This is a genomic window from Streptomyces mesophilus (assembly GCF_011044995.1).
In the GTDB taxonomy this organism is placed as follows: Bacteria; Actinomycetota; Actinomycetes; order Streptomycetales; family Streptomycetaceae; genus Streptomyces; species Streptomyces mesophilus.
In genome coordinates this window covers 1-43,937 of record NZ_JAAKZW010000036.1, presented here as the reverse complement: position 1 = coordinate 43,937, position 43,937 = coordinate 1, and the positions used below count along the sequence as shown (strand labels likewise).

Sequence of the window (43,937 nt, the reverse complement as noted above, 5' to 3'; positions counted from 1 at the left end):
CACATCGCCCAGCGGCTCGGCAGGCGCCAGCCCGTTCTCATCCGTGTGACGGTCGGCGTCGAGGCCCACACGCACGAGTTCATCGCGACCGCGCACGAGGACCAGGCGCCCGGCTCGCGCTCGCCGAAGCCGCCGGGACGGTGCTCGCCGGTGGCCTGTCCCTGCTCGGCATCGACGCCCCCGAACACCTCTGAGAGAGACACAGAAGAGATGAGCCGTTCCGCCCACCCCGCCGGGCCCCGCCACGCCGACGTCATGCCCGAGGGCCACTACAGCGCCCCGCCCGCCGACCTCAACGTCCTCGACCCCAAGGTCTGGTCGCGCACGGTCACCCGGGACGAGCAGGGCGCCCTGACCGTCGGCGGCATCGAAGTGGCGCGCCTGGCCGAGGAGTTCGGCACGCCCGCGTACTTCATGGACGAGGCCGACTTCCGCGCCCGCTGCCGCGCCTGGCGCGAGGCCTTCGGCACGCAGGCCGATGTCTTCTACGCGGGCAAGGCCTTCCTCTCGCGCGCCGTCGTCAAGTGGCTGTACGAGGAGGGCCTCAACCTCGACGTCTGCTCCGGCGGCGAACTGACCACGGCCCTCAGCGCCGGGATGCCCGCCGAGCGCATCGCCTTCCACGGCAACAACAAGTCCGAGGCGGAGATCGAGCGCGCCGTCGAGGCGGGTGTCGGGCGGATCGTGCTCGACTCCTTCCAGGAGATCGCGCGCGTCGCCCACATCGCCCAGCGGCTCGGCAGGCGCCAGCCCGTTCTCATCCGTGTGACGGTCGGCGTCGAGGCCCACACGCACGAGTTCATCGCGACCGCGCACGAGGACCAGAAGTTCGGCATCGCGCTCGCCGGCGGCCAGGCGGCCGAGGCCGTACGCCGCGCGCTGAAGCTCGACGGACTCGAGCTCCTCGGCATCCACAGCCACATCGGCTCGCAGATCTTCGACATGGCCGGGTTCGAGGTCTCCGCCCGCCGCGTCGTCCACCTGCTCGGCCAGATCCGCGACGAGCACGGCGTCGAGCTCCCCGAGATCGACCTCGGCGGCGGCCTCGGCATCGCGTACACGAGCGAGGACGACCCCAGCGAGCCGCACGAGATCGCCAAGGCCCTCGCCGAGATCGTCACGCGCGAGTGCGAGACGGCGCGGCTCAGCACGCCCCGTATCTCCGTGGAGCCGGGCCGCGCCATCGTCGGCCCGACCGCGTTCACGCTCTACCGCGTCGGCACCATCAAGCACCTCGAGGGCCTGCGCACGTACGTGAGTGTGGACGGCGGCATGTCGGACAACATCCGCACCGCGCTCTACGACGCCGAGTACAGCGTCGCCCTCGTATCGCGCACCTCCACCGCCGAGCCGATGCTCTCGCGCGTCGTCGGCAAGCACTGCGAGAGCGGCGACATCGTGGTCAAGGACGCGTTCCTGCCGGCCGACCTGGCCCCGGGCGACCTGATCGCGGTGCCGGCGACGGGCGCGTACTGCCGCTCGATGGCGAGCAACTACAACCACGCGCTGCGGCCCCCGGTCGTGGCGGTGAACGACGGCGAGGCGCGGGTGATCATCCGCCGCGAGACGGAGGAGGACCTGCTCGCCCTGGACGTCGGCTGATCCACACACCGAGGCCACCCGACGTAAGACACACGGCAGCAAAGGGCTCGCGGACGCCGGATTTCCGGTCCGCGGTGCCCATCGAAATGAAATCGACGTCTCATTATCCGGACCCGGGGCGGAAACCCGGGTCCGGTGCGTGAGACTGGACCAACCGCAGAAGTTCAAGAATCGAGGTCGGATGATGCGTACGCGTCCGCTGAAGGTGGCGCTCCTTGGCTGTGGAGTCGTCGGCTCCGAAGTAGCCCGCATCATGACGACGCACGCGGACGACCTCACAGCCAGGATCGGCGCCCCCGTCGAGCTCGCCGGCGTGGCCGTGCGCCGTCCCGACCGGGTGCGCGCCGGCATCGACCCCGCGCTGGTCACCACCGACGCGACCGCCCTGGTCAAACGGGGCGACATCGACGTCGTGGTCGAGGTCATCGGCGGCATCGAGCCGGCCCGCACGCTGATCACCACCGCTTTCGAGCACGGCGCCTCGGTGGTCTCCGCGAACAAGGCGCTGCTCGCCCAGGACGGCGCCGCCCTGCACAAGGCGGCCGAGGACCATGGCGAGGACCTGTACTACGAGGCCGCCGTGGCCGGCGCGATCCCGCTGATCCGCCCGCTGCGCGAGTCCCTCGCGGGCGACAAGGTCAACCGTGTCCTCGGCATCGTGAACGGCACGACGAACTTCATCCTCGACAAGATGGATTCGTCGGGCGCCGGCTACCAGGAGGCCCTCGACGAGGCCACCGCCCTGGGCTACGCCGAGGCCGACCCGACCGCCGACGTCGAGGGCTTCGACGCCGCCGCCAAGGCCGCGATCCTGGCCGGTATCGCCTTCCACACCCGCGTACGCCTGGACGATGTGTACCGCGAGGGCATGACCGAGGTGACCGCCGCCGACTTCGCATCGGCGCGCCAGATGGGCTGCACCATCAAGCTGCTCGCGATCTGCGAGCGTGCCGAGGACGGCGAGTCCGTCACCGCCCGGGTCCACCCGGCCATGATCCCGCTCAGCCACCCTCTCGCCTCCGTGCGCGAGGCGTACAACGCGGTCTTCGTCGAGTCGGAGGCCGCCGGACAGCTGATGTTCTACGGGCCCGGCGCGGGCGGCGCCCCGACCGCGTCCGCGGTCCTCGGCGACCTCGTGGCCGTCTGCCGCAACAAGCTCGACGGGTCCACCGGACCCGGCGAATCCGCGTACACCCGCCTCCCGGTCAGCCCGATGGGCGAGGTCGTCACGCGCTACCACATCAGCCTCGACGTGGCCGACAAGCCGGGCGTCCTCGCCCAGGTCGCGACGGTCTTCGCCGAGCACGGCGTATCGATCGATACGGTCCGTCAGTCGGGGAAGGACGGCGAGGCCAGCCTCGTCGTCGTCACCCACCGCGCGTCCGACGCGTCCCTGTCCGGGGTCGTGGAGGCGCTGCGCAAGCTCGACACCGTGCGGGGTGTCGCCAGCATCATGCGTGTCGAAGGGGAGTAACCAGACATGACCGCCACCTCTACCGGCGCCCACCAGTGGCGCGGGATCATCGAGGAGTACCGCGACCGGCTGCCCGTCAGCGAGGCGACGCCCGTGGTCACGCTCGGCGAGGGCGGCACTCCGCTCGTCCGCGCGGAGGTGCTCTCCGAACTCACCGGCTGCGAGGTCCACCTCAAGGTCGAGGGCGCCAACCCGACCGGTTCCTTCAAGGACCGCGGCATGACGATGGCGATCTCCAAGGCCAAGGAGGAGGGCGCCCAGGCCGTCATCTGCGCCTCCACCGGCAACACCTCCGCCTCCGCCGCCGCTTACGGCGGCAAGGCCGGCATGGTCAGCGCCGTCCTCGTGCCGCAGGGCAAGATCGCGCTCGGCAAGATGGGCCAGGCCCTCGTGCACGGCGCGAAGATCCTCCAGGTCGACGGCAACTTCGACGACTGCCTCGTGCTGGCGCGAAACTTGTCCGAGAACTACCCGGTGGCGCTGGTCAATTCGGTCAACCCGGTGCGTATCGAGGGCCAGAAGACCGCCGCGTTCGAGATCGTGGACCGCCTCGGCGACGCCCCCGACATCCATGTCCTGCCGGTCGGCAACGCGGGCAACATCACCGCGTACTGGAAGGGCTATCAGGAGTACGCGGCCGACGGCATCGCCACCCACACGCCCGTCATGTGGGGCTTCCAGGCCTCCGGCGCCAACCCGATCGTGCGCAAGGAGATCGTGAAGGACCCCTCCACGATCGCCACCGCGATCCGGATCGGCAACCCGGCCTCCTGGCAGTACGCCGAGGCCGCGCGCGACGAGTCCGGCGGCCTGATCGACGATGTGACCGACCGTCAGATCCTGCGCGCCTACAAGCTGTTGGCCTCCCGCGAGGGTGTCTTCGTGGAGCCGGCCTCGGCCGCCTCCGTGGCCGGTCTGCTCAAGGCCGCCGAGGACGGCAGGCTCGCCAAGGGGCAGCGCATCGTCTGCACCGTCACGGGCAACGGCCTCAAGGACCCGGACTGGGCCGTCGCGGGCGCTCCGCAGCCGGTCACCGTCCCGGTCGACGCGGCCGCCGCCGCCGAACGGCTGGGCCTGGCCTAGCACTTGAGGACCTGGGGCAATACGCCTCAAGTCCGCGCAGGGGGTGCACAAGGGGCTTGCGACACGCATCGTGCGCCTCCTGTGCGCCCTATGTCGCCACAGAACCTTCCTTCGATAGGCTGTACCAAACCCGCCCGCCGCATATGCCAGTCGTGAGCGGCCGGTGCCGCCTGTTGTCGGCCTCCGGGTGCCGGAACCTCTCCCATACGTACCGCTCGTACGGCCGGAGAAGTCCCGGCGGACCCTCAGCACCACCGTGAACAATCCCGCAGCACAAGCAAGGAGAGTCAGCGAGCGATGGCCGGTCCCGCCTTCCGCGCCGCCGCCGTAAGGGTGCGCGTCCCCGCCACCAGCGCAAACCTCGGCCCGGGCTTCGACGCCCTGGGCCTCGCGCTGGGGCTCTACGACGATGTCGTCGTGCGCGTGGCCGACTCCGGGCTGCACGTGGACATCGCGGGCGAAGGCGCGGAGACCCTGCCGCGCGACGAGTCCCATTTGCTCGTACGTGCGCTGCGCACCGCGTTCGACCTGCTCGGCGGACAGCCGCGCGGCCTCGAGGTCGTCTGCGCCAACCGCATTCCGCACGGCCGCGGCCTCGGCTCCTCGTCGGCCGCCATCTGCGCCGGCATCATGGCCGCCCGCGCCGTGACCATAGGCGGCGACGCCAAGCTCGACGACACCGCGCTGCTCGAGCTCGCCACCGAGATCGAGGGCCACCCGGACAATGTCGCGCCCTGCCTGCTCGGCGGATTCACGCTCGCCTGGATGGACGCGGGTGCGGCCCGCGCGATCCGGTTGGACGTCGCGGACTCCGTCGTTCCGGTGGTGTTCGTCCCCGGCAAGCCGGTCCTCACCGAAACGGCACGCGGCCTGCTGCCGCGCAGCGTCCCGCACGTCGACGCCGCCGCCAACGCGGGCCGTGCGGCCCTGCTCGTCGAGGCCCTGACCAGGCGCCCCGAGCTGCTGCTGCCCGCCACCGAGGACCGACTGCACCAGGAGTACCGCGCCCCGGCCATGCCGGAGAGCGCCGCCCTGGTGGAGCGGCTGCGCGCCGACGGCGTGCCCGCAGTGATCTCCGGCGCGGGCCCCACGGTGCTCGCGCTGGTCGACGAAGCGACGGCCGACAAGGTCGCCCAGGTCGCCGGCGAGGGGTGGGCGGCCAACCGTCTGGCCCTTGATTCCGGCGGAGCGAGCGTGTTGCCGCTTGCGTCCTGACACACGTATGCCGGAGCAGGAGAGGGGGAATGTTTGTTGGATCCGGTAGTGTTAACCTCAAGTCTGCACCCGACGTACGAATGGCGTGGTGCTTCCTGTCCCGTCTCGGGACAACCCTTCTTCCGGGAGCTTCCCCAACTGCTCTGTGCATTGCACTGACCTTTGGCGAGCACGCTCCGGAACCGGTGTGACCCAGCCCAGTGACACAGCACGTACGGGTGGCACAGCTTCGGGAATCGCCGTCACCACAGACTCTTCCGCCGCTTGAGGCGGGACCACCGCCCCGGCAGGTCCGCACCTGAGGACCACCGCCGGACAGCACAACCGGTCGCCGAGCCAGACAGGCCGACGTCCGCTCCAGGGAAGGACCCTTCGTGAGCGACACCACCGATCTGATGGGCGTGAGTGACAGCGCCGCGCCCGCCACGGACGCCTCTGCCGCGCCCACCACGCGGCGGCGCCGCGGTACCGGCCTCGAGGGCATGGTGCTGGCCGAGCTGCAGCAGGTCGCATCGGGCCTCGGGATCAGGGGCACGGCGCGGATGCGCAAGAGCCAGCTGATCGAGGTCATCAAGGAAGCTCAGGCCGGCGGCTCCGCCCCGGCGAAGGCGTCGGGGGACACCAGCACCGAGTCCAAGCCGAAGCGCCGGGCGACCTCCAAGGCCCGCACGGACGCGGCCGCCGCCGACAAGCCGGCCGCCGCCGAGGAGAAGGCCGTCGAGGCCTCCGCTCCCAAGCAGATCGAGATTCCGGGTCAGCCGGCCTCCGACGACGCTCCCGTCGAGCGCCGCCGCCGTCGTGCCACCGCCGACGCTGGCAGCCCCGAGACCGTGACCGCCGAGGCCAAGGGCGAGACCAAGACCGAGGCGAAGTCCGAGCAGGCCGGCGAGAAGTCCGAGGCCAAGGGCGAGGACAACGCCGAGGGCCGTCGTGAGCGCGGCAACCGCCGTGACCGCGACCGCGGTCGCGACCGCAGCCGCGACGAGCAGGGCGGCAAGCAGCAGGGCCAGCGTCAGCAGGGCGGCGGACGTCAGGACCGACAGGACCGGCCGGACCGTCAGGACCGTCAGGACCGCAACAACGGCCCGCAGGACGACGACGACTTCGAGGGCGGACGCCGCGGTCGCCGGGGCCGCTACCGCGACCGCCGTGGGCGTCGCGGCCGTGACGAGATGGGCAGCCCCGACGTCCAGGTCTCCGAGGACGATGTCCTGATCCCCGTCGCGGGCATCCTCGACATCCTCGACAACTACGCCTTCATCCGTACGTCGGGCTACCTGCCGGGTCCCAACGACGTCTACGTCTCCCTCGCCCAGGTCCGTAAGAACGGTCTGCGCAAGGGTGATCACGTCACCGGTGCGGTGCGCCAGCCGAAGGAAGGCGAGCGCCGCGAGAAGTTCAACGCGCTCGTGCGTCTCGACTCCGTGAACGGCATGGCGCCCGAATCGGGCCGCGGCCGCCCGGAGTTCAACAAGCTCACCCCGCTGTACCCGCAGGACCGCCTCCGTCTGGAGACGGACCCGGGCGTTCTGACCACCCGCATCATCGACCTCGTGTCGCCGATCGGTAAGGGCCAGCGCGGTCTGATCGTGGCCCCCCCGAAGACCGGTAAGACCATGATCCTGCAGGCGGTCGCCAACGCGATCACCGTCAACAACCCCGAGTGCCACCTGATGGTCGTCCTGGTCGACGAGCGTCCGGAAGAGGTCACGGACATGCAGCGCTCGGTCAAGGGCGAGGTCATCTCCTCGACCTTCGACCGTCCGGCCGAGGACCACACCACGGTCGCGGAGCTCGCCATCGAGCGCGCCAAGCGCCTCGTCGAGCTGGGCCACGACGTCGTCGTGCTGCTCGACTCGATCACGCGTCTGGGCCGTGCGTACAACCTGGCGGCGCCGGCCTCCGGCCGCATCCTGTCCGGTGGTGTCGACTCGACCGCCCTGTACCCGCCGAAGCGCTTCTTCGGTGCGGCCCGCAACATCGAGGACGGCGGCTCGCTGACCATCCTCGCCACCGCTCTGGTGGACACCGGGTCCCGCATGGACGAGGTGATCTTCGAGGAGTTCAAGGGCACCGGCAACATGGAGCTCAAGCTCGACCGCAAGCTCGCGGACAAGCGCATCTTCCCGGCGGTGGACGTGGACGCGTCCGGTACCCGTAAGGAAGAAATCCTCATGAGCCCCGACGAGTTGGGTGTCGTCTGGAAGCTGCGCCGGGTGCTGCACGCGCTCGACCAGCAGCAGGCGATCGAGCTGCTCCTGGACAAGATGAAGCAGACGAAGTCCAACGCGGAGTTCCTGCTCCAGATCCAGAAGACGACCCCGGGCATGGGCAACGGCAACAACGACTGACGCCTTCTGACGTCAGAAGTCCCAACTGCCCCGGAAATCCGCCCCGTCACTCGAGTGACGGGGCGGATTTCTGCATGTAATATCGGTCAGCCGTTCCTATCCCCCCACGCGGCACTCTCTGAAATCCCTTGAATTGCAGGAGAATTGCGTGCGTATGTCGCGTCACGGCAGACCAGTGAAGAAGATGCGCAGACTCATATCCGCGGGTGTCGCGGCTCTGGCTCTGCTCGGGGGAGGTCTGGCCCTTACTGCTCAGGCCGAGGAAGGCGGGCCGAAGTTCCTGCCGCCCAAGGGCACGGAGGTGGTCAAGACCGCCACGGCGTCCACGAAGATCATCGGCGGTAGCCCGACTTCGTTCAGCAACGCGCCCTGGATGGTGCAGCTGCTCTTCGAGTGGGACAACGACGGGTACCTCTACTTCACCTGCGGTGGCACCCTCATCGCTCCGAACAAGGTGCTCACGGCCGCCCACTGCGTCACCGACGACAACGGCAGCCTCCTGGACTACGCGAACCGCGGCCTGGTCCTCGCCGGCACGGCGAAGCTCGTCGGTGGCCCGGACAACGCCGAAGGCACGGCGGTCAACGTCTCCCGTGTGTACCGCGCGGGCTCGTACAACCACTCCACGATCGACAACGACGTCGCGGTCCTGACGCTGTCGAAGCCGCTCCCGTACAAGCCGGCCCAGCCCGCCTCGTACGGCGACACGGCCCGCTATGCCGCCGGTACCTCCGCGACCACCTACGGGTGGGGGCTGACCTCATCGGACGCGGACACCGCGCAGCTCGCGGATGTCCTCCAGCAGGTGAACCAGCCCCTGCGGTCCGACGCGGAGTGCTCGCAGAACCTCGACACGGCGATCAACCAGCCGGGCGCGTACAAGGCCGGCCACATGATCTGCGCCGGTGAAGGCGGCACGAACGACGACGCGACGGGCAAGGCGACCTGCCCGGGCGATTCGGGCAGCCCCATGATCGTCAGCGGCCGCATCATCGGCATCACCTCCTGGGGTGTGGCCACCGCTACGGATCTGTGCAACTTCGGGGGCACGTACGACGCCTACACCAAGGTCTCCACGTACAGTCCGGCCATCCAGCCGCGCATCAACGACACCAACTTCAGCCGGGACACGAAGGCCGACCTCTTCGCCCGCACCACGGGCAGCACCGGCTACACCTACACCTCGCTCGGTGAGTCGCTCGCCGCGCGCAAGACCTTCCCGGGCTCGTACAGCGCGTACAACTTCATCGTGCAGACGGACCTGAACCGGGACGGCTACGAGGACCTGATCGCGCGTGAGGCGTCGACGGGCAACGTCTACTGGCTGCACCGCTCGGTCAGCAGCTCCACGTATGCGAAGACGAAGATCTTCAGCAGCTGGAAGACGGTGCGGGCCTTCGCCGCTCCTGGCGATGTGAACGGCGACGGCAAGGGCGACATCGTCGCCGTGACGTCCACCGGTGACCTGATGGTGTACCCGAGCTTCGGCAACGGCACGTTCGCCACGGCGACGAAGGCGGCCACGGGCTACCAGGTGTACAACCAGGTCCGCGGCAACGGTGATTACACCAACGACGGCAAGTCCGACCTGCTGGTCCGGCGCGGTGGCACCAACGACCTGTACCTGGTCAAGGGCACCGGCAAGTCCACCGCTCCGTTCGAGGCGCCCGTGAAGGTGCGCTCCAACTGGGCGGCGTACAACCTGCTCGTCACCCCCGGCGATGTGAACGGGGACGGCAAGGCCGACCTCGTCGCCCGCTCGACCAGCGGCACGATGTACCTCCTGAAGGGCACCGGAAAGGCCACCACGGAGATCTTCGCCCCGTCGGTGAAGCTCAACAGCGGCTGGGGCTCGATGTACACCGTCGCCTGACATTCAGGCCACGGAACGCACGGCACACGGCACGTCCACCGGCGCCCCCGTCACGACTTGTGGCGGGGGCGCCGGTGTGCGTGCGGGCGGGACTTCGGTCCTTCGCGGCGGTCACGGGGAGGTCACACCGCGAGACCTTCACCACAGAATTCGCCCCCGCTAGTCCTTTCGGCCGAGTGTGGGAAACTGGATGAAATAGCAGGTGAACGCGGGTTTTCCCGACGGGGATGTGGGAACTCGGTCCTGAGCCCTGGCACAGCCCGTTCACGGCTCGCTCTTAAGAACCTCTTATGACCCTGTGCAACCCTTTTTGCGGACACGACGTCTGACAAATGGCGGACCGAGGACTGAGGAGCACATGCCCGACGCGAGCGACACCACCCCCGAGAACGCCGGACCGGCCAGCGGCCGACGCGGCGCCAAGGGGCGTCGGCGCAAGCCCCGCAGTACCCGCCGCAAGACCATGGTGATCACGGCCTGGACCGCGGCGGGCGTCGTCGTGCTCGGCGGCGCCGGGCTCGGCTACCTCTACTACAAGTTCAACGGGAATCTGCACGGCGTCGACATCAATGCGGCGCTCGGCACCGACCGCCCCGAGGACGTCGACAACGGCTCGATGGACATCCTCGTCCTCGGCTCGGACTCCCGCGCCGGTGACAATGCGAAGTACGGCGGCGGCGACGGCGAGAGCGCCCGTTCGGACACGGCGATGATCCTGCACGTGTACGAGGGCCACAAAAAGGCGAGCATCGTCTCCATCCCCAGGGACACCCTCGTCACCCGGCCCGCGTGCACGACGGACAACGGCGGCACCGACCCCGGCGGCCGGCGCAAGATGTTCAACGAGTCGTACTCGGTCGGCGGCCCGGCCTGCGCCGTGAAGACCGTGGAGTCCATGTCGGGCATCCGCATGGACCACTACGTCGAGGTCGACTTCTCCGGCTTCAAGAAGCTGATCAACACCCTCGGCGGCGTGGACATCACCACGACCAAGGCGATATCCGACCCCGACAGCCATCTGAACCTCCCCGCCGGCGCGCACACGCTCAACGGCGAGCAGGCGCTCGGCCTGGTCCGCACCCGGCATGCCGTCGGCGACGGCGGAGACCTGGGCCGAATACAGCTGCAGCAGGCCTTCATCAAGGCCCTGATCAACCAGATCAAGGACGTCGGGGTGTTCTCCAGCCCCAAGAAGCTGTACGACCTCGCGGACACCGCCACCAAGTCCACCACCGTCGACTCCGACCTCGACTCGGTGAACCGTCTGATCGGCTTCGCCAACGGGCTGAAGACGATCGACGCCAAGGGCATGCACATGGTCACGATGCCGGTGATCTACGACCCGGCCGACCCGAACCGTGTGGTGCCGCTCGAGAAGCAGTCCCGGATGGTCTGGGACGCGCTCAAGGCCGACCAGCCCATCCCCGCCGCGGCCACCAAGGACTCGGCCGGCGACAAGGGCGATGCGGGCAGCTACGTGAACAGCAACTGACAGCCTGCTGACCAGCCAAAACGCTCCCGGGAATACCTGGGCCCCCGCCCCGGTTTTGGGAGATACGGCCAGTCCTGGCAAACTGGTACGTCGGCCCCGGTTCACGCACCCGCATCCCGCGTCTGCGACCCGGTGCCCTCCCGAAACTAGGAGACACCCTTGAAGCGCGACATCCACCCCGAGTACGTCGAGACCCAGGTCAGCTGCACCTGTGGCGCGTCGTTCACCACGCACAGCACGATCTCGTCGGGCACCATCCGTGCCGAGGTCTGCTCCGAGTGCCACCCGTTCTACACGGGCAAGCAGAAGATCCTCGACACCGGTGGCCGTGTGGCCCGCTTCGAGGCCCGCTTCGGCAAGGCTGCCGGCTCCGCCCAGAAGTAGCGAGCCCCAGCGCCGGTCCTCGGTCGCGCCCCTCGTGGGGGCGACCGGGGCCGGCGTTTTTCTCGCTCAGCCCACTTTCCGCACGAAAACAGGAGCCCGGAGATGTTCGAGGCGGTCGAGGACCTCATCGGCGAGCACGCCGATCTGGAGAAGAAGCTCGCCGACCCGTCGGTGCACGCGGACCAGGCCAACGCGCGCAAGCTCAACAAGCGCTACGCCGAACTGACGCCGATCGTCGCGACGTGCCGCTCCTGGAAGCAGCTGGGCGAGGACATCGAGACCGCGAAGGAGTACGCGGCCGACGACCCGGACTTCGTGGCCGAGGTCAAGGACCTGACGCACCAGCGCGAGGAGACCACCGAGAAGCTGCGCCTTCTCCTGGTCCCGCGCGACCCGTCCGACGACAAGGACGTACTCCTGGAGATCAAGGCCGGTGCGGGCGGCGACGAGTCCGCGCTGTTCGCCGGCGATCTCCTGCGCATGTATCTGCGGTACGCGGAGCGCGTGGGCTGGAAGACCGAGATCATCGACTCCACGGAGTCCGAGCTCGGCGGCTACAAGGACGTCCAGGTCGCGGTGAAGACCAAGGGCGGCAACGGGGCGACCGAGCCCGGCCAGGGCGTCTGGGCGCGGCTGAAGTACGAGGGCGGGGTGCATCGCGTGCAGCGCGTGCCCGCGACCGAGTCCCAGGGCCGTATCCACACCTCCGCGGCCGGTGTGCTCGTCACGCCCGAGGCCGAGGAGGTCGACGTCGAGATCAACATGAACGATCTGCGGATCGACGTGTACCGCTCGTCGGGCCCCGGCGGCCAGTCCGTCAACACCACCGACTCCGCCGTCCGCATCACGCACGTCCCCACCGGCGTGGTCGCTTCCTGCCAGAACGAGAAGAGCCAGCTCCAGAACAAGGAGCAGGCCATGCGTATCCTGCGCTCCAGGCTGCTCGCCGCCGCGCAGGAGGAGGCCGAGTCCAAGGCGGCGGACGCCCGCCGCAGCCAGGTCCGCACCGTGGACCGCTCCGAGAAGATCCGTACGTACAACTTCCCGGAGAACCGGATCTCCGACCATCGCGTGGGCTTCAAGGCGTACAACCTGGACCAGGTGCTCGACGGAGACCTCGACGCGATGATCCAGGCCTGTGTCGACGCGGACGCTGCGGCCAAGCTGGCCGACGCCTCGTAACGCGACGACGGACCAGGCAGACGGATCAGACCAGGCATACGGCTCATACGGCTTTCGCGATACGGCTGTGAATCCCAGGAAGGACGGCGCGTGAACCTTCTGCTCGCCGAGGTGGCCCAGGCCACCCAGCGGCTGGCCGACGCCGGTGTGCCCTCGCCGCGCTTCGACGCGGAAGAGCTCGCCGCGTATGTACACGGCGTCAAGCGCGGAGAGCTGCACAACGTCAAGGACGGCGACTTCGACGCGCGCTACTGGGAGGTCATCTCCCGGCGCGAGGCCCGCGAACCGCTGCAGCACATCACCGGCCGCGCCTTCTTCCGCTACCTCGAACTGCAGGTCGGGCCAGGGGTGTTCGTGCCGCGCCCCGAGACCGAGTCCGTGGTCGGCTGGGCCATAGACGCGGTGCGCGCGATGGATGTGGTCGAGCCGCTGATCGTGGACCTGTGCACCGGGTCGGGCGCCATCGCGCTCGCCCTCGCGCAGGAGGTGCCGCGCTCGCGCGTGCACGCGGTCGAACTGTCCGAGGACGCGCTCGTGTGGACCCGTAAGAACGTCGAGGGCTCCCGGGTCGACCTGCGCCAGGGCGACGCCCGTGACGCCTTCACGGACCTCGACGGCCAGGTCGATCTGGTGATCTCCAACCCGCCGTACATCCCGCTCACCGAATGGGAGTATGTGGCGCCCGAGGCACGGGACTACGATCCCGAACTCGCGCTCTTCTCCGGCGAGGACGGTCTCGACCTGATCCGCGGGATCGAGCGCACCGCACACCGGCTCCTGCGCCCGGGCGGTGTCGTCGTGATCGAGCACGCCGACACCCAGGGCGGCCAGGTGCCGTGGATCTTCACCGAGGAGCGGGGCTGGGCGGACGCGGCCGACCACCCCGACCTCAACAACCGGCCTCGCTTCGCCACCGCCCGCAAGGCGATGCCGTGATGACTGTTCCGCTGACATTCCTGCTGCGTATGTACGACGAAGGGGCTGGGGAGTAATGGCACGGCGATACGACACGAACGACGCGACCGACCGCGCCACCGGCCTGCGCGAGGCCGCCTCCGCCGTGCGCCGCGGCGAGCTCGTCGTGCTGCCCACCGACACCGTGTACGGCATCGGGGCGGACGCGTTCAGCTCGGAGGCCGTCGTCGATCTGCTCGCGGCCAAGGGGCGTGGCCGCAATATGCCCACGCCCGTTCTGATCGGCTCCCCGAACACCCTGCACGGCCTGGTCACCGACTTCTCGGAGAAGGCCTGGGAGCTCGTCGACGCGTTCTGGCCCGGCGCCCTGACCCTGGTCGCCAAGCACCAGCCGTCGCTGCAGTGGGACCTCGGCGACACCCGGGGCACCGTCGCGATCCGGATGCCGCTGCACCCGGTCGCCATCGAACTGCTCACCGAGGTCGGCCCGATGGCCGTCTCCTCCGCCAACCTCACCGGCCACCCCGCGCCCGAGGACTGCGACGCCGCGCAGGAGATGCTCGGCGACTCGGTCTCCGTGTACCTGGACGGCGGGCCGACGCCCGGCATCGTGCCCTCCTCGATCGTCGACGTGACCGGTAAGACACCGGTGCTGCTGCGGGCCGGCGCCCTGAGCGCCGAAGAGCTGCGCAAGGTGGTACCCGACCTCGAGGTGGCGAATTGACGGCCCCTGAGGGGCGTGGCATAGCGGCTTCTTCGAGCTTCACGGGCTTTTCGACCGTCGAAGGCCCTGCAGAAACCTTCCGCATCCTCCACGTCAGTACCGGCAACGTGTGCCGCTCGCCGATGACCGAGCGGCTGACGCGGCATGCCCTGACGCACCGGATCGGGCCCGAGGCCGCGGGCGGCCTGATCGTGGAGAGCGCGGGGACCTGGGGCCACGAAGGGGCCCCGATGGAGGCGAACGCGGCGACGGTGCTCGGCGAGTTCGGGGCGGACGCCTCGGGGTTCGTGGGGCGCGAGCTGCTCGACGAGCACGTCATCCGGGCCGACCTGGTGCTCACGGCCACGCGCGACCACCGCGCGCAGGTCATCTCGATGGGGCACTCCGCGGGCCTGCGGACCTTCACCCTGAAGGAGTTCACCCGTCTCGTACGGGCGATAGATCCGGCGACCCTGCCCGACCCGCTCGACGAAGGCGTGGTCGAACGCGCCCGTGCCCTGGTCCGCGCTGCCGCGGCTCTACGCGGGTGGCTTCTCGCCCCGTCCATCGAGGCGGACGAGGTGCACGACCCGTACGGGGCGCCGCTGACGTACTTCCGTTCGGTGGGCGACGAGATCAACCAGGCGCTCGAGCCCGTGGTGACGGCGCTCACGGGGCTGACGGCGCACGCCTGACGTACGCCGTGACGGCCCGCCCGACGTACGCCGTGGCGCACGCCTGATGCAGGCCGTGGCGCACTCCTGACACCGGCCCAGGCGCACACCGCCCGCGCGTCGACCGCATGTCCGCAGACACCGCGCGAGCACCCGCGCCCGCCCCTACATTGGAAGGGCCGCCACACCCCACCCTCGGGCCCGGAGCCGCACATGTCGGTCACCACTGCAGCCAGCATCAGCGGATCGTCCACGGGGATCGACGCCCTGCGTCGGCAGGACCCCGAGCTCGCCGAGATCCTGCTCGCCGAACTCGAGCGCCAGAGCAGCGGACTCCAGCTGATCGCCGCCGAGAACTTCACCTCGCCCGCCGTGCTCACCGCGCTCGGCTCGCCGCTCGCCAACAAGTACGCCGAGGGCTATCCCGGCAACCGTCACCACGGCGGCTGCGAGCTGGTGGACATCGCCGAACGGGTCGCCGTGGACCGGGCGAAGGCCCTGTTCGGCGCCGAGCACGCCAATGTGCAGCCCCACTCGGGCTCCTCGGCCGTCCTCGCCGCGTACGCCGCGCTCCTGCGCCCCGGCGACAAGGTGCTCGCCATGGGCCTGCCGCACGGCGGCCATCTGACCCACGGCTCGCCCGCCAACTTCTCCGGCCGCTGGTTCGACTTCATCGGATACGGAGTGGACGAGGAGAGCGGACTGCTCGACCACGAGCGGGTACGGGAACTCGCCGTCACCCACAAGCCCAAGGCGATCGTCTGCGGTTCCATCTCGTATCCGCGCCACTTCGACTACGCGGCCTTCCGCGAGATCGCCGACGAGGTGGGCGCCTATCTGATCGCCGACGCCGCGCATCCCATCGGGCTCGTCGCCGGGGGAGCGGCGCCCAACCCCGTTCCGTACGCGGATGTCGTCTGTGCCACCACCCACAAGGTCCTTCGCGGCCCCCGCGGCGGCATGCTCCTGTGCGGTGAGGAGCTCGCCGAGCGGGTGGACCGTGCGGTGTTCCCGTTCACCCAGGGCGGCGCCCAGATGCACACCATCGCCGCCAAGGCCGTCGCCTTCGGCGAGGCGGCGACACCGGCGTTCACCGCGTACGCCCATCAGGTGGTCGCCAACGCCCGGGTGCTCGCCGACTGCCTCGCCGCCGAGGGCTTCGCGATCACCACCGGCGGCACGGACACCCACCTCGTGATCGCCGATCCGACCCCGCTCGGCTTCGACGCCAAAGAGGCCCGGGGGCTGCTCGCCGGCGCGGGCGTCGTCCTCGACACATGTGCGCTGCCTCACGGCGAGGTACGCGGTCTGCGCCTGGGCACGGCGGCCGTCACCACGCAGGGCATGGGCGAGGTGGAGATGGCGCGGATCGCCGGGTTCTTCGGGGCCGCGCTGCGCGGAACGCAGGAGCCGCAGGGCCGGACCGTACGCGAAGAAGTGCGGGAATTGGTGCGGAGGTTTCCGCCCTACACCGGCTAGTACGGGGTAGACGCGGGGCCAGACACAGTCAAGCGTGCAACCATCGTCGCTACCCGAAAGTCCCCAACCGTATGCCACCGAAGCTAGGGTGTGGGGCTGAGATGGCCAGCGATACCTGTGGGGAAGCCCGTGCGTGAATATTTGCTGACGCTCTGCGTCACGGCCGCGGTGACCTATCTGCTGACCGGGCCGGTGCGGAAGTTCGCCATCGTCGCCGGGGCGATGCCCGAGATCCGTGCCCGCGACGTGCACCGCGAACCGACGCCGCGGCTCGGCGGTATCGCCATGTTCTTCGGCCTGTGCGCGGGCCTGCTGGTCGCCGACCATCTGGAGAACCTCAACGAGGTCTTCGAGAACTCCAACGAACCCAGGGCCCTGCTCTCCGGCGCGGCCCTGATCTGGCTGGTCGGTGTCCTCGACGACAAGTTCGAGATCGACGCCCTGATCAAGCTGGGCGCCCAGATGATCGCGGCGGGCGTGATGGTCATGCAGGGTCTGACGATCCTGTGGCTGCCCATCCCCGGCATCGGCTCGGTCTCGCTGACCCAGTGGCAGGGCACGCTGCTCACGGTCGCCCTGGTCGTGATCACCATCAACGCCGTCAACTTCGTGGACGGTCTCGACGGACTCGCGGCCGGCATGGTCTGCATCGCCGCCACCGCGTTCTTCATGTACGCGTATCGCATGTGGTACGGCTACGGCATCGAGGCCGCCGCACCCGCCACGCTCTTCGCCGCGATCCTCATGGGCATGTGCCTGGGCTTCCTGCCGCACAACATGCATCCCGCGCGGATCTTCATGGGCGACTCGGGCTCGATGCTCATCGGCCTCGTCCTCGCCGGCGGTGCCATCTCGATCACCGGCCAGGTCGACCCGGACATCCTCAAGGTGTTCGCGGGCTCCGAGCGCGCGGCCGTGCATCAGACCGTGCCGGTCTACATCCCGCTCCTGCTGCCGCTCACGATCATCGCGGTGCCGATGGCCGACCTCGTCCTGGCGATCGTCCGGCGCACCTGGAACGGCCAGTCGCCGTTCGCCGCCGACCGCGGGCATCTGCACCACCGGCTCCTGGAGATCGGGCATTCGCACAGCCGCGCGGTGCTGATCATGTACTTCTGGTCGGCCCTGATCGCCTTCGGTGCGGTTCTTTACTCCGTTCACTCGGCGTCCATGTGGATTGTCCTGGCGATCGTGGCACTGAGCGCGGTCGGTCTCGTGCTGCTCCTGCTGCCGCGCTTCACGCCGAGGACGCCCGCCTGGGCCGAGGCCTTCGTACCGCCGCGCTACCGCCGCCGCAGGGCCGGTTCCGTCGTGTACGAGAGTGAACGGCCGGCCGGCGAGGAGGAGCAGCCGACGCCCGTGGCCGCAGGTGTGGGCCGGGTCAACGGGGCGACGGCGGTGGGCAGCCGGAGCCGCTTCAAGGACCGCCTGCACACGTAGGGAATCCCACACAGCGGCCTCAGAAGTCACAGCAAAACGGTCATGGAAAACTGCGCAATAGCAGACATTGGACCCAAAGTCCCGCCCAGACGCGCGCGTTACCTCTCATGTGTGACGGCCAGCACACTTCGCAGGTAAAGACCTCATCAAATAGTTTGTGATACGGTTCACGAGATCCCGGGGTAGAGCCGAAAGACCGTAGTGCGACGGTCTGTTGGCCGGAAGCCCGATCGTTGCCCGGGTCTACGCTCGACCATGACGACACTCGTCCCCAGCAAGTAAGCGGAGCTGCCGCCATGCCGTCTCTCGACGCACGCATCCTCCTGCCCATCGCCCTTCCAACCGCCGCCGCCGGTGCAGTCACCGCGGTCGTCGGTGGAGTGATCGATGGGGGTACGGGGGTACTTGGCGGTGTCATCGGCGCGCTTGTGGTGATCGTCTTCATGGGCGCCGGAATTCTCGGCCTGCAGTACACGGCCAAACACTGGCCAAGTCTGTTCCAGGCGATGGGGCTTGCGCTCTATGTGACGCTGCTGCTTGTGCTGTTCGTCTTCGTGGCGGTCTTCAAGGACACCACGGCGTTCAACCCCAAGGTCTTTGCGGCCGCCATCATCGTCTGCACCCTCACCTGGGTCGTGGCGATGGCTTTCGCGCACAAGAAGGCCAAGATCTTCTACATCGACCCCGGGCATTCCGATGCCTCGAAGGGCGAGAAGACGGGCTCTTCCTCGTGAGGGGTAGGGCCGGGATAAGGACCCGTCGCAGACCCTGCTATCGTCCGGTGCCAACTGCGGCACTGCGGGCGCGGGCACTAGAGCTGACGCCTGTTCCATCGCGAGGCTCAACGCCTGATTGCCGCCCCCACATCCGAAACACCAGTCCGGTGCCGACTCGCGGCTGCGCGCCGCGCCGACACAACGAGGTTGCCGTACCTATGCGTCACGCCGAAGGAGCCCGCGGTGAGTGCTGATCAGACCCAGCTCGCCTTCGACTGGAGCTGTCGGATCATGGCCGACAACGGCTGTGGCTTCCCGGCGCCGGGCCTCCACTCGTTCCTCTTCAAGCCGATCTTCACGATCGGCGGGTTCGAGTTCAACAAGATCATGCTGCTGGCGCTGCTCAGCACGCTCGTGGTCGTCACGTTCTTCACCCTTGCCTTCGGCAAGGCGAAGGTCGTGCCCGGCAAGCTTCAGCTGCTCGGTGAGATGGGTTACGACTTCGTCCGCCGCGGCATCGTGTACGAGACCCTCGGTAAAAAGGAGGGCGAGCGCTTCGTCCCCCTGATGGTCTCGCTGTTCTTCTTCATCTGGATCATGAACATCTGGTCGGTGATCCCGCTGGCCCAGTTCCCGGTCGCGGCGAGCATCGCCTACCCGGCGGTCCTCGCGGCCATCGTGTATCTGGTGTGGGTCCCGCTGACGTTCAAGCGCCACGGCTTCGTGGGCGGTTGGAAGAACGTCACCGGTTACGACCCGTCGCTCGGCCCGATCAAGTGGCTGGTCTCGTTCATCGAGTTCTTCTCGAACCTGCTTGTGCGCCCGTTCACGCACGCGGTCCGACTCTTCGCCAACATGTTCGCCGGCCACCTGATGCTGGTGATGTTCACCGTCGCCTCCTGGTACCTCCTGAACAGCTGGCTCATCCCCGCCGCCGGTGTCTCGTTCATCATGACCATGGGGATGATCGTTTTCGAGCTTTTCGTGCAGGCCGTCCAGGCGTACGTCTTCGTGCTCCTCGCCTGCTCGTACATCCAGGGCGCCGTCTCCGAACACCACTGAGCCAGCCCCGCCACAACCCCCTAAGCGCCCGGTGGCCAACCCCCACCGGTCCATGAAAGAGAAGGAAGTAACGGCATGTCCGCGACTCTCGAGCTCGCCGCCCTCACCGGTGACATCAAGGCCCTCGGCTCCATCGGCTACGGCCTCGCGGCCATCGGCCCCGGTGTCGGCGTCGGCATCGTGTTCGGTAAGGGCACCGAGGCCCTGGCCCGTCAGCCCGAAGCTGCCGGCCTGATCCGTGCCAACCAGATCCTTGGTTTCGCCTTCTGTGAGGCGCTCGCCCTCATCGGCATCGTCATGCCGTTCGTCTACGGCTCCTGATCGCCTGAGACGAACAGCCCCACCCGACGAAAGGCACTGATGTGATCGCCACCCTTGTGCAGCTGGCTGCGGAAGGCGGGCACGCGGAGGAGCAGAACCCGCTCATCCCGCCCGGCCCCGAGCTGCTGGTCGGCACCATCGCCTTCGCCATCGTGTTCTTCTTCTTCTGGAAGAAGCTCCTTCCGAACATCAACAAGGTTCTGGAAGAGCGCCACGAGAAGATCGAAGGCGGCATTGAGAACGCCGAGGCCATGCAGGCCGAGGCCCAGTCCGTTCTCGAGCAGTACAAGGCCCAGCTGGCCGAGGCCCGTCATGAGGCCGCGCGGCTGCGCCAGGAGGCGCAGGAGCAGGGCGCCACGCTCATCGCCGAGATGCGGGCGGAAGGCCAGCGGCAGCGCGAGGAGATCGTCGCCGCCGGTCACGCCCAGATCGAGGCCGACCGCAAGGCCGCCTCGTCCGCGCTGCGTCAGGACGTCGGCACCCTCGCCACGACCCTGGCCGGCAAGCTCGTCGGCGAGTCCCTCGACGACCACGCTCGGCAGAGCCGCGTGATCGACCGCTTCCTCGACGAGCTCGAGGAGAAGGCAGAGGCGACTCGATGACTGCGCACGGAGCCAGCCGCGAGGCACTGGCCGCCGGACGCGAGCGTCTCGACGCACTGACCGACAACACGTCGGTCGACGCGGCGAAGCTCGCGGACGAGCTGGCCTCGGTCACCGCGCTGCTCGACCGCGAGGTCTCGCTGCGTCGGGTCCTGACCGACCCGGCGCAGTCCGGTGAGGCCAAGGCCCAGCTGGCCGAGCGTCTGCTCGGCTCCCAGGTCAGCGGTGAGACCGCCGACCTGGTCGCGGGTCTCGTGCGGTCCCGTTGGTCGGCTCCCCGCGATCTGGTCGACGGGCTCGAGGAGCTCGCCGCCACCGCGGACCTGACCGCTGCGCAGAAGTCGGGCAAGCTCGACGGTGTCGAGGACGAGCTGTTCCGGTTCGGCCGGATCGTCTCCTCGAGCACCGAGCTGCGTGCGGCCCTCACGGACCGCAGCGCGGTGAAGGCGGCCAAGACCGAGCTGCTGCACAGCCTGCTCGGCGGTCGTGCGGAGCCGGTCACGGAGCGTCTCGTCACGCGCCTGGTGACCGCGCCCCGTGGACGTAGCCTTGAAGGGGGCCTCGAGTCCCTCTCGAAGCTCGCCGCGGAGCGTCGCAGCCGCATGGTCGCGGTCGTGACCTCGGCGGTGCCGCTGTCCGACGCGCAGAAGCAGCGCCTGGGCGGTGCCCTCGCCAAGCTGTACGGCCGCGAGATGCACCTCAACCTCGACGTGGACCCCTCGGTCCTCGGCGGGATCCGGGTGCAGGTCGGCGACGAGGTCATCAACGGTTCGATCGCGGACCGCATCGATGACGCCGCCCGCCGTGTGACCGGCTGACCTCACAAACTCAACACGTAATACCGACGGCCCGGTTGGGCCGTGCAGAGGATTCACCTCTTTGTGGGGGGAGTCCGATCAGGAACACCCCCCAAGTGAAACTTCGGGCCCAACAAGGAGAGCAGGGAACCCAGATGGCGGAGCTCACGATCCGGCCGGAGGAGATCCGGGACGCGCTGGAGAACTTTGTCCAGGCGTACAAGCCGGACGCGGCCTCGCGCGAGGAGGTCGGTACGGTCAGCCTTGCCGGCGACGGCATCGCGAAGGTCGAGGGCCTTCCCTCGGCCATGGCCAACGAACTGCTGAAGTTCGAGGACGGCACCCTCGGTCTTGCGCTCAACCTCGAAGAGCGTGAGATCGGTGCCATCGTGCTCGGCGAGTTCAGCGGCATCGAGGAGGGCCAGCCGGTGCAGCGCACCGGTGAGGTGCTCTCCGTCGCAGTCGGTGACGGTTACCTGGGTCGCGTCGTCGACCCGCTCGGCACCCCGATCGACGGCCTCGGCGAGATCGAGTCCACCGGCCGCCGCGCCCTCGAGCTGCAGGCACCGGGCGTCATGGCCCGTAAGTCGGTGCACGAGCCGATGGAGACCGGCTACAAGGCCGTCGACGCGATGACCCCGATCGGCCGTGGCCAGCGTCAGCTGATCATCGGTGACCGTCAGACCGGCAAGACCGCCCTGGCCGTCGACACGATCATCAACCAGCGCGACAACTGGCGCTCGGGCGACGTGAACAAGCAGGTCCGCTGCATCTACGTCGCCATCGGTCAGAAGGGCTCCACCATCGCCTCCGTGCGTGGTGCGCTCGAAGAGGCCGGCGCGCTGGAGTACACGACCATCGTCGCCGCCCCGGCGTCCGACCCGGCGGGCTTCAAGTACCTGGCGCCCTACACCGGTTCGGCCATCGGCCAGCACTGGATGTACGAGGGCAAGCACGTCCTCATCATCTTCGACGACCTCTCGAAGCAGGCCGACGCCTACCGCGCCGTGTCCCTGCTGCTCCGTCGCCCGCCGGGGCGTGAGGCCTACCCGGGTGACGTCTTCTACCTGCACTCCCGTCTGCTCGAGCGCTGCGCGAAGCTCTCGGACGAGATGGGCAAGGGCTCGATGACCGGTCTGCCGATCGTCGAGACGAAGGCCAACGACGTCTCGGCGTTCATCCCGACCAACGTCATCTCCATCACCGACGGCCAGTGCTTCCTGGAGTCGGACCTCTTCAACGCCGGTCAGCGCCCCGCGCTGAACGTCGGTATCTCCGTCTCCCGAGTCGGTGGTTCCGCGCAGCACAAGGCGATGAAGCAGGTTTCCGGCCGCCTCCGCGTGGACCTCGCCCAGTTCCGTGAGCTCGAGGCGTTCGCCGCCTTCGGTTCCGACCTGGACGCCGCGTCGAAGTCGCAGCTGGACCGCGGTCAGCGGATGGTCGAGCTGCTCAAGCAGGCTCAGTACCAGCCGATGGCCACCGAGGACCAGGTCGTCTCCGTCTGGGCCGGCACCACCGGCAAGATGGACGACGTGCCGGTCGAGGACATCCGCCGCTTCGAGAAGGAGCTCCTGGAGTACCTGCACCGCAAGGAGCAGGGCCTCATGACCTCCATCAAGGAGGGCGGCAAGATGTCCGACGACACTCTCACGGCCATCGCGGACGCCATCACCGAGTTCAAGAAGCAGTTCGAGACCTCGGACGGCAAGCTGATCGGCGAGGACGCTCCGGCTGCCGTCAACGTCTCCAAGTGACGACGGAAGGGACCTGACTCATGGGAGCCCAGCTCCGGGTCTACAAGCGTCGCATCCGGTCCGTCACCGCGACGAAGAAGATCACCAAGGCGATGGAGATGATCGCCGCCTCGCGCGTCGTCAAGGCGCAGCGCAAGGTGGCGGCCTCCACGCCGTACGCGACCGAGCTGACCCGCGCGGTCACCGCGGTGGCCACGGGTGCGAGCGACAAGCACCCGCTGACCACCGAGGCGGAGAACCCGACCCGGGCCGCTGTTCTGCTCCTGACGAGCGACCGCGGCCTGGCCGGCGCCTTCAACTCCAACGCCATCAAGGCCGCGGAGCAGCTCACCGAGAAGTTGCGGGCCGAGGGCAAGGAGGTCGACTCGTTCATCGTCGGCCGCCGTGGTCTCGCGCACTACAACTTCCGTGAGCGCAAGGTCGTCGAGTCGTGGACGGGCTTCACGGACGAGCCCGCCTACGGCGACGCCAAGCTGGTCGCGGGTCCGCTCATCGAGGCCATCGAGAAGGAGACGGCGGAAGGCGGTGTGGATGAACTCCACCTCGTCTACACCGAGTTCGTCTCGATGATGACGCAGAACGCGGTCGAGGCCCGACTGCTTCCGCTCAGCCTCGAAGAGGTCGCGAAGGAGGCGGGCACCAAGGACGAGATCCGCCCCCTCTACGACTTCGAGCCGTCGGCGGAGGACGTCCTCGACGCCCTGCTGCCGCGCTACGTCGAGAGCCGTATCTACAACGCGCTGCTCCAGTCGGCTGCTTCCAAGCACGCCGCCACGCGCCGCGCGATGAAGTCGGCCACCGACAACGCCGGGGATCTGATCAACAACCTTTCCCGGCTTGCCAACGCGGCCCGCCAGGCCGAAATCACCCAGGAAATCAGCGAGATCGTCGGTGGCTCTGCCGCTCTGGCCGACGCGAACGCGGGGAGTGACAAGTAATGACGACGACAACTGAGACGGCCACGGCTACGGGCCGCGTCGCCCGGGTCATCGGCCCGGTCGTCGACGTGGAGTTCCCCGTCGACGCGATGCCCGACATCTACAACGCCCTGCACGTCGAGGTCGCCGACCCGGCCAAGGACGGCGAGAAGAAGACGCTGACCCTCGAGGTCGCCCAGCACCTGGGTGACGGCGTGGTCCGCACGATCTCGATGCAGCCCACCGACGGTCTGGTCCGCCAGGCCGCGGTGACCGACACCGGCGCCTCCATCACGGTGCCGGTCGGCGACTTCACCAAGGGCAAGGTGTTCAACACCCTCGGCGAGGTCCTGAACAGCGAAGAGAAGTACGAGGGCGAGCGCTGGGGCATCCACCGCAAGGCCCCGAACTTCGACGAGCTCGAGTCGAAGACCGAGATGTTCGAGACCGGCGTCAAGGTCATCGACCTTCTCACCCCGTACGTCAAGGGTGGAAAGATCGGCCTGTTCGGCGGTGCCGGCGTCGGCAAGACGGTGCTCATCCAGGAGATGATCTACCGCGTCGCCAACAACCACGACGGTGTCTCCGTGTTCGCCGGTGTCGGTGAGCGCACCCGTGAGGGCAACGACCTCATCGAGGAGATGTCGGAGTCCGGCGTCATCGACAAGACCGCGCTTGTGTTCGGTCAGATGGATGAGCCGCCGGGCACCCGTCTTCGCGTGGCCCTTGCCGGTCTGACCATGGCGGAGTACTTCCGCGATGTGCAGAAGCAGGACGTGCTGTTCTTCATCGACAACATCTTCCGCTTCACGCAGGCCGGTTCCGAGGTCTCGACCCTGCTCGGCCGTATGCCCTCCGCGGTGGGCTACCAGCCGAACCTGGCCGACGAGATGGGTCTCCTCCAGGAGCGCATCACCTCGACCCGTGGTCACTCGATCACCTCGATGCAGGCGATCTACGTCCCCGCGGACGACCTGACCGACCCGGCTCCGGCCACCACCTTCGCCCACCTCGACGCGACGACGGTTCTCTCCCGTCCGATCTCCGAGAAGGGCATCTACCCGGCCGTGGACCCGCTGGACTCGACGTCCCGCATCCTCGACCCGCGGTACATCGCGGCGGACCACTACAACGCCGCGATGCGCGTCAAGGGGATCCTGCAGAAGTACAAGGACCTCCAGGACATCATCGCCATTCTCGGTATCGACGAGCTCGGCGAAGAGGACAAGCTGGTCGTGCAGCGCGCCCGTCGCGTGGAGCGCTTCCTGTCCCAGAACACCCACGTCGCCAAGCAGTTCACCGGCGTCGACGGGTCGGACGTCCCGCTGGACGAGTCGATCGCAGCCTTCAACGCGATCATCGACGGTGAGTACGACCACTTCCCGGAGCAGGCGTTCTTCATGTGCGGTGGCCTCGAGGACCTCAAGAAGGCCGCCAAGGAGCTGGGCGTCTCCTGAAGCACCGGCTCACGTGAGTGAGCCATGTGACTTCGGCAGGGGGCGGGTGCGTCCCGCCCCCTGCGATACGCCCACTAGAATTTGACCCAACACCCGGCGAAGCCGCCGGGTGGTGACCCGAGGAGCCATCTTGGCTGCTGAGCTGCACGTCGAGCTGGTCGCCGCCGACCGCCAGGTCTGGTCCGGCGAGGCCACCCTGGTCGTGGCGCGCACCACGTCCGGCGACATCGGCGTCATGCCCGGTCACCAGCCGCTGCTCGGTGTGCTGGAATCGGGCCCGGTGACCATTCGTACGAGTGCGGGTGAGACTGTCGTTGCCGCGGTGCACGGCGGATTCATCTCGTTCGCGGACAACAAGCTTTCGCTGCTTGCCGAGATCGTCGAGCTGGCGGACGAGATCGATGTCCAGCGTGCGGAGCGCGCTCTTGAGCGCGCCAAGTCGGATGCCGACGCCGGTGCCGAGCGTCGCGCGGACGTTCGTCTGCGCGCCGTCGCCACGGGCTGACGGAGGCGACGCCGGAGAGTACGTGACTCAGCCGCGGCCGGGACTGGTTTTCGCCAGTACCGGCCGCGGCTGAGGTGAATGCGGGACAAAGTCGGTTGCGTAACGTGACGAGTCGAGGAGGTCGGTGCTCATGGTCCTCGCTCTGCTTGTCTGCGGCCTGGTGGTCGCCGTGGTCCTGGTCGGGTTGTTCGTGTTCGGCTTGCGCCGACGCCTGATCCAGCGCTCCGGCGGCACCTTCGACTGCTCCCTGCGCTGGGACGCCCCGGAGGCCGGGGACACGTCCGGCAAGGGCTGGAGCTACGGGGTCGCCCGCTACAGCGGTGACCGGATCGAGTGGTTCCGCGTCTTCTCGTACGCGCCGAGGCCTCGCCGTGTCCTCGAACGCTCCGCCATCGAGGTCGTCGACCGTCGCTCCCCGGACGGGGACGAGGAGGTCGCGCTGCTGTCGGATGCGATCGTGCTGGGCTGCAAGCTTCGCGGTACGCGTCTGGAGCTCGCCATGTCGGAGGACGCGCTGACCGGGTTCCTCGCCTGGCTTGAGGCGGCGCCGCCCGGCCAGCGGGTGAACGTGGCGTAGGGGCGTTCGCTGAACAGTGAAGCCGGAGCAACAGGGGGCAGACCCGTTGCTCCGGCTTCGTTTGTGTGCGGTCCGGGTGTCAGCGGACCGCGGGCGGGCTAGCCGAGACCGTTGTGGATCGCGGTGGCCAGTTCGCCGTTCGCGGTGTCTCCGCTGAACTCCCAGAAGAAGGCGCCGCCGAGGCCCTGGTTCTTGGCCCAGGTCATCTTGGAGCCGACGGTCGCGGGAGTGTCGTACGACCACCAGTCGCTGCCGCAGTGCGCGTACGCCGTGCCGGCCACCGTGCCGTTCGCCGGGCACTTGCCCTTGAGGATCTTGTAGTCCTCGATCCCGGCCTCGTACGTACCCGCGGCGGGACCGGTCGCGGTGCCGCCGGGTGCAGCCTGCGTGACGCCCGTCCAGCCCCGGCCGTAGAAGCCGATGCCGAGCAGCAGCTTCGAGGCCGGTACGCCCTTGGCCTTCAGCTTGGCGATGGCCTGCGAGGACGTGAAGCCGTCCTGCGGGATCCCGGTGTACGGCGTGAGCGGGGAGTGCGGAGCCGTCGGCCCTGTCTTGGCCCAGGCGCCGAAGAAGTCGTACGTCATCACGTTGTACCAGTCCGAGTACTGCGCTGCGCCGCCGTAGTCGGCGGCGTCGATCTTGCCGCCCGAGGTGGCGTCGGCCGTGATCGCAGCGGTGACCAGGTTGTTCGCGCCGAACTTGGTGCGCAGCGCGGACATGACGTTCTTGAAGGCCGCGGGTCCGCTGGTGTCACAGGTCAGACCACAGGCGTTGGGGTACTCCCAGTCGATGTCGATGCCGTCGAAGACATCGGCCCAGCGCGGGTCCTCGACCAGCTTGTAGCAGGACTCGGCGAACGCGGCCGGGTTCTGCGCGGCCTGGCCGAAGCCGCCGGAGTAGGTCCAGCCGCCGACCGAGTACAGGATCTTGATGTGCGGGTACTTGGCCTTCAGCTTGCGCAGCTGGTTGAAGTTGCCGCGCAGCGGCTGGTCCCAAGTGTCGGCGACGCCGTCCACGGACTGGTCGGCCGTGTACGCCTTGTCGATGGCCGCGAACGAGTCGTCCATCGTGCACTGGCCGTTCTTGACGTTGGCGAAGGCGTAGTTGATGTGCGTGATCTTCGCCGCCGAGCCGGAGCTCACCAGGTTCTTGACGTGGTAGTTGCGTCCGTAGACGCCCCACTCCACGAAGTAGCCCAGCTTCACCTTGTCGCCGGGCTCGGGCTCGCCGCCCCCGCCGGTGGTGCGCACCGCGCGGGCGCCGCTGACCGGTCCGGTCTGGTCGGCGGTGTCACGGGCCTTGACCGAGTACGAGTAGTCGGTGCCGGCGCTCAGGCCGGTGTTGGTGTAGCTCGTGCCCGTCACGGTGGCGACGACGGAACCGTCGCGCAGCACGTCGTAGTTCTTGACGCCCTTGTCGTCGGTGGCCGCGCTCCAGCTCAGCTTCACCGAGGTGTCGGTGATGTCGGAGGCGGTGGGGGTGCCGGGCGCGCTCGGCGGGTTGTCACCGGGGACGGTGGGTCCGCCGTCACAACTGGCGCCGTTGAGCTTGCAGTTGGAGGGGGAGCCGGCGCCCGAGCCGTTGAACCCGAAGGTGACCGAGGCGCCGGGGGCGAGCGTCCCGTTCCACGACTTGTTCTTGGCGGTCCAGTGGGTGCCCGAGCTGGTGAAGTCCGCGTCCCAGCCGGAGGTCACCGAGGTGCCGGACGGGAAGTCCCATTCGACGGTCCATGAGGATATGGACGCGGTACCGGTGTTCTTGACGGTCCACTTGCCTTCGAAGCCGGTGCCCCAGTCCTGGGACTTGGTGTAGGTCGCGGTGGCTTCGGCGGCCGCGGCGGGGGTGGAGAGGCCGACGAGTGCGGCGAAGGGGAGGATCAGGGTCGTGAGCCCTGCGATCAGTCTGTGGCGTACCCGGGGGGTGGGTCTGAAGCGCATCGCGCCTCCTGACGTGAGGTCCGGAAAGGGGGGTGGGACCTGCGCTGCCCTGAGCACGAGGGGGCATGTGCTCACCGCGAAGTGAGGTGAGCGTAGAAAGGTCTGGACCTTACGTCAATAGGTCTGGACCACTGCGGAGTTGAGTTCCAGCCGATTTCGGTAGGAAGTTTCCGAAGTGCGTTCGGCCTCGGATCAGACGCCCAACTCCTGGGCCAGAACCGCGGCTTGGACCCTGCTGCGCAGCTCCAGCTTTCCGAGCAGCCGGCTCACATGGGTCTTCACGGTGGCCTCGGCCATGTCCAGACGTTCCGCGATCTCGGCGTTGGACAGGCCCTGGCCGAGGCAGGAGAGCACCTCGCGCTCGCGCCGGGTCAGCGCGTCGAGGATCGCCGGATCGTGCGCGGTGCCCGTGCCCCGTACGGGCTTGGCGGCGAACTCCGCGATCAGCCGGCGGGTCACCGCGGGCGCGATAAGACCCTCGCCGCGCGCGACCGTACGGACCGCCGCGAGGAGGTCCTTGGCCTCCGTGTTCTTCAGGAGGAAACCCGAGGCGCCCGCGCGCAGTGCGCCGAAGACGTACTCGTCGAGGTCGAAGGTGGTGAGCACGAGCACGTCGGCGAGGCCTTCGGAGACCACCTGGCGGGTGGCCGAGACGCCGTCGAGACGGGGCATCTGGATGTCCATCAGGACCAGGTCCGGGCGCAGTTCACGGGCGAGCGCGACCGCCTGCTCGCCGTCCGCGGCCTCACCGGCCACCTCTATGTCGGGGGCGCTGCGCAGGATCAGGACAAGCCCGGCGCGTACGGCGGACTGGTCCTCGGCGACCAGGACGCGGATCGGGAGTGCGCCTTCGGGGGCCGGCTCGGTCATGCGGATTCTCCTTCTGTTACGGGGAGTTCGGCCCGTACGCGCCAGATCTTGCCGTACGCCTCGGGCGCCGGACCTGCCGTGAAGGAGCCCTTGAGCAGTGCGGCCCGCTCCCGCATCCCCACCAGCCCGGCGCCCGAGCCGGGGGCGCGCGGGCCTTCGGTGGGGCCGATGGGGCTGGTGATCTCGACGGTCAACAGGCCGTCCGCCTGGGCGAGCCGGATGCGTACGTCACCCTGCGCGGCGTGCTTGAGCGCATTGGTCAGGGACTCCTGCACGATGCGGTACGCGGCCAGCTCCACCGGTGCGGGCAGGGTGGAGCCGGGCGGGCGGGTGTCCTCGAGGGCAAGGTCGAGGCCGTTGGTGCGGGCCTGCTCGATCAGGGCGCCGACGCCGTCCAGGGTGGGCGCGGCGGCCGGTTCGAGGTCGCCGCTGTCGTCGCGCAGGATGCCGATGAGCCGGCGCATCTCGGCGAGACCTTCGACGCTGTTCTCGCGGATCACGGCGAGTGCGTCGCGGGTGGTCTTCGGGTCGTCGAGGGAGAGCGCGGCCGTGGAGTGGATGGCGATCGCGGAGAGGTGGTTGGCGACCATGTCGTGCAGCTCGCGGGCCATCCGGGCGCGTTCGGCGGTGACGGCCTGGGTGCGGTCCATCTCGGCGAGCAGGGCGGTCTGTTCGGCCCGCAGCTCGGCGGCTTCGGCGGCTTTGCGGTGGTTGCGTACGGCGGAGCCGGTGATGGCAGGGGTGAGGGTGACCAGGGCGACCAGCGCGCCGAGCAGCAGCGCCTCGGGCTCGCGAAGGAGCAGCACGAAGGCCAGCGTCGACACCGCCGTGAGCACACCGGTGATCACCGGGATGCGGCGGGCGGTCCCGTCGTCCCCGTACAGGACGGCGGCGTAGATCAGATCCGCGAACATGGACGTCGTGGCGAGATTGCCCTGTGTGCACTGGTCCGCCGCGAACACCAGCACGCCGAGCAGGAGCACCGTACGCGGATGGGTCCGCCGGAAGACCTCCAGGGCCGCCATCGCGGTCAGGGGGAGCAGCACCCAGCTGCCGTGCAGAACCCAGTGGCCCGAGAGGTTCATGTAGAGCCCGAAGGCCCAGAACAACACCCCGAAGGCAAGGCTGATCACCGCGATCAGCACGTCGTGCAGATGCGGGTGTGCTCGGTTCATGTGCCCATCCAACATGGCCCCCGGCGCCCGGACCTCCGTATACGGGCCGAAGCCGCACTGCATCCTTCGATGTACTCGCGGTTCGTCACCGCCGACGATGATGCGGGCCGATGCGCACGGGAGGCTTGAAGCAGCCGAGAGGAGAGTCCCGTGATCGTCACGCTCATCATCATCTGCGAGGTCGGCTTCTGGGTGCTGCTCGCCGCAGGTCTCGCCCTGCGCTACTGGGCGAAGATGCCGCGCGCCAGTGTCGCCGTACTGCTCTGTGAGCCGCTGCTCGAAGTGGTGCTCTTCGTGGTCACGGCGATCGATCTGAGGAACGGCGCCGAGCCGGACTGGAAGCACGGTCTCGCGGCCGTCTACATCGGCTACTCGATCGCGCTCGGCCACTACACGATCAAGTGGGTGGACGTCCGTGTCGCCCACCGCTTCGCGGGCGGACCGGCGCCGGTCACGCCCAAGTACGGCATGGCCCGTGCGGTGCACGAGTGGAAGCTCGCCGCCCGCTGGGTGCTGGCCGCGGTGATCGCGATGGCGCTGCTCCAGGGTGCGATCTGGTACGTCGGGTCGGACGGCGACACCTCGTCGCTGGAGCAGTGGCAGGCCAAGATGGTCTTCGTGATCGGCATCAACGTGGTCATCGCCGCCGCCTACACCCTGTTCCCGAAGAAGGCGCCCGCGAACGGGACCGCGGCGGCCACCGGCCGGGAGCGTGAGCTCACCAAGCAGTGACCGCCGCGGGCGGGGTGCGACGGGGTGGTCCCGGTGGTCATTCGGCCGCCGAGGTCACCCAGTCGCCGACCTGGATGGCCGGGGCCACCCATTCGACGAACTGCACGATGACACCGTTGGGGTCGGTCACCTGGAACAGGCGCTCGCCCCACGGCTCTTCGCGCAGCGGCATGGTGATCTGCACGCCGGCGTCGCGCAGCCGCTTCTCCTCGCCCTCGATCCCGGTGAGCGTGAACGCCAGGATCAGACCGGAGGCGCGCTGGTCGCGCTGTTCGGGCGGCAGTATCTCGATGCCCCGGGCGAGCAGCACGATGTCGGCCGCGGCGTCCGGCCGGGTCAGCGAGGCGAACCCTTCGGCGGCGGCCTGCTCGCTGTACCCGAGGTGCTCGGTGAAGAACCGCTGCGAGGCGGCGACGTCGTCGACGGTGAGCGAGACGGTGGTTGCGGTGATCTGCACGGTGGTTCTCCTCGGGTTCGGGGCGAGCGGGCGTCGGTTCTTCGTTCTGCCGTGGAAAACTTACGACGGGAGTAAATTTATACAGGGGTGCGCCAGGGTGTCAACATAAAATTGCTACGAGTGTAAGATTGCTCCATGGCTACTGACAGCTCAGCACCCGCCGCCCACGTCGGCCTGCGGGAATCGAAGAAGCAAGAGACCCGGCAGCTCATCTCGGACCACGCCACCCGCCTCTTCATCGAGCAGGGCTTCGAGCGGACGACCATCGCCGAGATCGCCGAGGTCGCACGGGTCGCCAAGAAGACGGTGACCAACTACTTCGCGCGTAAAGAAGACTTGGCCCTGGACCATCAGGACGCCTTCGTCGCCTCGCTGGCCGCCATCGTGACCGGACGGGAGCCCGGTGAATCGGCGCTGGTCGCCCTGCGCGGAGCATTCGTGGCGGCGGCCGCCGAGGCGAGCCCCGTCGCGGGATTCGCGGGGCCGGCCTTCTCGCGGATGATCGCCGACAGCCCGACCCTGACGGCGAGGCTGCGCGATCTCCACGACCTGCGTGAGGCGGCGCTTGCCGAGGCGCTGGCCAAGGCCACGGCCGCGGGGGAGGGGGACATCACGCCGCGCGCCGCCGCGGCCCTGTTCGGTGCGGTCCACCGCACCTTGTTCCAGCGGATCCAGGAGCTGACCCTGGCCGGCGAGGACAACTCCCGTATCGCCGAAGTGGTCACCGCGGAGGCCGCGGTCGCCTTCGATCTGCTCGAACCCTCGCTCGGCGACTACGCCACCGCGTAGGGCACGACGCAGGGACTAGTCCCGCTCACCACCCGGCACCCACAGCACGTCGCCGAGTTCCTTGTTGGCCGTACGGGCCAGGATGAACAGGAGGTCGGAGAGGCGGTTGAGGTAGGTGGCGGTGAGCGGGTTCATGGTCTCGCCGTGCACCTCCAGGGCCGCCCACGTGGAGCGCTCGGCCCGCCGTACCACCGTGCAGGCCTGGTGCAGGAGCGCGGCGCCGGGCGTACCGCCGGGCAGGATGAACGAACGGAGCTTCTCCAACTGCTCGTTGAAGTGGTCGCAGTCCGCCTCGAGCCGGTCGATGTAGAACTGCTCGACGCGCAGCGGCGGGAACTCCGGGTTCTCCACGACGGGCGTCGCCAGATCGGCGCCCACGTCGAACAGGTCGTTCTGCACCCGGACGAGTACCTTCTTGACCTCGTCGTCCAGGCCGCCGAGCGCGAGCGCGGTGCCGAGTACGGCGTTGGCCTCGTTGGCGTCGGCGTAGGCCGAGATCCGCAGATCGGTCTTCTGCGTCCGGCTCATGTCGCCGAGGGCCGTGCTGCCCTTGTCGCCGGTACGGGTGTAGATGCGCGTCAGATTGACCATGAGCCGAGACTACGCCCAGCCGTTCAGGCTCCGGCCCTGGCGAACAGCCGTGTGCCGATCGTCACGGAGACTGCGGACAGCGCGAGGGCCGCGATCGTTCCGTACAGCAGTTGCGTGCTCGCGAAGTCACCCACGTACGCCGCCCTGACCGCGTCCACGAGATAGCGCAGCGGCACGAAGTGCGAGAGGACGTCGAGCCAGCCGGGCGCGAGCGCCATCGGCAGCATCAGTCCTGACAGGAGCATCGCGGGCATGGTGAGCGCGTTGATCACCGGGCCGAACTCGGTCGGGGTGTTCGCCTTCATGCCCAGCGCGTACGACAGCGACGCGAGCGACATCGAGAGCAGGCCGACGAAGGCGAAGCCGATGAGGAGGCCGGCCAGGGGCGCGCGCAGTCCCATCGCCAGGGCGGCGAGTACGAGCAGCACCGACTGGAACGCGAAGAGCAGCGCGTCGCGCAGCACCCGGCCGAGCAGCAGCGCGAGCCGGCTGACAGGAGTGACGCGCATCCGGTCCACCACGCCGTACGTCTTCTCGACGATGATCCCGAAGCCGCAGAACGAGGCGCCGAACAGGCCGAGTTGAAGCAGCAGCCCGGGCACCAGGACCTGCCACGAGCTGCCCTCGGAGCCGAGGGGCAGACCGGTCAGGAGCGGGCCGAAGAAGAACAGATAGAGCAGCGGCATCAGCAGACCGAAGAGGATCTGGAACTTGGAGGAGAGGGTCTGGCGGGCGTAGCGCCCGAAGATGATCGCGGTGTCGTGGAGCAGCATGGGGAGTCCTCGGCTGGGGGAGAGCGGGTGGTTATACGGCGACCGGGGTCGCGTCGACCGGAGCCGGACCCCGTCCCGTGATCGCGAGGAACGTGTCCTGCAGGCTCGCCCCGGCCGACCCCGCGTACCGCTCCTTGAGCGCGGCGGGAGTGCCCTCGGCGACGACGGTGCCGTGGTCGACGATGACGAGGCGGTCCGCGAGCGCATCGGCCTCGTCCAGGTAGTGCGTGGTCAGGAAGACCGTGGTGCCGTGCCGGTCGCGCAACCCCCGCACCAGGTCCCACAGATCGGCGCGCCCGGCCGGATCGAGTCCGGTCGTGGGCTCGTCGAGGAAGAGCACCGCGGGCCGGTGCGTGAGCGCCATCGCGATGTCGAGGCGGCGGCGCTGGCCGCCGGAGAGCGCCGCGCACTTGCGGTCGAGCAGCTCGCGCAGGCCCAGCTCGGCGGCCAACTCCTCGGTGCGCGCGGCCGCTTCCGCCTTGGACAGCCGGTAGAGCCGGCCCTGGGTGACCAACTCCTCGCGTACGGAGATGTTCGGATCGACGCCGCCGGACTGCGCCACGTATCCGCACTTCTCCCGTACGCCCGCTGGATCCCGTACGAGATCGCAGCCCGCGACCGTGGCCGCGCCGCCGGTCGGGGCGAGCAGCGTCGTGAGCATCCGCAGGGTCGTGGTCTTGCCCGCGCCGTTCGGGCCGAGGAAGCCGAGGATCTCGCCCGCCTTGACGGTCAGGTCGATCCCGCGGACCGCTTCCACCGGACCCCGCTTGGTCTGGAAGGTCCGGGCCAGGCCGGCCGTACTGATGATTGCCATGCCGTACAGAAAAACAGGGTCACTTAAATTTTGCAACCTCCCCAAAATTTCAGGGAGACCAGAAAGGCTTACGATGAGGTCATGGCCAAGGAGCAGGCGAAGCCCGAAGGGCTGCGGGAGCGCAAGAAGCGCGAGACGCGGCAGCGGATCTCCGACATCGCGACCGGACTCTTCCTGGAGCGCGGCTTCGACGCCGTGCCCATCGCCGAGATCGCCGAGGCCGCGGACGTCTCGGTCAACACCGTCTACAACTACTTCCCCGCCAAGGAGGACCTCTTCCTCGACCGTTCCAAGGGCGTCGTCGACCGCCTCTCGCGCTTCGTGCGCGCCCGCGACAAGGGCGAGTCCGCGGCCCGTGCCGTGCTGCGCGAGTTCCGCGCCGAGGTCGAGGCGGTCTCGCCGCGCGTCGGGCTGATGGAGGGGTACGCGTCCTTCATGGGCGTCATCGAGAACGCCCCCGCCCTGCGCTCCCGTCTGTGGCGGATCCAGCAGGAGGCCCTCGAGGACATCGAAGGCACGCTGCGGGAGGAGACCGGGGCCGCGCCCGACGATCCGCTGCCGATGCTCGTCGGCGGGCAGCTCGCCTGGCTCCAGGGGACCGTGATGGGCTTCATCGGGCGCGAGATGTGCGCCGGCCACGACCCCGCGAAGGTCTCCCGGGAGGCCCTGCGCCTGCTCGACGAACTCGAGGAAATCCTGGGTGAAAAGGTCCTCAACTACGCGGTGCGTACCGCTTGATGGGCCGGCCCGGTGTGATGTGCGTCGTATCGGGCGTGACGCGCATCTCGTAGCACCCCATCGCGGTCTCACGGCCGCTAGTGTCCGGCGGGTAGCTCGGTAAACGGTTCGTAAGGACAGCGTGGTACGCACAGCGTCGTGCGTACGGCGGGACAGGAGAACGCGCAGTGGCCAGGAAGCTCGCCGTCATCGGAGCCGGACTCATGGGTTCCGGAATCGCACAGGTCTCGGCCCAGGCGGGCTGGGACGTGGTCCTGCGCGACATCACCGACGAAGCCCTGACCCGCGGCACGGACGGCATCAAGAAGTCGTACGAGAAGTTCGTGAGCAAGGGCAGGCTCTCCGCCGAGGACGCGGAGGCCGCGCTCGCCCGGATCACCACGACCACGGAGCTGGAAGGCGCCGCCGACGCGGACATCGTCGTCGAGGCCGTCTTCGAGAAGCTCGAGGTCAAGCACGAGATCTTCCGGGCGCTCGACAAGATCGTGCGGGACGACGCGGTGCTCGCCTCCAACACCTCCGCGATCCCGATCACGAAGATCGCGGCCGTCACCGAGCGCCCCGAGCGGGTCGTGGGCGCCCACTTCTTCTCGCCCGTGCCGATGATGCAGCTCTGCGAACTGGTGCGCGGCTACAAGACCAGCGACGAAACCCTCGCCACCACGCGGGAGTTCGCCGAGTCGGTCGGCAAGACCTGCATCGTCGTCAACCGCGATGTCGCCGGCTTCGTCACCACCCGGCTGATCTCGGCGCTCGTCGTCGAGGCCGCCAAGCTGTACGAGTCGGGTGTCGCGAGCGCCGAAGACATCGACATCGCCTGCAAGTTGGGCTTCGGACACGCCATGGGACCGCTGGCCACCGCGGACCTCACGGGCGTCGACATCCTGCTGCACGCGACCAGCAACATCTACACCGAGTCCCAGGACGAGAAGTTCGCGCCGCCGGAGCTGATGCGCCGGATGGTCGACGCCGGGGACATCGGCCGCAAGAGCGGTCAGGGCTTCTACAAGCACTGAACGTGAACTGACACCGGCCGGCGCGGAGATCCTCTGCCGGATTCCGCGCCGGTGTCCCTCGCACGAGTGAATTGGGTATCGGTTCGCTTACGGACGGCAACTTCTGCGTCCGTAAGCCAGTCAGTTGGGTTGAGAGTCCACTTCGAAACCAGACGGTCGAGGACCAACTCCGGGGAGCGCATATGTACATCAGGGGCGACCACGCCGAGCTGGCCGTCGGGGGCAGCCTCGACGTCCGCAGCGCGGCGGACGCCCGGACCGTGCTGCACTCCGCCCTGGACGAAGGGGCGGGCGATCTCGTCCTCGACCTCGCGAGCCTCGACGCGCTCGATGCCACCGGGCTCGGCGTGATCATGGGCGCGCACCGCCAGGCCGGCCGCTGCGGCCGACGGCTCGTCCTGCGCAATGTGCCGCCGCAGATGCAGCGCCTCCTGGTGGCCACGCGGCTGCACCGGATCCTCGCGATCGAGGGCGGCATCGGGGCGCATCCGCTGTAGCCATGCCGGGGGGAAACCTGGGCTGTGGCACCTCCCTTAGGGGTCCGGCACACCGGTCGACAGGTACGCAATCCTCACGAGACTGTGACGTCCCGGACGGCGCGGCACCCCGGCGGTTCGGAGATACTGAGCGAAGGTCTAAGGTTCGGTCGCTCACTCAACAAGAGAGCACCGGACCAGAAGCGACAGTGTGGTGTGCGAAAGGCCGGGGAAGCCAAGGCACATCCGCTTTTGGGGGGCTTTGACCATGGACCCGATGAACCGGGGACCGCAAGACTTCGGTCACGACGAGGACCGATCCGACGCAGCAGGCGGTGGCGCGCCACAGCGCCCGCCTCGTGACGCCATCACACCCGACTTCGGCAGCCCTGTGCCCGCGCGCACCGTGCAGCTGGTCTCGGGCGACTTCCTGCTCACGGTGAATCCCGTGGACGGCAGCGAGATCGAACCCTGCCCGCCGCTCGAACTTCCGCCGCGGCCGGTCAAGTTCACGCTCGCCGAGCGCACCGAGCTGACCCGCGCGGCCAAGCCGCCGGTGCCGCCGGGACCCGAACAGCCTCGCCGCGTCCTGCTCGAGCGCCAGGACGAGCGCGAGCGACTCGTGCGGCTGCTCGCCCGCGGCCGCTCCGTCCGTCTCACGGGGCCGTCCGGCTCCGGCCGCACCGCGCTGCTCGACACCGTCGCCGAGGACTGCCTGGACCTCGCACCCGACGGCGTCGTACGTCTGAACGGGCACAAGCGCGGCTCCGCCGACCTGCTCTTCGACCTGTACGCGGCCGTCTACAAGTCACCGCTGTACCGCCCCGACCGCGCCCAAGTCCTCGATCTCATACGTGACATCGGCGCCGTGGTCGTCGTCGACGACCTGGAGTTCGGCGGCAGCGCGCTCGACGAGTTCCTCGAGGCCACTCCCGAGTGCGCCTTCCTCCTTGCCGCGACGCCCGAGGTGGCCGCGCCGTCCGGCGACTCGCACATCGAGGAGGTCTTCCTCGGCGGGCTCAGCCGCAGCTCGGGACTCGAACTCCTGGAGCGCGCGGTGGGCCGCGCGCTCACCGACGACGAGGCCGGCTGGGCCGGTGACCTCTGGTTCGAGTCCGAGGGCCTGCCGCTGCGCTTCGTGCAGGCCGGTGCCCTGCTCCGCCAGCGCGACCTGCTGCGCGCCGACCCGGCGGCCTTCGACGAGTACGGGTACTTCGCCGACGCTCCCGTCGACGCGCCCTTCGACGCCGAGGACGGCCACGACGTACCGCTGCCGACCCTTGCCGAGGGCGCCGCACCCGCCAGGCTGCTCGCCTCGCGGCTCAGCGAAGCGGCCCGTACCACCCTGAAGTTCGCCGTCTCACTCGGCGGCGAGGTGCCGCACCAGGCCCATCTGCCCGCCCTCGTCGGCGACACCCACGCGGACGCCGCGCTCGGTGAGCTCGCCGCCGTCGCGCTCGTCACGCCCGTCGCCTCGCGCTGGCGGCTCGCCGCGGGCGTCCAGGCCCAGCTGACCGCGGCCGGATACGCCGACACCGCCGAGGAGCGCGCGGAGCTCGCGCACACCGCGGCCCAGCACTACTCCTGGTGGGCCGGGCACCCCTCGGTCACGCCCGAACGGGCCGCAGCCGAGGCGGAGGCCGCGCTCGCGGCCCTCGCGATCCTGCTGAGCTCGACGGACCCGGGCCACACCAGTTCCGCCGTCCTGCTCGCCCGCACCGCGGCGCCGGCCTATGCCGCCGGGCTCGACTGGGGCGTGTGGGAGCGGGCGCTCAGGGCCGGCCAGGAGGCTGCGCGCCTGGCCGGAGAGGTGGCCGAAGAGGCGTACTTCCACCACGAGTTGGGGATACTCGCGCTCCTCGGCGGCCAACTCGACCGGGCCCGGGCCGAGCTCGAGGCCTCCATCGGCCTGCGCGGCGCGCTCGCCGACAAGCGCGGCACCGTCGCGGGACGCAGGGCGCTGGCCCTCGTGGCCGACCGTTCCGGGGGCGTACTGCACGGTGGCCGTACCTCGGCCGGCGAAGAGGTGCCGGACGCCCGTTACGAGGAGTCCGCTTCTCCGCCCGGCGGCGTACCGGCGGCGTTCGCGCTGCCAGGACCCGACCCCGAGCCGCCGACGCTGATCAGCCGTCAGCCCGCGCCTGTGCCGGGTGCCCGGCGGCCGAAGAGCGGAGCGGGCCGTGCGGTGCTCAGCGGCACCCGGCGCAATCTGGTCGCGGCGGGTGCGGGCGCGCTGCTCGCGGCCGTGCTCGGCACGGTGGTGACGCTCGGGGCGACCTCGGACGAGGACCCCTCGAACCGGGTGCGCCCCAACCAGACCGCCAGCGAGCAGGGCGACGGCGACGGGCTGCCCGCCGACCAGCCGGACAAGGACGACGAGGCCGCGTCCACGAAGCGGCCCGCCGATCCCGGTGAGGACGGCGTCGTGGGCACGTCGGACGATCCGACTCCGCCCGCGTCGAGCGACGAACCGACGGACAAGCCGAGCGGCAGCGACAAGCCGACGACGAAGCCGACGGACAAGCCGACCACGAAGCCGCCGACCTCGTCCAAGCCGCCGACGTCCTCCGAACCGCCGGAGACTTCGGAGCCCCCGACCACCGAGCCGCCGACCACGCCTCCGCCGACCACGGAGGACCCGCCGCCGCCCGCCACCTCGGACACGGCCAGCGTCCCGGTGTCCAACAGCCCGTCCAAGAGCGAGTCGGCGAGCGGTCCCGCCAGCAGCCCGGCCGACAGCACGAGCGGCGTCATCTGAAGCGCCTGACACGACAGGAACGCCCCGTCTCCCGGACAACCCTCCGGGAGACGGGGCGTTCTTCTTCGTACGAGGGGAGTGGCGGCTCTAGAACAGCCGCAGCTTGTCGTCCTCGATGCCGCGCAGTGCGTTGTAGTCCAGCACGGTGCAGCCGATGTTCCGGTCCGTGGCGAGCACACGGGCCTGCGGCTTGATCTCCTGGGCCGCGAAGACACCGCGTACAGGCGCCAAGTGCGGGTCCCGGTTGAGCAGTTCGAGATAGCGGGTGAGCTGCTCGACACCGTCGATCTCGCCGCGCCGCTTGATCTCGACCGCGACGGTCATGCCGTCCGCGTCCCGGCACAGGATGTCGACCGGGCCGATGGCCGTGGGGTATTCGCGGCGGATCAGGCTGTAGCCCTCGCCGAGGGTCTCGATCCGGTCGGCGAGCAGTTCCTGCAGATGAGCCTCGACGCCGTCCTTGATCAGACCGGGGTCCACCCCGAGCTCATGGGAGGAGTCGTGCAAGATCTCCTCCATCGTGATGATCAGTTTCTCGCCTGCTTTGTTGATGACCGTCCAGACGCCGTCGTCCTCCTTGAGGGTGCACGGCGGGGACATCCAATTCAGCGGCTTGTAGGCGCGGTCGTCCGCGTGGATGGAGACACTGCCGTCCGCCTTCACGAGGATCAGGCGGGGGGCCGACGGGAGGTGGGCGGTGAGCCGGCCCGCGTAGTCCACGGAGCAGCGGGCGATGACGAGACGCATGGTCGGCAACGCTACTCGACGCGGCAGGGTTCGCGCGATTCGCCCCGGAAACCGAGCGGCGGTCCGTACCGGGTGCCGGGGAATCTCCCGGCTTGCCCCTGTTCAACCTCCGTTGATTATTGGCCGGTTGTGGCCGCCTTCTCCTGGTGCGCGCCCGATGCGTTGCCTACCGTGGAAGCAGGAGGTCGCGACGCGTGCACGCTGCGTAGGCGGTTTCCGGCCCTATCCGTCAGCCCCCGCTCCCCGGGGGTGCGAGAGGAGAACCCATGTCGCTCGACGTCTCACCGGCTCTGTTGGAACAGGCCGAGCGAGGCGAGGTCGATGAAGCGGAATTCATCGACTGCGTCCGGACATCCCTGCCGTACGCATGGGAGATGATCAGCTCGTTGGTGGCACAGCTGGAGGTCGACGGAGGAGAGTTCGCCGACAACCAGACCCCGCCGCCCAGCGAGCAGGCACGAGGTCAGCTGCTGCGCGCGCTGGCCAGTGATGCGATACGTGGTGCTCTGCAGCGCCACTTCGGGGTGCGTCTGGCATTCCAGAACTGCCACCGTGTCGCTGTTTTCCCCGTCGGTCCCGAAGCCGACGACAGGCTGGCCCGCTTCACCTCGATCCGTGGCCAGCTGCTGAACCAGTCACCTGAACTGCGGGACTGCTGAGGCCTGTTGCTGCCGCCTCGTACGCGGGAGGTGTATCCGGGGCGGCAGCCCCCATCGGCCGTCACACGAGCAACGGCCGTCACACGAACAACGGCCTTCACACGAGCCGGGGCAGGACATCCGCCCCGAGCCGCCGCAGATTCTCCTCGGTCGAGTCCAGATCTCCCGAGCCCTCCGTGAGCAGGGCGAACCGGGTGATCCCGGTGCGCTCGGCCGTCGCCGCGAGCCGGTCCGCGCACAGCTTCGGGGTGCCCACCGGGTGGATCGAGCACAGGAGTCGGGTGTACGCCAGCGGGTCGCGCATCCTGCGTTCGCGCCCGTCCACGGTGACATGCGCGTCCAGGCCCTGCTTCAGCCAGCCGGGCATGGCCTTCAGGAGTGTCTCGGCCGCCTCCACCGTGCGGTCCGCGACCTGGGCCACGCCCGCCGACACATGCTGCGCCGCGGCGATCTCGTCCGGTGTCCGGCCGGCCGCCAGGGCGCAGGAACGATAGAGCCCGACCATCTCGGCCTTCTCCTCGTCCCCGATGTGCATCCCGAGCAGCATCGACAGACCGCGCTCCGCGGCGAGCCGCACGCTCGACGGCGAGGTGCAGGCCAGGATCAGCTCCGGTCCGCACGGCCCGCTCAGCGCCTCGTCGGGCCGGGGTACGACGGGGACCTCACGGAACGTATAGCGCTCACCCGCGGCCCCGACCTTCGGCTCGGTCAGCCACCGGTGCAGCACGTCGAGCGACTCCGGAAAGCCCTTCTCGTACGCCTCGATGCCCGCACCGAAGACCTCCAGGTCCACCCAGGGCCCACCGCGCCCCACACCGAGCGTGAAGCGGCCGCCGCTGGTCAGGTGCAGCAGCGCCGCCTGCTCGCCGAGCATCACCGGGTGCTGGGTGGGCAGCACGCTGACCGCGGTGCCCACCCGGATCCGCCGGGTGCGCCCGAGCAGCAGCGCCGCCAGGGTCGTGGCCGACGGGCAGACCCCGTACGGCACGAAGTGGTGCTCGGCCAGCCACACCGAGTCGAGCCCGGCCTCCTCGGCCACCTCCGCACTGCGCACCGCACGGTGCAGGGCCTCCCCCTGGCCCTGGCCCGGGAACTGGGCCGCAAGAACAAAACTTCCGACACGCATCGCTGCTCCTGCCTCCTTGGCGCCGACGCGGTACTCCCCCTACTGGCAACAACGCCTGACACGTGCCAAAGGCACGGCCTGGCATAAAGATTGGCCCACTTTCTTCAATAAGCACAGTCGTATGAGATCGCCGCGCACCAGGCCGAATGTGCTGTGTTGTGCGCTCGGGCGGGGCCCTTGTGGTAGGTCTGCCCCGATACCTCGTACGGGACGGGTACCCGGCCCGATGACGCGTAGGCTTGGTCGCTGTCCGTATTCACGCAGTCCCTGCGACGTCAGCCGGTGAGGTGTTCTGGTGTCCCCGCGCAAAAACCGTTCCCGTCCTCGCAGAGGTGCCGGCGGATCGGACCGAGGCGGCGGCGAGGACGACGGGACGCGGTACGGCGGCTTCGAGCACCAGGACCACCACCGGGGCGAGGAGTACCTCGTACGGCATGTGGCGGGCGCGAGTGCGGCCGGCAAGACGTACCGCTGCCCGGGCTGCGACCAGGAGATCCCGTCCGGCGTTCCGCATGTGGTGGCCTGGCCGCAGCACGGCGGGGTGGACGACCGCAGGCACTGGCACAAGGCCTGCTGGAACGCGAGGGACCGCCGCACCTCGCAGGTGCAGCGGTCCCGTAATGCGCCTAGATACTGAGCAGTTGCCCCGGCGGGTCAGCTGTTGACCGGCGGGTTACACGTCACGCTTGTGGGTGAGAGCGAAAGCGCCCGCGAGCGCCGCGACGGTCACACAGGCCAGGATGCCGAGCAGGCCCCAGCCGCTGCCCGAGCCCTCGTCGCCCATGAAGGGCAGCTGGTAGAGGGTCGCCAGACCGTTCAGGGGCGAGTACTCGATCAGCGCCTCCTGGAGGTCGCGCAGGCTCTCCATCTGCATGAACAGGGCGAGCAGCAGCGGCAGCAGGATGACCGCGAGCATCGTGGTGATCGCACCTGCCGAGTGCCGCAGGACCGCGCCGACGGCCAGGGCGAGCAGACCGAGCAGCGCGACGTACAGCGAGGCGCCCACGGTCGCGTCGAGCCACTCGTTGGTGGTGGCGACGACCTCGCCGTTGACGATCGAGTCCTTCGGCAGCGTGGAGAACTCGCCCGGTGACTTGCCGCCGAGCATCGCCGACTGGATCAGCGCGGTGAGCGTGGTGGCCACCAGCGTCATCGTGAACGACAGCGAGAAGAAGACGATCGCCTTCGCGGCGAGCACCCGGCCGCGCGCGGGACAGGCGGTCATCGTCGTACGGATCATGCCCGTGCCGTACTCGGACGTGATCACCAGGACGCCGAGCGTCACGATGCAGATCTGGCCGAGCATCAGGCCGAACAACCCGCCCGAGAGCAGCGGGATCTCGGCGTAGGTGGAGCCGGAGAGACCGACGGCGGTCATCGTGCTGATACCGAGGACGAGCAGGAACATCACGCCCAGCGTCCACATCGTGGAGCGCACCGAGCGGATCTTGGTCCACTCGGAGGCGAGGGCGTGGCCCAGGTGCGTGGAGCGGATCGGGATCGGCGAGGTGTAGGTCGCGGCAGGCGCGCCCTGCCACTGCGCCGGAGCCTGCTGCATGGGTGCCTGCTGCATCGGGGCGGGGGCGGCCTGCGGGGGCTGGTTTGTCATCGGGCTACTCATCGGGCGGCCCCGTTCTCGTTGTTCTCGGGCTTGGTCAGGTCGGGCGCGGCCGCGGGGGCAGGCGCCGGGGGAGCGGCCACCTG

Annotated in this window: 43 protein-coding genes; 32 read left to right on the top strand and 11 right to left on the bottom strand. The window is 69.0% G+C overall.

Annotated elements, in window-relative coordinates:
* A partial coding sequence (locus tag G6045_RS42480; RefSeq protein WP_456243472.1) for a hypothetical protein occupies nt 1–203 on the bottom strand: 203 nt, incomplete at its 3' end.
* Nucleotides 204–210: 7 nt separating this feature from the next.
* Between G6045_RS42480 and lysA the strand changes: the two genes are divergently transcribed.
* The 24 genes from lysA to G6045_RS12375 all read left to right on the top strand — a co-directional run bounded on the left by lysA (nt 211) and on the right by G6045_RS12375 (nt 26,575).
* Entirely contained in the window at nt 211–1,602 is a 1,392-nt protein-coding gene (lysA, locus tag G6045_RS12490; RefSeq protein WP_165331971.1) for a diaminopimelate decarboxylase, read from the top strand.
* A 181-nt stretch (nt 1,603–1,783) separates the two neighbouring features.
* Nucleotides 1,784–3,076 carry a homoserine dehydrogenase gene (locus G6045_RS12485; RefSeq protein ID WP_165331970.1) on the top strand — a complete coding sequence of 431 codons (1,293 nt, stop codon included), beginning with the start codon at nt 1,784–1,786 and terminating at the stop codon, nt 3,074–3,076.
* Nucleotides 3,077–3,082: 6 nt separating this feature from the next.
* Nucleotides 3,083–4,159: a threonine synthase gene (gene thrC / locus G6045_RS12480; RefSeq protein WP_165331969.1), complete on the top strand. Its 1,077-nt coding sequence runs from the start codon at nt 3,083–3,085 to the stop codon at nt 4,157–4,159.
* Nucleotides 4,160–4,456: 297 nt separating this feature from the next.
* Complete coding sequence (gene thrB, locus G6045_RS12475) at nt 4,457–5,374, top strand: homoserine kinase (RefSeq protein WP_165331968.1); 918 nt, start codon at nt 4,457–4,459, stop codon at nt 5,372–5,374.
* 374 nt (nt 5,375–5,748) lie between these two features.
* A complete protein-coding gene (gene rho, locus G6045_RS12470; protein ID WP_165331967.1) occupies nt 5,749–7,725 on the top strand; it encodes a transcription termination factor Rho in 1,977 nt (658 codons plus the stop codon).
* Between the two features lie 184 nt (nt 7,726–7,909).
* A complete protein-coding gene (locus G6045_RS12465; RefSeq protein WP_165331966.1) occupies nt 7,910–9,598 on the top strand; it encodes a trypsin-like serine protease in 1,689 nt (562 codons plus the stop codon).
* 358 nt (nt 9,599–9,956) lie between these two features.
* Complete coding sequence (locus G6045_RS12460; RefSeq protein ID WP_165331965.1) at nt 9,957–11,090, top strand: LCP family protein; 1,134 nt, start codon at nt 9,957–9,959, stop codon at nt 11,088–11,090.
* A gap of 159 nt (nt 11,091–11,249) precedes the next feature.
* Entirely contained in the window at nt 11,250–11,474 is a 225-nt protein-coding gene (gene rpmE / locus G6045_RS12455; protein WP_165331964.1) for a 50S ribosomal protein L31, read from the top strand.
* A 102-nt stretch (nt 11,475–11,576) separates the two neighbouring features.
* The gene (gene prfA / locus G6045_RS12450) at nt 11,577–12,656 is read left to right on the top strand and encodes a peptide chain release factor 1 (protein WP_165331963.1); all 1,080 of its coding nucleotides are present in this window, start codon (nt 11,577–11,579) and stop codon (nt 12,654–12,656) included.
* Between the two features lie 90 nt (nt 12,657–12,746).
* A complete protein-coding gene (gene prmC, locus G6045_RS12445; RefSeq protein WP_165331962.1) occupies nt 12,747–13,592 on the top strand; it encodes a peptide chain release factor N(5)-glutamine methyltransferase in 846 nt (281 codons plus the stop codon).
* 55 nt (nt 13,593–13,647) lie between these two features.
* Complete coding sequence (locus tag G6045_RS12440; protein ID WP_165331961.1) at nt 13,648–14,295, top strand: L-threonylcarbamoyladenylate synthase; 648 nt, start codon at nt 13,648–13,650, stop codon at nt 14,293–14,295.
* Nucleotides 14,292–14,969, top strand: a complete 678-nt coding sequence (locus G6045_RS12435) for an arsenate reductase/protein-tyrosine-phosphatase family protein (protein WP_165331960.1) — start codon at nt 14,292–14,294, stop codon at nt 14,967–14,969. The genes G6045_RS12440 and G6045_RS12435 overlap by 4 nt, the downstream gene beginning before the upstream one ends.
* 192 nt (nt 14,970–15,161) lie before the next feature.
* Nucleotides 15,162–16,427: a serine hydroxymethyltransferase gene (locus tag G6045_RS12430; protein ID WP_165331959.1), complete on the top strand. Its 1,266-nt coding sequence runs from the start codon at nt 15,162–15,164 to the stop codon at nt 16,425–16,427.
* 129 nt (nt 16,428–16,556) lie between these two features.
* The gene (locus G6045_RS12425) at nt 16,557–17,867 is read left to right on the top strand and encodes an MraY family glycosyltransferase (RefSeq protein ID WP_165331958.1); all 1,311 of its coding nucleotides are present in this window, start codon (nt 16,557–16,559) and stop codon (nt 17,865–17,867) included.
* Between the two features lie 296 nt (nt 17,868–18,163).
* The gene (locus tag G6045_RS12420; RefSeq protein WP_165331957.1) at nt 18,164–18,601 is read left to right on the top strand and encodes a hypothetical protein; all 438 of its coding nucleotides are present in this window, start codon (nt 18,164–18,166) and stop codon (nt 18,599–18,601) included.
* 273 nt (nt 18,602–18,874) lie between these two features.
* Nucleotides 18,875–19,645, top strand: a complete 771-nt coding sequence (atpB, locus tag G6045_RS12415; protein ID WP_165331972.1) for a F0F1 ATP synthase subunit A — start codon at nt 18,875–18,877, stop codon at nt 19,643–19,645.
* Nucleotides 19,646–19,720: 75 nt separating this feature from the next.
* Complete coding sequence (gene atpE / locus G6045_RS12410) at nt 19,721–19,966, top strand: ATP synthase F0 subunit C (RefSeq protein ID WP_052579491.1); 246 nt, start codon at nt 19,721–19,723, stop codon at nt 19,964–19,966.
* 41 nt (nt 19,967–20,007) lie between these two features.
* Nucleotides 20,008–20,568 (top strand): F0F1 ATP synthase subunit B, encoded by a 561-nt coding sequence (locus G6045_RS12405; protein WP_165331956.1) that lies wholly within the window; start codon nt 20,008–20,010, stop codon nt 20,566–20,568.
* The gene (locus tag G6045_RS12400) at nt 20,565–21,386 is read left to right on the top strand and encodes a F0F1 ATP synthase subunit delta (protein WP_165331955.1); all 822 of its coding nucleotides are present in this window, start codon (nt 20,565–20,567) and stop codon (nt 21,384–21,386) included. Before G6045_RS12405 ends, G6045_RS12400 begins: the two co-directional genes overlap by 4 nt.
* A 134-nt stretch (nt 21,387–21,520) precedes the next feature.
* The gene (gene atpA / locus G6045_RS12395; RefSeq protein ID WP_165331954.1) at nt 21,521–23,119 is read left to right on the top strand and encodes a F0F1 ATP synthase subunit alpha; all 1,599 of its coding nucleotides are present in this window, start codon (nt 21,521–21,523) and stop codon (nt 23,117–23,119) included.
* 20 nt (nt 23,120–23,139) lie between these two features.
* Nucleotides 23,140–24,057, top strand: coding sequence for a F0F1 ATP synthase subunit gamma (locus G6045_RS12390; protein ID WP_165331953.1), 918 nt, complete (start codon nt 23,140–23,142; stop codon nt 24,055–24,057).
* A complete protein-coding gene (gene atpD, locus G6045_RS12385; protein WP_165331952.1) occupies nt 24,057–25,493 on the top strand; it encodes a F0F1 ATP synthase subunit beta in 1,437 nt (478 codons plus the stop codon). The genes G6045_RS12390 and atpD overlap by 1 nt, the downstream gene beginning before the upstream one ends.
* 130 nt (nt 25,494–25,623) lie before the next feature.
* Nucleotides 25,624–25,998, top strand: a complete 375-nt coding sequence (locus tag G6045_RS12380; protein WP_165331951.1) for a F0F1 ATP synthase subunit epsilon — start codon at nt 25,624–25,626, stop codon at nt 25,996–25,998.
* 130 nt (nt 25,999–26,128) lie between these two features.
* Nucleotides 26,129–26,575, top strand: a complete 447-nt coding sequence (locus G6045_RS12375; protein ID WP_165331950.1) for a DUF2550 domain-containing protein — start codon at nt 26,129–26,131, stop codon at nt 26,573–26,575.
* A gap of 98 nt (nt 26,576–26,673) precedes the next feature.
* On the opposite strand, the gene G6045_RS12370 is transcribed toward G6045_RS12375, so the two are convergent.
* The 3 genes from G6045_RS12370 to G6045_RS12360 all read right to left on the bottom strand — a co-directional run bounded on the left by G6045_RS12370 (nt 26,674) and on the right by G6045_RS12360 (nt 30,557).
* Complete coding sequence (locus G6045_RS12370) at nt 26,674–28,512, bottom strand: glycoside hydrolase family 18 chitinase (protein ID WP_165331949.1); 1,839 nt, start codon at nt 28,510–28,512, stop codon at nt 26,674–26,676.
* A gap of 192 nt (nt 28,513–28,704) precedes the next feature.
* Entirely contained in the window at nt 28,705–29,382 is a 678-nt protein-coding gene (locus tag G6045_RS12365; protein WP_165331948.1) for a response regulator, read from the bottom strand.
* A complete protein-coding gene (locus tag G6045_RS12360) occupies nt 29,379–30,557 on the bottom strand; it encodes a sensor histidine kinase (RefSeq protein WP_235967838.1) in 1,179 nt (392 codons plus the stop codon). The genes G6045_RS12365 and G6045_RS12360 overlap by 4 nt, the downstream gene beginning before the upstream one ends.
* A 150-nt stretch (nt 30,558–30,707) precedes the next feature.
* On the opposite strand from G6045_RS12360, the gene G6045_RS12355 reads away from it, so the two are divergent.
* Nucleotides 30,708–31,289, top strand: coding sequence for a hypothetical protein (locus G6045_RS12355; protein WP_165331946.1), 582 nt, complete (start codon nt 30,708–30,710; stop codon nt 31,287–31,289).
* Between the two features lie 37 nt (nt 31,290–31,326).
* On the opposite strand, the gene G6045_RS12350 is transcribed toward G6045_RS12355, so the two are convergent.
* Nucleotides 31,327–31,746: a VOC family protein gene (locus tag G6045_RS12350; protein WP_165331945.1), complete on the bottom strand. Its 420-nt coding sequence runs from the start codon at nt 31,744–31,746 to the stop codon at nt 31,327–31,329.
* A gap of 135 nt (nt 31,747–31,881) precedes the next feature.
* Between G6045_RS12350 and G6045_RS12345 the strand changes: the two genes are divergently transcribed.
* Nucleotides 31,882–32,535, top strand: coding sequence for a TetR/AcrR family transcriptional regulator (locus tag G6045_RS12345; protein ID WP_165331944.1), 654 nt, complete (start codon nt 31,882–31,884; stop codon nt 32,533–32,535).
* 15 nt (nt 32,536–32,550) lie between these two features.
* On the opposite strand, the gene G6045_RS12340 is transcribed toward G6045_RS12345, so the two are convergent.
* From G6045_RS12340 to G6045_RS12330, 3 genes are read right to left on the bottom strand one after another with little or no spacing between them, the layout of a single operon-like run.
* Nucleotides 32,551–33,126: a cob(I)yrinic acid a,c-diamide adenosyltransferase gene (locus tag G6045_RS12340; RefSeq protein WP_165331943.1), complete on the bottom strand. Its 576-nt coding sequence runs from the start codon at nt 33,124–33,126 to the stop codon at nt 32,551–32,553.
* A gap of 23 nt (nt 33,127–33,149) precedes the next feature.
* Nucleotides 33,150–33,899: an ABC transporter permease gene (locus G6045_RS12335; protein ID WP_165331942.1), complete on the bottom strand. Its 750-nt coding sequence runs from the start codon at nt 33,897–33,899 to the stop codon at nt 33,150–33,152.
* Between the two features lie 31 nt (nt 33,900–33,930).
* On the bottom strand, nt 33,931–34,713 hold the full coding sequence (locus G6045_RS12330) for an ABC transporter ATP-binding protein (RefSeq protein ID WP_165331941.1): 783 nt from the start codon (nt 34,711–34,713) through the stop codon (nt 33,931–33,933).
* An 81-nt stretch (nt 34,714–34,794) separates the two neighbouring features.
* Here G6045_RS12330 and G6045_RS12325 point away from each other — a divergent pair, with 81 nt between their 5' ends.
* The 4 genes from G6045_RS12325 (at nt 34,795) to G6045_RS12310 (ending at nt 39,701) form a co-directional block, all read left to right on the top strand.
* The gene (locus tag G6045_RS12325) at nt 34,795–35,451 is read left to right on the top strand and encodes a TetR/AcrR family transcriptional regulator (RefSeq protein WP_165331940.1); all 657 of its coding nucleotides are present in this window, start codon (nt 34,795–34,797) and stop codon (nt 35,449–35,451) included.
* Between the two features lie 167 nt (nt 35,452–35,618).
* Entirely contained in the window at nt 35,619–36,467 is an 849-nt protein-coding gene (locus G6045_RS12320) for a 3-hydroxyacyl-CoA dehydrogenase family protein (protein ID WP_165331939.1), read from the top strand.
* Between the two features lie 182 nt (nt 36,468–36,649).
* Nucleotides 36,650–36,964, top strand: a complete 315-nt coding sequence (locus tag G6045_RS12315) for an STAS domain-containing protein (protein WP_165331938.1) — start codon at nt 36,650–36,652, stop codon at nt 36,962–36,964.
* Nucleotides 36,965–37,211: 247 nt separating this feature from the next.
* Nucleotides 37,212–39,701, top strand: a complete 2,490-nt coding sequence (locus G6045_RS12310) for an ATP-binding protein (protein ID WP_165331937.1) — start codon at nt 37,212–37,214, stop codon at nt 39,699–39,701.
* An 87-nt stretch (nt 39,702–39,788) separates the two neighbouring features.
* On the opposite strand, the gene nucS is transcribed toward G6045_RS12310, so the two are convergent.
* The gene (gene nucS / locus G6045_RS12305; protein ID WP_206343643.1) at nt 39,789–40,448 is read right to left on the bottom strand and encodes an endonuclease NucS; all 660 of its coding nucleotides are present in this window, start codon (nt 40,446–40,448) and stop codon (nt 39,789–39,791) included.
* A gap of 266 nt (nt 40,449–40,714) precedes the next feature.
* Here nucS and G6045_RS12300 point away from each other — a divergent pair, with 266 nt between their 5' ends.
* Nucleotides 40,715–41,107: an SCO5389 family protein gene (locus G6045_RS12300; protein ID WP_165331935.1), complete on the top strand. Its 393-nt coding sequence runs from the start codon at nt 40,715–40,717 to the stop codon at nt 41,105–41,107.
* Between the two features lie 97 nt (nt 41,108–41,204).
* Here the strand turns inward: G6045_RS12300 and G6045_RS12295 are convergent, their stop codons facing one another.
* Nucleotides 41,205–42,233: an LLM class flavin-dependent oxidoreductase gene (locus G6045_RS12295; protein ID WP_165331934.1), complete on the bottom strand. Its 1,029-nt coding sequence runs from the start codon at nt 42,231–42,233 to the stop codon at nt 41,205–41,207.
* A 295-nt stretch (nt 42,234–42,528) separates the two neighbouring features.
* Here G6045_RS12295 and G6045_RS41420 point away from each other — a divergent pair, with 295 nt between their 5' ends.
* Nucleotides 42,529–42,870: an ATP/GTP-binding protein gene (locus tag G6045_RS41420; RefSeq protein ID WP_165331933.1), complete on the top strand. Its 342-nt coding sequence runs from the start codon at nt 42,529–42,531 to the stop codon at nt 42,868–42,870.
* A gap of 36 nt (nt 42,871–42,906) precedes the next feature.
* Here the strand turns inward: G6045_RS41420 and G6045_RS12285 are convergent, their stop codons facing one another.
* Nucleotides 42,907–43,842 (bottom strand): ABC transporter permease, encoded by a 936-nt coding sequence (locus G6045_RS12285; protein ID WP_165331932.1) that lies wholly within the window; start codon nt 43,840–43,842, stop codon nt 42,907–42,909.
* Nucleotides 43,843–43,937 lie beyond the last annotated feature (95 nt).

Excerpts from the sequence above, each read along its gene's own strand:
- G6045_RS12340 (WP_165331943.1), bottom strand. The coding sequence starts at position 33,126 with ATGGTCAATCTGACGCGCATCTACACCCGTACCGGCGACAAGGGCAGC.
- nucS (WP_206343643.1), bottom strand. The coding sequence starts at position 40,448 with ATGCGTCTCGTCATCGCCCGCTGCTCCGTGGACTACGCGGGCCGGCTC.
- G6045_RS12465 (WP_165331966.1), top strand. The coding sequence starts at position 7,910 with ATGCGCAGACTCATATCCGCGGGTGTCGCGGCTCTGGCTCTGCTCGGG.
- G6045_RS12485 (WP_165331970.1), top strand. The coding sequence starts at position 1,784 with ATGATGCGTACGCGTCCGCTGAAGGTGGCGCTCCTTGGCTGTGGAGTC.
- G6045_RS12325 (WP_165331940.1), top strand. The coding sequence starts at position 34,795 with ATGGCCAAGGAGCAGGCGAAGCCCGAAGGGCTGCGGGAGCGCAAGAAG.
- lysA (WP_165331971.1), top strand. The coding sequence starts at position 211 with ATGAGCCGTTCCGCCCACCCCGCCGGGCCCCGCCACGCCGACGTCATG.
- G6045_RS12390 (WP_165331953.1), top strand. The coding sequence starts at position 23,140 with ATGGGAGCCCAGCTCCGGGTCTACAAGCGTCGCATCCGGTCCGTCACC.
- G6045_RS12460 (WP_165331965.1), top strand. The coding sequence starts at position 9,957 with ATGCCCGACGCGAGCGACACCACCCCCGAGAACGCCGGACCGGCCAGC.
- G6045_RS12420 (WP_165331957.1), top strand. The coding sequence starts at position 18,164 with ATGCCGTCTCTCGACGCACGCATCCTCCTGCCCATCGCCCTTCCAACC.
- G6045_RS12375 (WP_165331950.1), top strand. The coding sequence starts at position 26,129 with ATGGTCCTCGCTCTGCTTGTCTGCGGCCTGGTGGTCGCCGTGGTCCTG.
- G6045_RS12345 (WP_165331944.1), top strand. The coding sequence starts at position 31,882 with ATGGCTACTGACAGCTCAGCACCCGCCGCCCACGTCGGCCTGCGGGAA.
- thrC (WP_165331969.1), top strand. The coding sequence starts at position 3,083 with ATGACCGCCACCTCTACCGGCGCCCACCAGTGGCGCGGGATCATCGAG.
- atpE (WP_052579491.1), top strand. The coding sequence starts at position 19,721 with ATGTCCGCGACTCTCGAGCTCGCCGCCCTCACCGGTGACATCAAGGCC.
- G6045_RS12440 (WP_165331961.1), top strand. The coding sequence starts at position 13,648 with ATGGCACGGCGATACGACACGAACGACGCGACCGACCGCGCCACCGGC.
- G6045_RS12430 (WP_165331959.1), top strand. The coding sequence starts at position 15,162 with ATGTCGGTCACCACTGCAGCCAGCATCAGCGGATCGTCCACGGGGATC.
- G6045_RS12285 (WP_165331932.1), bottom strand. The coding sequence starts at position 43,842 with ATGACAAACCAGCCCCCGCAGGCCGCCCCCGCCCCGATGCAGCAGGCA.
- G6045_RS12365 (WP_165331948.1), bottom strand. The coding sequence starts at position 29,382 with ATGACCGAGCCGGCCCCCGAAGGCGCACTCCCGATCCGCGTCCTGGTC.
- G6045_RS12295 (WP_165331934.1), bottom strand. The coding sequence starts at position 42,233 with ATGCGTGTCGGAAGTTTTGTTCTTGCGGCCCAGTTCCCGGGCCAGGGC.
- G6045_RS12335 (WP_165331942.1), bottom strand. The coding sequence starts at position 33,899 with ATGCTGCTCCACGACACCGCGATCATCTTCGGGCGCTACGCCCGCCAG.
- atpD (WP_165331952.1), top strand. The coding sequence starts at position 24,057 with ATGACGACGACAACTGAGACGGCCACGGCTACGGGCCGCGTCGCCCGG.
- G6045_RS12370 (WP_165331949.1), bottom strand. The coding sequence starts at position 28,512 with ATGCGCTTCAGACCCACCCCCCGGGTACGCCACAGACTGATCGCAGGG.
- atpB (WP_165331972.1), top strand. The coding sequence starts at position 18,875 with ATGGCCGACAACGGCTGTGGCTTCCCGGCGCCGGGCCTCCACTCGTTC.
- G6045_RS12400 (WP_165331955.1), top strand. The coding sequence starts at position 20,565 with ATGACTGCGCACGGAGCCAGCCGCGAGGCACTGGCCGCCGGACGCGAG.
- G6045_RS12360 (WP_235967838.1), bottom strand. The coding sequence starts at position 30,557 with ATGAACCGAGCACACCCGCATCTGCACGACGTGCTGATCGCGGTGATC.
- G6045_RS12310 (WP_165331937.1), top strand. The coding sequence starts at position 37,212 with ATGGACCCGATGAACCGGGGACCGCAAGACTTCGGTCACGACGAGGAC.
- G6045_RS12330 (WP_165331941.1), bottom strand. The coding sequence starts at position 34,713 with ATGGCAATCATCAGTACGGCCGGCCTGGCCCGGACCTTCCAGACCAAG.
- thrB (WP_165331968.1), top strand. The coding sequence starts at position 4,457 with ATGGCCGGTCCCGCCTTCCGCGCCGCCGCCGTAAGGGTGCGCGTCCCC.
- G6045_RS12315 (WP_165331938.1), top strand. The coding sequence starts at position 36,650 with ATGTACATCAGGGGCGACCACGCCGAGCTGGCCGTCGGGGGCAGCCTC.
- G6045_RS12300 (WP_165331935.1), top strand. The coding sequence starts at position 40,715 with ATGTCGCTCGACGTCTCACCGGCTCTGTTGGAACAGGCCGAGCGAGGC.
- atpA (WP_165331954.1), top strand. The coding sequence starts at position 21,521 with ATGGCGGAGCTCACGATCCGGCCGGAGGAGATCCGGGACGCGCTGGAG.
- prfA (WP_165331963.1), top strand. The coding sequence starts at position 11,577 with ATGTTCGAGGCGGTCGAGGACCTCATCGGCGAGCACGCCGATCTGGAG.